We start from the raw sequence: 56452 nt of genomic DNA, 5'->3' as shown, positions 1-56452 counted from the left end.
AGGGGATGGCTTGCAGGATGTCGGCGGGCGTCAGGCCGGGTTCGTCGCTCATCGGCTCACCGCCGCCCTGATCTGGTCCGGTGTCGGTTGGATCTGCAGGCGTGTGAGCATGAAGGCCGCCTGGGCGGTGGAGACCGGATCGCTGCGGTCGGTCTCATAGGCCGCCGCCCGCACGAAGGCCACCGAACGGGTCAGCTTGTAGCAGTGGGCATGGGCGAACAGGTCCAGCCCCGGCTTGGCCGGCCGGGTGTAGTCGATCCTCAGGTCCAGGGTGACGATGGACATGAACTCGTCCAGCGCCGCCCACACCGCCTGGCCGCAGACGTGGTCCAGCAGGGTGGTCACCGCGCCGCCGGCCAGGATGCCGCTATCCGGCTCGCCCACCAGCTCCAACCGATAGGGTAGCTTGATGATCGCCTCGCTAGGCGAGACCGACACCAGTTCGAGCTTGAGCGCCTTGGCCTGGGGCGAGATGTGCAGGCCCGCGTCGCCGGAGCGGCTTATCATGTCGATCGGCCGGACCATCGGCCTCAGCTTCCCTTGAAGGCGGGCTTCCGCTTCTCGGAAAAGGCCGCCATGCCCTCCTTCTGATCGTCGAAGGCGAACAGCGAGTGGAACAGCCGCCGCTCGACCCGCACGCCCTGGGTCAGGGTGGTTTCGAGCGCGGTGTTGACCAGTTCCTTGTTCATCATCACCGCCAGCGGCGACTGGCTGGCGATCTTGGTCGCGGCCATCTTGGCTTCGTCGAGCAGCCGGTCGAGCGGCACCACGCGCGAGACCAGCCCGCTGCGCTCCGCCTCGGCGGCGTCCATCATCCGGGCGGTCAGGATCATGTCCATGGCCTTGGACTTGCCGACCAGCCGGGTCAGGCGCTGGCTGCCGCCGATACCGGGCATGACCCCAAGGTTGATCTCCGGCTGTCCGAACTTGGCGTTCTCGGCGGCGATGATGAAGTCGCAGAGCATGGCCAGCTCGCAGCCGCCGCCCAACGCATAGCCCGCCACCGCCGCGATGATCGGCTTGCGGGCGCGGGCGATCCGCTCCGAGCTTTCGGTGAAGTAGTCCGCCTTGAACATCTCGGCGTAGGACTTGGACGACATCTCCTTGATGTCGGCGCCGGCGGCGAAGGCCTTTTCCGAGCCGGTCAGCACGATGCAGCCGATCGCATCGTCGTGGTCCAGGGTCTCGATGCAGGTGGACAGCTCGTGCATCAGGGCCGCGTTCAGGGCGTTGAGCGCCTCGGGGCGGTTCAGGCGGATCAGGGCGACGCCGCCATCGCGCTCCAGCAGGATCGTCTCGTAGTCGGCCATCAGCCGCCTCCCCTAACCGTCTCGTCCAGTTCGTCGAGCCGCCCGCGCATCAGCTGCAGCACGGCCGAGAAATCCTTGCCGCCGAAGCCCAGACGATCGAACAGGGCGTACATGGCTTCGGCCTGGGCGCCCAGCGGGGTCGCCGCGCCGGCGCGTGCGGCGGCCTCCTGCGCCAGCTTCAAGTCTTTCAGCATCAGGGCCGACAGGAAGCCGCCTTCATAGCCCTTGTCGGCCGGCGAGGCGGGGCCGACGCCCGGCCAGGGGCAATAGCTGGTGATCGACCAGCACTGGCCGGAGGACTTCGAGGCGATGTCGTAGAACTTGTCGGCCGCCAGTCCGAGCTTCTCGGCCAGGGCGAAGGCTTCGCACACGCCCAGCATGGATACGCCGAGCACCATGTTGTTGCAGATCTTGGCCGCCTGGCCCGCCCCCGCTTCGCCGGCATGGACCACGGCCTTGGCCATGGGGGCCAGCGCCTGCTCCACCTTGGGGAACAACGCTTCATCGCAGCCGACCATGAAGGTCAGGCTCCCCGCCTCCGCCGCCGCGATCCCGCCCGAAACCGGCGCGTCGGCGAAGTCGAACCCAGCCGCCTTGGCCTGGGCGCCGACCGCGCGGGCGCTGTCCACGTCGATGGTCGAGCAGTCGATCAGCAGGGCGCCTCTCTGCGCATGGGGCAGCACGCTGTCGGCGAACACCTGCCGCACATGGGCCCCCGCCGGCAGCATGGTGATCACTACCTCCGCCTCGGCGACGGCGAGGGCGGCGGTCTCCGCCACGGTGCAGCCGGCGCCGTGCGCCCGCGCCAGGGCCTGGGCGTTGAGATCGAAGGCCTGGACCTGATGGCCGGCCTTTACCTGGTTGGCGGCCATGCCCCCGCCCATATTGCCAAGCCCGATGAAGGCGACGCGGCTCATTGGATACTCCCTATCGCGCCGCGCTTAGGCGAGCGGCGTCCATTCGTCGCCCTCAGGCAGATCGGCGAAGATATCGTCCAGGCGGGCGTCGCTGACACCGCTGAGCGTCGCCGGGTCCCAGCGGGGGGCGTTGTCCTTGTCCACGATCACCGCACGCACGCCCTCCTGGAAATCATGCAGGCGGCAGACGCGCGAGGCGATCCGGTATTCGACCGCCATCTCGTCCTCGAAGCTGGCCATGCCGCGGCCCTGGCGGAGCTGGCGGAAGGCGACCTTCATCGCCTGGGGCGACTTGCTCCTCAACAGGTCAAGTTGCTGGCGGGACCAGTCCGATCCGTCGTCTTCGAGCGCCTGGAAGATCGCCTCGACGCTGTCGCCGCCGAAGGTCCGGTCGATGGCGTCGCGGTGTTGCGCCAGGGGGGGCTCGCCGGCCGCCTCCTCGAACTCGGTGACGACGGTGTCGATGGCGTCTGGTTGGCGGAGGAGCGCGGCCTTCAGGGCATCGACCCTCGCCTGGCTGACATAGTCGGTGGCGACGCCCAGCAGCAGGCAGTCGGCCGCCTTGAGCCGCGCGCCGGTCAGGGCCAGCCACATGCCCGTCTCGCCCGGCAGGCGCGGCAGGAACCAGCCGCCGCCCACGTCGGGGAACAGGCCGATCCCGGTCTCGGGCATGGCGAAGACGGTGCGCTCGGTGGCGATGCGATAGGTGGCCGGAGCCGAAATCCCGACTCCTCCGCCCATGACGATCCCGTCCATGATCGCCACCACCGGCTTGGCATAGGCGAACAGCAGGGCGTTGAGCCGGTATTCCGCATGGAAGAAGGCCTGGGCCTCTGTCCCGTGGGCCGCCCCGCTCTCGGCGATCATGCGGATATCGCCGCCGGCGCAGAAACCACGCTCTCCCGAATGGTCGAGCAGCACCGCCTTGACCGCCGGATCGTTGCGCCACGCCGCGAGCGCCTCGATCATCAACCGGCACATCTCGGTGTTCAGCGCGTGCAGCGCCTTAGGCCGGTTCAGCGTCAGCCGACCCCAGCCGTTCTCGACGCGTGCGATGACGGGCAGTTCGGTCATTGGCGGAAGATCTCGCGCGCGGTGATCACCCGCATGATCTCGTTGGTGCCTTCCAGTATCTGGTGCACGCGCAGGTCGCGCACGATCCGTTCCAGCGGATAGTCGCGCAGATAGCCGTAGCCGCCGTGCAGTTGCAGCGCCTCGTTGGCGACGGAGAAACCCGTATCGGTGGCGAAGCGCTTGGCCATGGCGCAGAGCTTGGTGGCGGAACGGTCCTTGCGATCGAGCGCGTCGGCGGCGTTGCGGATCATCAGCCGGGCGGCCTCCAGTTCGGTGGCCATGTCGGCCAGCTTGAACTGCAGCGCCTGGAAGTCCTTCAGGGGCTGGCCGAACTGCTTGCGCGTCTCCAGGTAGGCCTTGGAGGTGTCGAGCGCCAAGCCGGCCCCGCCGAGCGAGCAGGCCCCGATGTTCAGCCGCCCGCCGTCCAAGCCCGACATGGCGATGCGGAAACCTTCGCCCTCCGCGCCGACGCGATTGGCCACCGGCACTCGGCAGTCGTCGAAGTTGACCGAGGCGGTCGGCTGGGCGTTCCATCCCATCTTGCGCTCCTGGGCGCCGAAGCTGAGGCCCGGCGTTCCGTTCTCGACCACCAGGGTGGACACGCCCTTCGGCCCGTCCTCGCCGGTGCGCACCATCACCACGTAGAGGTCGCTGGTCCCCGCGCCCGAGATGAAGGCCTTGGAACCGTTCAGCACATAGTGGTCGCCGTCCAGCCGCGCCGTGGTCCGCAAGGCTGCCGCGTCCGACCCTGAGCCGGGCTCGGTCAGGCAGTAGGAGGCGATCAGCTCCATGGTGGTCAGGCGCGGCAGGAAGCGCTGGCGTAGCTCCTCGGAGCCGTACCGATCGATCATCCAGCTCGCCATGTTGTGGATCGAGATGAAGGCCGACACCGGCACGTCGCCATAAGACAGGGCTTCGAACACCAGCACGGCGTCGAGCCGGCTCAGCGCCGACCCGCCCACATCCTCGCGCACGTACAGACCCGCGAACCCGAGCTCCGCCGCTTTGCGCATGACGTCGACGGGGAAGTGCTTCTCCTCGTCCCAGCGGGCGGAGTGCGGCGCGAGCTCGGCGGCGGCGAAGGCCTGCGCCGCGTCCTGGATCGCGACCTGATCCGCGTTGAGCGTGAAATCCAAAACGTTCGCCCCTACTGCATGGTCGGGATGACGAAGCTGGAGTCGCTATGGCTCTCCAGCGAACTGTCGGGCCAGCGGGCGGTGACGGTCTTGACCTTGGTCCAGAACTTCACCCCCTCCATGCCGTGCTGGTTGGTGTCGCCGAAGGCCGAGCGCTTCCAGCCGCCGAAGGTATGGTAGGCCACCGGCACCGGGATCGGCACGTTGATTCCCACCATGCCGACGTTCACGCGCGCCGCGAAGTCGCGCGCCGCCCGGCCGTTCTGGGTGTAGATCGCCACCCCGTTGCCGTACTGGTGCTTGGACGGCAGGGCCAACGCCTCCTCGAAGCTGTCGGCGCGCACGAGCTGCAGCACCGGGCCGAAAATCTCCTCCTGGTAGGTCTTCATCTCCGGCTTCACATGGTCGAACAGGCTCGGCCCGATGAAGAAGCCCTTCTCGAACCCTTGCAGGGCGAAGCCCCGACCGTCCACGACCAGTTCCGCGCCTTCGGCCTTGCCCATCTCGATATAGTCGCTGATCCGCTGGCGATGGGCGGCGGAGACCACCGGGCCGTACTGGGCGGAGGTGTCGGTGGAGACGCCGACCTTCAGCGTCTCGATCTCGGCCACCATCCGCTCGCGCAGATCGTCGGCGGTCTTCTTGCCGACCGCCACCGCCACCGGCAGCGCCATGCAGCGCTCGCCGGCCGAGCCGAAGGCCGCGCCGGACAGGTCCTTGACCACCTGGTCCATGTCGGCGTCGGGCAGGATAATCCCGTGGTTCTTGGCTCCGCCCATGGCCTGGACCCGCTTACCGGCCTCGGCGCCCTTCACATAGACGTAGTGGGCGATGTCGGAGGAGCCGACGAAGCTCACGGCCTTGATGTCTGGATGCTCGAGAATGGCGTCCACCACCACCTTGTCGCCGTGCAGCACGTTCAGCACGCCCGCGGGCGCACCGGCCTCCATCATCAGTTCGGCCAGCCGCACCGGCACGGAAGGGTCGCGCTCCGACGGCTTGAGGATGAAGGTGTTGCCGACCGCGATCGCCACCCCGAACATCCACATCGGGATCATGGCCGGGAAGTTGAACGGGGTGATGCCCGCGACCACGCCCAGCGGCTGGCGCATGGAATAGACGTCGATGCCCGGTCCGGCGCCCTCGGTGTATTCGCCCTTTAGAGCGTGCGGGATTCCACAAGAAAATTCAATGACTTCCAAGCCCCTTTGAATGTCGCCCTTGCTGTCGGCGATGACCTTGCCGTGCTCGCTGGACAGCAGTTCGGCCAGCTCGCTCATATTGGCTTCGACCAGCCGCTTGAACTCGAACATCACCCGCGCCCGGCGCTGGGGATTGGTCGCGGCCCACTCGGGCTGGGCCTTGGCGGCGGCCTCGACAGCCATCTCGACCCCGCGCAGGCCGGCGAGCTGGACGCGGGCCTGCACCTCGCCGGTGTTCGGATTGAACACGTCCCCAAACCGGCCGGAGTGGCCCGCAACCGAGGCGCCGCCGATGAAGTGGTTGATCTCGCGCATCCGGCCTTCTCCCTGGGTTCGGTCTTGAACGTCGTTCTTGCGCCCTGGACTAGCACCGACGTTCAAGCCGCCCTATTGCGTTCTTGCGTCATGGGGATTGCGTTTTTGCATGTTCGATTGGGATGACCTGCGGATATTCGTCGCCGTCGCGCAGGCCGGCTCGTTCGGGGGGGCGGCGCGGCAGCTTGGCGTCGATCCCGCCACCGTGGGGCGGCGGATCGCCCGGTTCGAGAGCGCGCTGAAGGCGATCCTGCTGACACGCTCGCCGGGTGGGTTCCAGCTCACCGCTGCGGGCGCCCGCGTCCTGGAACAGGGCCTAAAGGCGCAGACGGCGATGGATGCAACGCTTCGGGTCGGAGAACCCGACCTGATCGGCGGCGTCGTCCGCATCAGCGCCTCCGAAGCCTTCGGGGCCGCCATCATCGCCCCCGCCCTGCCCGCGCTCCGGGCGCAACGTCCAAGCTTGCGGATCGAGCTGGCGGCGGCGTCCGGCTTCCTGTCCCCGACCAAGCGGGAGGTCGACTTGACGGTGACGCTGGTCGCCCCCAATTCGCCCCGGCTGCACGTGGAGCCGCTGACCCAATACGAACTCGGCCTATACGGTTCGGCGGCCTACCTCGCGCGAACCGGCGTTCCGGAGCGCCCGGAAAACCTTACCGCCTGGGACATCGTGGGTTACGTGGACGACCTGATCTACGCCCCGGCCCTTCGGTATCTGGACGAGGTGCACCCCGGCCTGACGCCGTCGCTGGGCAGTTCGTCGATCCTCGCCCAGCGCGCCATCATCGCGGCGGATGGCGGGCTGGGGGTGCTGCCATGTTTCATCGCCGGCGATCTGGTCCGGGTCCTGCCTTCGCAGGTGAGACTCCAACGCCGCTTCTGGACCGCCACCCGTCCGGACGTGACCGACACCGCCCGCCTGCGCCTTCTGCGGGGCTGGCTCCAGGATGTCGTGAGGGCCCGCCGAGCGGACCTGAATCCTTCCGGCTGACAAGGCGCGCGACCTCCGGTCGAGCGAAGACCTGGTGATGGACGGTTGACGTCTAGGGTGGATGCCTGTACCGCCCCGTCGCTACTGTTACTATGTAACGTATTGATGATCGTGATCCCCCATATGACCGGCGTGTCCGTATGGGTGCTCGGCCTTGCAGCGAGCGCCGCGACCCTCCTCGGAGGCGTGCTGGCGTTGCGGCTTGGCGCGCGCATCCGCCTGGCGACTGGGCTTACCGCCGGCGCCCTGCTCGGGGTGGCCCTGTTCGACCTCATCCCCGAAGCCTTTCAATTGGGCGGCGAACACGGCTCGCAGGGCGTGGCGCTGGCGCTCGGCTGCGGTTTCGCCGGCTACATGTTCCTGCATCGGTTGCTGAGCGGCGTGGGCGAGAAGGGCGGTGCGCGGGCCAGTCATCTCGGCGCGGCCAGTCTAACGGTCCACAGTTTCCTGGACGGCCTGGCGATCGGGCTGGCCTTCCATATATCCCCTGCCATCGGCTGGCCCGTCGCGCTGGCGGTGGTCGCGCACGACATGTCCGACGGTATGAACACGGTGGGCCTGACCCTGACCCTGGCCGGCCTGCAGCGGCGACGCATCGCTCATGGCTGGCTGGCGGCGGACGTCCTGGCTCCGATAGTGGGTGTCGCGGCGTCCGGCGTCGTGCAGGTCGGCCCACATGGGTTGGCGCCGCTACTGGCCGTGTTCGGCGGGGCGTTCCTGTATCTTGGGGCGGTCGAATTGCTGCCCCGTAGCTACCGCGAACGGCCGCTTCCCTCCACGACGGGAGCTGCGATCCTTGGACTGGCGGTGATCTACGGCGCGGTGCGGCTCGCCGGCTGAGGCCAAGCAGTCCCCGCCTATTCCGCGGCCAGCGTAGGCGCCGCATCGCCGGCAGCCTTCTCGGCGGCGATCATGCGTTCGATCACCGCCCTGGCGCGGGCGCCGCCGGCGTCGATGTTGAACACCCTGAGCTTCATGTCGGGATTGGCGTCGATGCGCTTCTGCTGGGCTTCGAGGATTTCCACGTCCTCCATGAACACCCCGCCCTGCTGTTGCTTGAAACGGGCGGTGAAGCCCTGGTCGGCGAGGTCGAAGTTGCGCGCCATCCCCCAGAAGTACCAAGCGGTGGTCTCGGTCTCCGGCGTCAGCACATCGATGACGTAGCCGTTCACGCCCTGGCTGCGGTCGCCCTCGGGCGCGCCCGTCCCCTCCGGGGCCACGCCGACGTCGATGATGACGGCGGACGGCGGGATGAATTCGCAAATCTGCCAGCGATCGACCTTGCCGGGCTTCTTCAGGGCGTAGCGCCAGAACGGCGGCGCATCGATGCCCTTCATCCAGCGGCGCACAAAAACCCGGTCGCCCTCGCTGTTGGTCTCGATCGGGCTGCCCAGGATTTCCGGCTGGCCGATAGTGCCCGGATGCACGTGGGTCTCGTGGGTCAGGTCCATCAGGTTGTCGATCATCAGCCGGTAGTCGGCCTTCACGTGATAGGCGCCGCCGTCGAAGGTCCAGCCCTCGCGCTCGCAGGGCCACAGGTCGGGCACCAGCGCGGCATCGGCTTTCTCGGCCTCCCCGATCCAGATCCAGATGAAGCGATACCGCTCCACCACGGGATAGACCTTCTTGACCTGGAAGTTACGCACCACGCCGTCCTGGGTCGGCATGTCCACGCAGCGGCCGCCGGCGTCGAACATCATGCCGTGGTAGCGGCAGCGCAGGTCGTCGCCCTCCAGCATCCCCATCGACAGGGGCAGCAGGCGATGGGGGCAGGCGTCGTGCATCGCCACCGGCGTGCCATCCAGCTTGCGGTAGAGCACCACCTCTTCGCCGCACAAGGTGCGGGCCAGCGGCTTGCGGCCGATCTCGTAGTCGAAGCCGGCGACGTACCACTGGTTGGGAACGTAGGTCGTCATCATGTCCTCCCACCTTCAGCCGCTGCCCGGCCGTTAGGTCGTTCTCGTCAGGTCGTTTCGAAATCGATCAGGGCCGCCCCGCGGAGCTGGCCCATGGCGGCGCGGTTGCGTAGGGCGCGCCGCAGGTTCTGGTGGGCCAGGCGGGCGTGCTCGCGCATCACCGCCTCGGCCCGGCCGCCGTCGCGATCCTCGATCGCCTCCAGCACGGCGCGGTGCTGGGCCTGGGCCGTCGCCAGCACCGCCATCGCTTCGGGCGTCGCCGCCTGGGCCATGACGAATCCGCTGGGCGACGCGAAGGGCAAGGCCGACGCCCGCGCGAGCTGTCGTTTCAGCAAGGGGCTTCCCGCCAGGTCGACGATGTAGCCGTGGAAACGTTCATTCAGCGCGACGTATTGAGAGAACCGCTCCAGGATCGGGGCGTCTGCGCCCAGCGCTGCGTCGATGGCGTCCACGCAGGCGCGCAGGGCGTCCAGGGCCTGGGACTCGGCCCCGCGACGCGCGGCGAAGTTGGCGGCCAGCCCTTCCAGCACGCCGCGCACCTCGATGGCGTCGCGCAGGTCCTGCTCGGTGAAGCGCGCCACCGCGTGACCGCCTTGGGCCAGGGGTTCCAGCAATCCTTCCGACTCCAGCCGCACCAGGGCCGCCCGGACTGGCGTGCGCGACACGCCGAGCCGATCCACCATGGTCAGCTCCGACACGCGCTGGCCGGGCGCGAGTTCCCCGTTGAGGATCAGTTCGCGGAGCTTGAGCAGGGTGTCGACGGTCTGGGACATCGAGCCTGTGTACAGTCTGGGCCTTCCGGAAAGGCCAATCCTCTAGATCGGCCCATCCACAAAAGCGTTGTCGAGACATCCTGTATACAGGGGGTTCTTATGGGCGCCAATGGGCGTGCAGCCCTGCGTCTAAACCACCGCGCGCGATTGCAGCCGCACAGCGGCCTCCCGCAAGACCGGGAGGGCTTCGACGACCAGGTTGGCGATGCTGCGTTCCCGAGCGGTGCCGACGTTGATGGCGGCGACGACCTGGCCCGCCTCGTCGCGGACGGGTACGGCCAGGGAACGGAGTCCGATCTCCAGTTCCTCGTCGACGGTGGCGAAGCCCTGCGCCCGCACGCGATCCAGTTCACGGCGAACAGCGTGCGGGTCCACGAGGGTTCGCCCCGTACGCTGAACCAACTTGGCGGCTTCGAGCAAGCCGTCCAACTCGTCCAACGGCGTCGCCGCCAACAGCACCCGGCCCATGGATGTGCAGTAGGCGGGCACCCGGCTTCCGACCTGAAGGTCTATCGAGATGAAGCGGCGCACCTCAGCCCGCGCGACGTAAACCACCTCGCTTCCGTCCCGCACGCCTAGCGAGCAGGACTCGCCCATCCGGGCGCTGATCTCCTTCAGGATCGGATCGGCGGCCTTCGCCAGGCGATTTTGGACCAGATAGGCCCGCGCCAGGGACAGCAGGGCCGGCGTCGGGTGGAACCGCCGCCCCTCGTCCGCATCGACATAACCCAGCACCGTCAGGGTATGTAGGCAGCGGCGGGCGACCGCCCGCGACAGGCCTGTATGGCTCGCGGCCTCGGCGGTCGACAGGCTTTCGCGTGTCTCGAACAGCCTCAGAACCTCCAGTCCCCGCGCCAGCGACTGCATGAAGTCTGGGTCCGTGCGTGCATCGTGATCCAGGCCCACGACATCTCCGTTGACGCCGAGCCGCCCAGGCGCGACGATAGCGGTAATCGTACATTGCGTGCGATAATCGCACAAGCCGCGGCGCATCGGCTGTCCCGCCGACCCGTACGGGGCATCTCGGAGAGCATCTGTGGCCGACGCCTTTATCTGCGATGCGATCCGGACGCCCATCGGGCGTTTCGGGGGGTCGCTCGCCCGGGTCCGCACCGACGACCTGGCCGCTATTCCGATCAAGGCGCTGATGGCGCGTAATCCCGGCGTCGATCCCGACCGCATCGAAGACGTCTTCTACGGCTGCGCCAACCAGGCGGGCGAGGACAACCGGGACGTGGCGCGTATGGCCGTCCTGCTCGCCGGCCTGCCCGTCGGGGTGCCTGGCACGACCATGAACCGCCTCTGCGCCTCGGGCCTGGACGCGGTGGGCACCGCCGCCCGCGCCGTGCAGTCGGGCCAGATGGAGCTGGCGATCGCCGGCGGCGTCGAGAGCATGACCCGCGCGCCCCTGGTCATGGCCAAGGCCGAGAGCGCCTTCCAACGTTCCGCCAGCATCGAGGACACCACCATCGGCTGGCGCTTCGTCAACCCGATCATGGAGAAGCAGTACGGGACCCACTCCATGGGCGAGACGGCGGAGAACGTCGCCGAGGCCTACCAGGTCAATCGCGCCGACCAGGACGCCTACGCCCTGCAGAGCCAGCAGCGCGCGGGCCAAGCCCAGGCCGACGGCTTCTTCGCCGAGGAGATCGCGCCGGTCCAGGCCAAGGACCCGAAGGGCAAGCCCTTCGCCTTCGAACAGGACGAGCACCTGCGCCCGGACACCACGCTGGAGGGGCTGTCCAAACTGAGGACCGCCTTTCGCGAGAACGGCAGCGTGACGGCGGGCAATGCGTCCGGCGTCAACGATGGGGCGGCGGCCATGTTCATCGCCTCCGAGGATGGAGCAAAGGCCAACGGCCTGACGCCTCGCGCGCGCGTCCTCGGCATGGCCACGGTCGGCGTCGAGCCGCGTATGATGGGCATCGGCCCCATCGGCGCCTCGCGCAAGCTGATGGCCCGGCTGGGGCTGAAGATCGGCGACTTCGACCTGATCGAGCTGAACGAGGCCTTCGCCAGCCAGGTGATCGCCTGCTTGCGCGAGCTTGGCGTCGATCCGCACGATGAGAAGGTCAATCCGCACGGCGGCGGGATCGCGCTGGGCCATCCTTTAGGTATGAGCGGAGCACGCCTGGTGCTGACCGCCGCCCACGCCCTGGAGAAGAGCGGCGGCAAGCGGGCGCTGGTCACCCTGTGCGTCGGCGTCGGCCAGGGCGTCGCCCTGGCGGTGGAACGGGTCTGAAATCTCTAGACGGCGAGGAGATGCAGGATGAGTGAAGTTCCGGCCTATACCCGAGAGGACGCTGGCCAGCCGCCCTCCTTGTTCCCTGCCTATGGTTCCACGGTCGCTCGCTCGCCGCGCCAGCCGCTGGTGCGCATCCCCCAGACCCTGACCGAGACGACGGGCCCCAGCGCCTGGGACCGGCTGATGGGACCGGCGATGGCCGACCTGACCCGCCAGCACAAGGGCGAGCCGATCGGCCAGCGCATCGTGGTCGGCGGCCGGGTGCTGGACGAGAACCGTCGCCCCGCCCCCAACACGGTGGTGGAAATCTGGCAGTGCAACGCGGCGGGCCGCTACATCCACGCCAACGACCAGTGGGACGCCCCGATCGATCCCAACTTCACCGGCGCGGGGCGGGTGATCACCGACGACCAGGGCCGCTATCGCTACACCACCATCTGTCCGGGGGCCTATCCGTGGGGCAACCACCACAACGCCTGGCGGCCGGCCCACATCCACCTGTCGCTGCTGGGCCCGGCCTTCGCGACCCGGCTGGTGACCCAGTTCTATTTCCCCGACGATCCTCTGATCGAGATCGACCCCATCGCCAACGCCGTGCCCCGCACCGCCCGCGACCGCATGGTCGCCCGCTTCGACATCGAGACCACCCAGCCCAATTTCGCGCTGGGCTACCTGTTCGACATCGTGCTGCGCGGGCGCGAGGCGACGCCGTTCGAGGATGCTCACTGATGGCCGACAACCAGAGCCCCGAGGCGTTCGGCCAGACCCCCTGGCAGACGGTGGGTCCCTTCTTCCACTACGGCCTGCCCTGGAAGGGCGCGGCCGACCTGGTGGGTGGCTCGGACATCGGTGCGCGCGCCGACCTGTTCCCGACCGAACACTACCTGCTGAACCAACCCGCCCCCAAGGGCGCGACCGCCGGCGAGCGGATCGAGATCACCGGTCGGGTGATCGACGCCGCCGGCGCACCCATCCCAGACGCCATGATCGAGATCTGGCAGGCCAATGCGGCGGGCCGCTACGCCAGCGTCGACGACGGGCGCGCGGACCTGCCGCTCGACCCCGATTTCACCGGCTTCGGCCGTTCGTCCACCAGCAAGGATGGCGAGTACCGCTTCCTCACCGTCAAGCCGGGACGGGTTCCCGGGCCCGGCAACACGCTCCAGGCCGCCCACATCGCGGTGGGCGTGTTCGGGCGTGGCCTGATCAAGCGGCTGGTGACGCGCATCTATTTCGAGGACGAGCCCGCCAACGCCGAGGACCCAATTCTGGAGCTCGTCCCAACCGACCGCCGACAAACCCTGATCGCCAGGCGGACGAGCGACGGGACCTATCGGTTCGACATCGTGTTGCAAGGCGAGAACGAAACCGTCTTCTTCGATATCTAGAGCCATGTCCTCGCTCATCCGCGACCGCGCCACCTCAGGCCCCGAGATGCTCCAGGCGTTCGGCGACGAGGCCTTGCTCAGGGGCGCGCTCGACTTTGAAGCGGCGCTGGCTCAAGCGGAGGCGGCCGAAGAGCTGATCCCCACCGCCCACGCCGCGCTGATCGCGCAGGCGTGCGGCCAAGACGTCGACATCGCGGCCTTAGCCGAGGCCGCCGCCCACGCCGGGACCCTCGCCATCCCGCTGGTGGTCGAATTGCGCGCACGCGTGGCCGCCCTCGACCCCGACGCCGCTAGGTCCGTCCACAAGGGCGCCACCAGCCAGGACGTCGCCGACACCGCCCTGATGTTGCAGGTCAAGACCGGCGCGACGCTGATCGTCCGCGATCTCGACCGCCTGCGCGACGCCCTGGCGGACCTGGCGCGCCCCCATGCCGCCAGCCCGATGATTGGCCGCACCCTGCTGCAGGCGGCCCTGCCCATCACCTTCGGCCTGAAGGTTGCGAACTGGCTGACCTCGGTCGACGCCGCCACCGCCCGTTTCAACCGGGAAGCGGATCACGCGCTGGCGCTCCAGTTCGGCGGGGCCACAGGCTCGCGCGCGGGGCTGGACGGCAAGGGCGCGGCGGTGGCGGCGCGCATGGCGCAGACGCTGGGCCTGGCCAATCCACCCACACCCTGGCACGCCCGCCGCGAGGCGATCTCAGGGCTTGGCTGTGCGCTCGCCATCCTGACCGGCGCGCTCGGCAAGATCGCGCGCGACATCTCCCTGATGGCCCAGAGCGAGGTGGGCGAGGCGTTCGAGCCCCAGGTCGCCGGCCGGGGCGGCTCGTCGGCCATGGCCCATAAGCGCAACCCGACCGGATGCCAGGTCGTCCTGTCGGCGGCGATCCGCGCGCCGGGACTGGCTGGCGCCCTGCTGTCCGCCCTGCCTCAGGAACATGAACGCGGCCTTGGCGGCTGGCAGGCGGAGGCGCCGCTGCTGGCGGAGCTGTTCCAGCTGGCCCACGGCGCGCTGACGGCGTTGCTTCCGGTAGTCTCGGGGCTGGAGGTGGACGTCGCCGCCATGGCCCGCAATCTCGACGCCGCCGACGTCGGCGGCGACACGGGCGAGGCCGAAGCCCTGGTCCAGGCCGCGCTGACCGCCCACGCCAATGCTCGCCGGGAGACAAGCTGATGCCCTTCGCCACCCATGCCGGCGTGCGCCTCTACTGGAAGCTGGACGGGGAAGCGACCAAGCCGCCCATTCTGCTCCTGCACTCCATCGGTACGGACATGGGGTCTTGGGATCGCGCCCTGCCCCATCTGCTGGCCCAGTTCCGCGTCCTGCGGATGGATGCACGCGGGCACGGCGCCTCGGACGCGACGCCAGGCGAATACGATCTCGACCTGTTGGCGCGCGACGCCATGGCGGTGATGGATGCGGCCGGGATCGAAACGGCGGTAGTGTGCGGCGTCTCGCTCGGCGGCATGATCTCCCTGACCCTGGCCACACAAGAGCACCGCCGGGTGAAGGCGGTGGTCGCCGCCTGCACCTCGCCGAAGATGGACAGCGAAGCGTGGCGATCGCGCATTGCGGCGGTGCAGGCCGGCGGGACCGCCGCCATCGCCGACGCGGCGCTCGGCCGGTTTTTCTCGCCCGCCTTCGCCAAGGCCCACCCCGAGGTCGTGGAAAGCGCCCGCGCAGAGCTCACCGCGATGTCGGCCGAAGGCTACGCCAGTTGCGGCGCGGCGATCCGGGACATGGACCTTCGCGACAGCCTCAAGGGTATCGCCGTCCCCGTCCTGGTGATCGGTGGCGAGCGGGATGTCTCCACGCCCTTTCCGGATCATGGCCGCCTGATCGCCGAGGGCGTGCCCGGCGCGCAGACCACGCTGCTGGACGCCGCCCATCTGGCCCAGGTCGAGGTTCCCGGCGCCTTCGCCGCCGCCGTACGCGGGTTCGTCAGCGGATTGAACGGCGGCGATGCGGTGCAGGACGCGGCTCAAACCCTGTTCGAAGCCGGGCTGGTGAACCGGCGCAAGGTGCTGGGCGACGAGTGGGTGGACCGGGCGCTCGCCCGGCGGACGCCATTCAACAGCGACTTCCAGGCCATGATCACCCGCATCGCCTGGCAGGAGATCTGGGGGCGGCCGGGCCTGGATCATCGCACCCGCCGGTTGCTGGTTTTGGCGATCACCGTCTCGCTCGGGCGATGGGAGGAGTTTCGCATGCACGTGAAAGTCGGCCTGGAGCAAGGCGGCTTCACGATCGACGAATTGAAGGAGACGCTGATGCAGACCGGCATCTACGCCGGCGTGCCCGTCGCCAACACCGGTTTCGCGGAGGCGGCGGAGGTGATGGCGGCGCTGGCGACCGCTCCCAAGGAATAGGCAGCGCCACCTTACGGGACGGAAGAAACCGCTTGCGACGTTCGCGGCCAAGCTCCAGGACAAATCAGACCGACCCCAAGTCGAGGTCATGGGACTCCGGCATCCCTAATTTCGCGTGCGCTGAGCAGGGACCGGCGCCCTGGGGTCTTGAGATGATGCGGTGAAACGTCAGGCGCTCTTCATCCTGTTCTCGGTCAACAGCTTCGCCGCTGCCATGTTGGCCCTGTACATCGGTTTCGCGCTCGGCCTTCCCCGTCCCTATTGGGCGATGACCACCGCCTATATCGTCAGTCAGCCGCTGTCCGGCGCGCTCCGCTCCAAGGCGGTCTACCGCATCATCGGAACGGTCGTCGGCGCGGCGGCCGCCCTGGCGCTGGTGCCGACCTTCGCCACCTCGCCCGAACTGCTGTCGCTGGCGCTGGCCCTCTGGGTCGGGCTTTGCCTGTACATCTCCCTGCTGGACCGCACACCCAGGAGCTATGTCTTCATCCTCGCAGGATACACGGCCGCCATCATCGGCTTTCCCGCCGCCCCCGAACCCGCCACCGTGTTCGACGTGGCCGTCACGCGGGCGGAGGAGATCGGGCTCGGCGTGATCTGCGCCACCCTCACCCACAGCCTGTTCTTCCCCCAGGCTATCGGGCCCGTGCTGCATCGGCGCATGAGGGCCTGGCTCCACGACGCGCAGCAGTGGGGATTGGCCATTCTCGCGGGTCAGCATCCCGCTTCCAACGACCGCGATCGCCGAAGGCTCGCCGCCGAGATCACCGAGATCCGGCTGATGTCCACCCACCTGCCCTTCGACACTTCCAACCTGCGCGAGGCCGGTCCGCTGGCGCGGGCCATGGAGGATCGCATGAGCGTGCTGCTGCCGCTGGTGAGCGCGGTGGGCGATCGCCTGTTGGTGCTCCGGGCGGACGGCGCGGCGCCTGCGGAGCTGGAAAGGCTGCTGACGCGGCTGGAAGCATGGCTCGCCGATCTCAATGCTCCGCGTACGGAGGGCGAGGCTATCCTCGCCGGCTTTCAGGCCTTGGGTCCGCCCTTGGGTCGGGGCGCGCCCTGGGGCGATCTGGTGCTGGAGAACCTGTTGGATCGCCTGCAACAGCTCGTCCGGAACGTGCAGGACATCCGCGACCTCCGCGCAGCGATCCAGACCGGAGGCCGCCGACTCCCGGCCACCCTGGACCAGGGCACGCCGGTTCGCGCCAGCGCCCGGCTGCACCGCGACCACTATCTGGCCTTCCTGTCGGCGCTCGCCGCCTCTGCGGCCACCCTGTTCTGCTGCATCTTCTGGATTGCGACGGGCTGGCCGGAGGGCAGCGTGGCGGCGCTGACCGCGGCGGTGTTCTGCTGCTTCTTCGCCACGCAGGACGACCCGGCCCCGATCATCGTCACCTTCCTCGTCTACACGCTCGCCTCGATCCCGATCGTCGCCGCCTATCAGTTCGCCATCCTTCCCGCGATCGACGGCTTTCCCATGCTCGTCCTGGCGCTGGCGCCCGTGTTCCTGATCGCAGGCTATTTCATCGCCAAGCCCACGACGTCCCTGCGCGCGCTGGCCATGGTGCTCGGCCTGGGCAATGGCCTGGCCCTGGCGGAGAATTTCAGCCCTACCTTCGCGGGCTTCGCCAACAGCAACATCGCCCAGGTGATCGGCCTGGTCGCCGCCCTGGTCACCACCCAGCTGTGCCGTTCGGTCGGCGCGGAATGGAGCGCGCGGCGAATCCTGCGGGCGGGCTGGCGCGAGATCGCCAGGGTCGCGGAGGCGACGCGGCCGGTGGATCGCGCGGGGCTGATGATCCGGATGCTGGATCGGGTGGGCCTGCTAGCGTCGCGGCTCAATGTCTCCGACGAGGACATCGGGCCGACCGCGGCGGATGCGTTGAGCGATGTCCGAGTCAGCCTGAACCTACAGGAACTCCAGGCGGCGGAAGCGCGGTTCCCCGGTGGGGGAGGTCCCGCCCGGCGGTTGCTGACCGGCGTCGCACGGGGATATCGCGCCCTGGCCAGGGCTCCGTCGGCCTTGGTCGTGCGAGCGCATCGCCCGAAGCTGGACGCGAGCCTGCTGGACGACCTTGACCAGGCCCTCGCCGAGGCCGCCGATGGCGCGCCGAGCAACCCCCAGATGCGTGGAGCCGCCCGCGCCCTGGTCAGCCTGAGGCGGACGCTGTTTCCCGACGCGCCGCCCTATTCAGCGAAGGAGGAAACGGCGTGATCGGAGAGTTCGACTTCGACGGCGTGTTCGTCTCTCCCCTGTTGATCTACGCCATCGTGGCGCTGGCCATCTGCGCCGTCGTACAGCGTCTCTTGATCTTGGTGGGCTTCTATCGGCTGGTCTGGCATCGGGCGCTGTTCGACTTCGCCCTGTTCGTCGTGCTGCTGGGGGCTGTATCGGCGGTGGCGGGACCGCTGATCGAGCGAGGGGGATGGCGTTGAAGCTCTGTTTAATCGGAAACCCTGAGCATGGTTGAGTCCGCTAGGATCAGGCACGCCCTGGCGCTTGGCGGCCGCATCCTGGTGACGGGCCTGCTGGTGATCGTCGCGGTGCTGGTCGCCCGCTGGATGTGGGTCCGTTACCAGGTCGAGCCGTGGACCCGCGACGGCCGCGTCCGCGCCGACGTGGCGGCGGTAGCGCCCGACGTGGCGGGCTTCGTCACCCGCATCGACGTGCGCGACAACCAGGTCGTGCATAAGGGCGACGAACTGTTCGCGCTCGACCAGGCTCGCTTCCAGGTCGCGCTCCAGCAATCCCTCGCCGCCATCGAGGGCGATAAGGCCGCCCTCGTCGAGGCCCAGCGCGAAGCCCGCCGCAACGACGGTCTCGGCGAACTCGTCTCCGCCGAAATCCGCGAACAGAGCCATACCCGCGTACAGCAGGATCGCGCCGCCCTGGATCAGGCGATCACCGCCCGCGACACCGCCCAGCTCAACCTGAAGCGCACCACCATCCTGGCTCCGGTCAACGGCATGGTCACCAACCTGGAGCTTCGGCCCGGCGACTACCTGACGGTCGGCCGCCAGGCGCTGGCCTTGGTCGATAGCGACAGTCTGCATGTCGACGGCTACTTCGAAGAGACCAAGCTACCGCGCATCCATGTCGGCGACCCCGTTACTATCCGCTTGATGGGCGAACGGACCCTGTTGCACGGCCATGTGGAGAGCGTCGCCGCCGCCATCGAGGATCGGGAGCGCAGCCCCAGTTCCAACCTGCTCGCCAACGTCAACCCGACCTTCAGCTGGGTGCGGCTGGCCCAGCGGATTCCGGTGCGCGTGTCCGTCGATTCCGTTCCCGTACCGGTGAGGCTGATCGCCGGACGAACGGCGACGGTGAGCGTGCTCACGCCGGACATGCGCCATGGTCGCCATCACTGGTGGGACATGCCGCAATGATCCGCGCATGGCGTCTGGCGGCGGGATGCGGACTGGCTGCAACGCTGCTGTTGAGCGCCTGCAAGACGGTCGGGCCGCGCTATGCCGGGCCGCCGGGCCTGGCGGTCGCCAACCGACCTGACGCGCAGGGCCCGTTCGTCGGCGCCGACAACCCCGCCTTCTCCAAGGAGATCGCGCCCGGCGACTGGTGGCGGCTGTATCGCGACCCAAGGCTGGACGACCTGGTGCAGCAGGCCTTCGCCGCCAATACCGACCTGCGCGTCGCGGCCGCGAATCTGGAACGGAGCCAGGCCCTGCTGCGGCAGGTGCGCGCCGCGCGCGAACCTTCGGCGACGGCGAACATCGACCTCGACTACGCTCAGCTTTCCGCCGAGGCCTATCTGGTTCCGGGCCAGCTGCCCACGTTCGGCCTCTACGACACCGGCCTGTCGGTCTCCTACGAGCTGGACCTGTTTGGCCGCCTCCACCGCGCCGTGCAGGCGGCCTCTGCCGAGGACGAGGCGGTGCGGGCGGCCTACGACCTGACCAAGGTGACGGTGGCGGCCGAGACCACGCGCGCCTACGCCCAGGCCTGCGGCGCCGGCGAGGAGCTGGCGGCCGTGCGCCATTCGCTGGAGCTGCAGAAGCAGAGCGACGCGCTGACCCGGCGATTGGTGCGCGCCGGCCGTGGCACGGCCTTGGACACCACCCGCTCCTCCGGCCTGATCTCGCAGTTCCAGGCCAACATCCCCGCCCTTCAGATCGCCCAGCGCAACGCCTTGTACCGGCTGGCGGTCCTGACCGGACGGCCTCCGGCGGCCTATCCGCGCGACTTGGAAAGCTGCGCCTCGCCCCCGCGCCTGACCTCGCCCATTCCCATCGGCGACGGGGCAGCCCTGCTTCGTCGCCGCCCGGACATCCGGGAAGCGGAGCGCGACCTGGCCTCCGCCACCGCCCGCATCGGCGTGGCGACGGCGGGGCTCTATCCCACCATCCGGCTCGGCGCCTCGGCCGGCTCGACCGGCGCGCTCAGCGATTTCGCCACCTCCCCCACCAACCGCTACGCCATGGGGCCCAGCATCTCCTGGCAGCTGAACCAGAGCGTTCCGCGCGCCCGGATCGCCCAGGCCGAAGCCGAGACCCGCATGCGGCTGGCCCGTTTCGACGGGGTGGTGCTGAACGCCCTGCGTGAAGCCGAAGCCGCATTGACCACCTATGCTCGCGACCTCGACCGCAACGCCGACCTCGGGCGCGTGCGCAGCCGCGCGGCGGACTCCGTCGGGCAGGTCCAGAGACTGCACGCCGCCGGCAAGGTCGATTTCCTGAGCCTGCTCGACGCCCAGCGCACCCTGGCCTCGGCGGACAGCGCCCTGGCCGCCTCCGACGGGCAGCTCTCCCAGGACCAGATCGCGATCTTCCTGGCGCTCGGCGGCGGATGGGACGTGGCCGCCTAACCACCTGATTTCTTTTTATCGCCGCGCCTGCATCAATCCGGGCGTTCGCGAGTTGCTAGATCGGGGAAGTAACCGATGCCGACACCGGAACGCTGCAGGGCCCGCGCCGACGAGGCCGAACGCTTGGCCGGGATTGTCTCCTATGGCCGGGACAAGGAGCGGTTGCTCGCCCAGGCGGTCGAACTGCGGGAACGCGCAGTCATGCTGGAAGCAGCCGAAATCGCCCCAGTCCCCACCCCACGCGAGGCTCCGGCCAGATTGCCCCCCTGGCTCCGCAGGTGGCTTCCCGGCCGTAAAGCCCCCGCCTGACAGGACGCCCCCGGGGTTGCTTGCAGAGCTTAGGCCTCCAAGTTATTAGTCTACCTAACGATCATCCCGCGCCGTACTTGGCGATAAGCGGGGATAGGTAGGGAGAGCCGTCGTGGAGCATCACGCGACAGGCGACATCGCAGCCAGGATGGAGCGCCTGCCGGTCGGCGCCTGGCACGCCCGGGTGCGTGGCGTTATCAGCGCCGCCGCCTTCTTCGATTCCTTCGACGCCCTGGCGATCGCCTCGGTGATGCCGGTGCTCCTGCCGCTGTGGCATCTCAAGCCCGCCGATGTGGGGCTGCTGTTCTCGGTCGGCTACGTCGGCCAGGCCATAGGTTCGGTGTTCTTCGGATATCTGGCCCAGCGGATCGGACGGGTGCCGGTGGCCCTGATCACGGTGCTGATATTCTCGGTGATGAGCTGCGCCTGCGCCTTCTCCACCAGCTACCTCATGCTGATGGCCTTCCGCTTCATCCAGGGCCTGGGGCTGGGCGGCGAGGTGCCGGTGATGCACGCCTACATGAACGAGATCGCTCGGGCCAAGGGTCGGGCGCGTTTCATCCTGCTGCCCCAGCTTGGGTTTTCCATCGGGATCGCGGCGGCGGCCTATGCGGGACGCTGGATCGTGCCGGACTTCGGCTGGCGAGCCATGTTCCTGATCGGCGTCGCGCCGGCCATCCTCACCCTGCCGCTGCGCGCCTTCCTGCCGGAATCGCCACGTTGGCTGGCCAGCCTCGGCCGCCACGACGAGGCCGATCGGGTGATGCGCAAGATCGAAGCCGAGGTCTCGCGCAACGGTACGCGTCCCCTGCCCCCGATCGTTTCCGTCGGCCCGGCCATCGCCCAGGCCCCGCCGCGCCTGATCGAGCTGTTCCAGGGACCCTACCTGCGGCGCACCCTGGTGATCTGGGCCCTGTTCTTCAGCGCCTACTATGTCGGCTACGGCCTGACCAACTGGATGCCGACCCTGTATCGCACCATCTACCATCTCGGCCTGCGACAGGCCCTGACCTTCGGCGCCATCACCACCACCTGCAGCGTGCTCGGCTCGATCCTGGTCACCTTCCTGATCGACTGGACCGGGCGCAGGCTGTGGTTCGGGGTCAGCCTGGTGCTGGCCGCCCTGCCCTTCTTCGCCCTCACCCTGGCCCACGTGACCGCGCCGTCCAGCGTCCTGCTGCTGGTCTCCATCGGCGCGCTGCTGGTCAATCCGGTGTGCATCGCCATCGGGGTCTATGCGGCCGAGTGCTATCCGACCCACTTGCGCGCGCTCGGCGGCGGGATCGGCTCGTCCTGGATCCGCATCGCCGCGATCGTGGCTCCCTCCGTCATGGGCCTGTTGATCCCCCGCGCCGGCATGGGCGCAGTGTTCCTGCTGTTCGGGCTCGTGGCCCTGGCCGGCGGGATCGTCGCCTTGATCTTCGCGGTCGAGACCAAGGGCCGGACCCTCGAAGACCTTTCCCCACCCGAACCCATCGCCGCCTAAGGAGTATCGAGATGAACCTGGCCAACCGCCTCTACACCGCCGCGGTCGTCCCCTTCGGCGCCGACGGAGAACTGGACGAGGCCGCCTATCGCGAGCAGGTCCGCTACTACGGCCAGCCCCGCTTCGCCGCGGTTGGCGGCTTCATCGCCAACGCCGAGGCCGGCGAGATCTACTACCTCACCGCCGCCGAGAAGCGCCGCACTACCGAAATCGCCCTGGAAGAACTCGGGGGCAGGATGCCGGTGTTCACCGGCATCTTCGACCTGACCACCAAAGCTTCCGTCCAAAGCGCGCGCGAAGCCAAGGCGCTGGGCGTGGACGGGCTGTTCCTGATGCCGCCCGCGGGATGCGCGGACCTGGTGACGTCCTGGAACGCCTCGAAGTACCCGGAATACTGGCTGGACCAGATCCGCGAGATCGACGATGCGGTCGGTCTGCCGATCATCGCCCACCCGGTGGCCTCGGCCTCGCCGCAATGGGGTATCGGCGTCCCCGGCGACGCCGCCAAGCTGATCTGCGAGCAGATCCCCAACATCATCGGCTGGAAGATGATCTACAGCTACGAGGGGATGCGTAAGATGTGGAAGATCCTGCGCAGTCTCGAGCGTCCGGTGGCGATCATGGCGGCGGGCGGGCGGTTCTTCCACGAATACCTCGCCCACGACGTGCTCGAGGGCAGCGTTTCGGGATCGTGGGTCTATGCGCTTGAGCCGATGCTCGACCACATCGAGGCGGCGCGCTCGGGCGACTTCGCCAAGGCGCTGGAAATCTGGACCCTCGGAGGGCTCGGTGCGCTGCACGACTACATCTACGAGGACTATTCGCGGCTGCACCTGCGCTACAAGATCGCCGCCTGGCTGCGCGGCCTGATCCCCAGTCCGCGCGCACGCTCGCCCATGCCCAAGCCCAAACCCGAGGAAATCCTGACCCTGAAGGTCCTGATGGCTGGCGCCGGGATCGCCCTGATCTCCGACGCCGCTATCGAAGCCGAACTGGTCGGCGGCGCGCGCTCGTCCGCCTTGGCGGCCTAGACTGGATAGATGTCTGGACTCCCGCTCGGTCCTGCCGCCCACTAGGGTCAGGACCGAGAGGTGAGCGGATGGGGACAGTCAAATGATCCGGCTACGGAATATATTCTCCGGCGTAGCGCTTTCCGTCGCGCTGGGGCTGTCCGCCCAGGCCGCCACAGCCGCCGATAGGCCGCCCGACGCCGCCGCGATCCGCCGCCTCGTCCAAGCCATGCAGGACGCCTGGAACCGTGGAGATTTCCGCGGCTACATGGCGGGCTTCAAGAACCCGGACATTACCTTCGTCTCCAACGGCGTGATTCAGAGGAACTGGCAGGCGACGCTGGACCACTATGTCCGCGACTACGGAACGCCCGCCAAGCGGGGCGTGGTGCGTTTCTACGACGTGTCGGTGCAGATGTTGACGCCTGACGCGGCCGTGCTGGTCAGCCACTTCCACATGAGCCGCAAGGACAAACCGCTGGAGGGCGTGTTCACCGATCTCGCCCGCAAGGTCGACGGCCGCTGGATCATCACCTTGAACCATGTCTCGGCCCACGACGCGCCCAGGTAGGGGCCGCCCTTATCTCCGCGCCTCGCTCCGAAACGTACTGGGCGGCTGGCCGACGCAGCGAGTGAAGGCACGGCTGAAATAGGCCGGATCGTCATGGCCGGTGGCGTAGGCCACTTCGGACACGCTGAGATCGGAATAGATCAGCAGGCGCTTGGCTTCCAGCATCGCCCGCGCCTGGATCAGGGCCAGCGGCCCCTCTCCCGTCGCGGCCAGGCATGCGGCGCGCAGTTTCGGGACCGAGGCGCCAAGCTGCTCCGCATAGGCCGGTATCGACAGCCGATGGCTCCAATGACGCTCCACCAGGGCCCGGAAGCGGGCGGTCAGCTCCAACTGGCGGTTTGGCCTCGACGGCGGTCGGGGCTGGGCCTCGCGTTGGAGGCGCCGCACGGTCGCGACCAGCACGCCCAGGACCGCGCCCTCGACGGCGGTGCTGCGCCCCGGCGCTATCCAGGCCAGTTCGCGTCGGATTCGTCCAAGGAGTTCGGCGAAATCCGTCATCTCTTCGTCAAGGGCGAACGCGCCGGCCCGAGCGAACATGTCGGTGAAAGCAGGCTCGCGTGAGGCGAGCTCGTCGAAGAACGGCGTGGCGATGGTCAGCACCTGTCCCGCCGTCTCGGGTTCGAAATCGAAGCCGTGGATGGAGCCGGCGGGGATAACCAGCAGGGTTGGGGTCTCGAACGCGCTAGCCAAGCCCTCCACGACGATCTGTCCGCCGCCGCCGTGGAGCACGAACAGATGATGCAGTTCGGCATGCGCATGCGGGCGGATGGTCCACTCGCTGGGACGGCTGCGGTCGTCCAGCGCCTCGAGGTGCACGAAGCGCGGCTCCACCTGTCGCGGCGGCTCGCCATAGAGGAAGAAGCTCGGGACCACCGATTGGGGCATGGCGAAAGGATGGGCCGGACTTGCGAAAAGTCCAAGCCTTTGTCGTGCGTATCCATGGTCCACGCCCGTCGAAAGGATGAGCCTCAAAGAAAATAGGCGGGAAAACGATGCGGACCCAGGTGGCGATTATCGGCGCGGGCCCGGCGGGTATGTTCCTGGCCCATCTGCTGCATCGCGCGGGCGTGGCCGCCGTCGTCCTGGAACGGCGGGATCGCCATTATGTCGAAAGCCGCGTGCGCGCCGGCGTGGTCGAGCAGGTCGCTGTGGACCTGATGACCGAGCTCGGCGTCGATGCGCGGCTGAAGCGCGAAGGGCTGGTCCATCACGGCGTCAACATCGTCAGCGACGGCGCCATGTTCCGGATCGGCTTCCCCGAGCTGACCGGCGGCCGCTCAGTCACCGTCTACGGCCAGTCCGAGGTGATGAAGGACCTGTTCGACGCCGCCCAGGCCCGCGATGTCCCCATCGTGTTCGACGCCGAGGCCGTCGCCCTGCACGACCTGGATGGCGAGCGGCCTTACACGACCTGGCGCGAGCACGGCGTCGAACGACGATTGGATTGCGACTATGTCGTCGGTTGCGACGGCTATCACGGGGTCAGCCGCGCTTCGATCCCGGCCGATGTGCTGAAAATCTACGAGAAGGTCTATCCCTTCGGTTGGCTGGGCATCCTCACCGATGCGCCGCCCTGCGACGACGAGCTGATCTACTGCAATCACGCGCGAGGCTTCGCCCTGGCCAGCATGCGCTCGCCGACCCGTAGCCGCTACTATGTGCAGGTCCCGGCCGACGAGGGGATCGAGGATTGGCCGGACGCGCGGTTCTGGGACGAGATGCAGCTTCGCCTCGGCGACGCGGGATCGCGCCTCGTCCGCGCCCCTTCGTTCGACAAGAGCGTGGCCCCGCTGCGCAGCTTCGTGGCCGAGCCCATGCGCTGGGGTCGCCTGTTCCTGGCTGGCGACGCCGCCCACATCGTGCCGCCCACCGGCGCCAAGGGCATGAACCTGGCCGTCTCCGATGTGAAGTTCCTGTCCGAGGCGCTGATCGCCCGCTATCGGGAGGGGACGGATGCAGGCCTCGACGGCTACTCCACCCGCGCCCTGGCCCGGGTCTGGAAGGCCGAGCGCTTCTCATGGTGGTTCACCAGCCTCACCCACCGCTTTCCGGAGATGACCCCGATCGACCAGCGGCTGCAGACAGCGGAACTCGACTATCTGCGAAGCTCGCGCGCCGCCCAGCAGGTATTCGCCGAGAACTATGTCGGCCTGCCCTTGCAGCATGGCGAACCCATCTTGGACAGGGCTGTGGCGTACGCCTGACGCTCAGCCGACCCGCATGCTGTGCAGGAAGGTGAACAGCGCCATCGCGGTGATTACGCCCAGCAATATGCGTAGCCCCAGAAGACCGGCGCGTGCGGCCGGGCTCAACGGCATCGGCGAATAGGGCTCTGGCGCGGCGCGGCCCCAGGCGGCGGCCTTGGCGACGGGGCGGGAAACGAGACGGGTCCGGTCCTGCATGGTCTTCTCCTTGGCTCAGCCGATCTTGACGCCGATGGCGCCGAGGAAGCCCACGACGGCGTATGCGCCGCCGGCGAGCGCGGTCAGGGCGGTGATGGAGACGCCCAGCACATTGGTCAGCCGCCCGTTCACATGCGCGCCCATGATCTGGCGGTCGTTGCCGAGCATCAGCAGGAACACCAGGGCCGAGGGCATCAGGATGGTCGCCAGCAGATTGGCGTTCAGTGAGATCGACATCAGGGGCGCGCCGGGGATCATCACCACCAGTCCGGCGAGCAGGGTCATGCCGATGTTGACGGCGTGGAACAGCGGGGCCTGCTTGGGCGAGGCGTTGAAGCTGCAGACCGCACCCTTGACCACTTCACCGACCGCATAGGCGCTGCTGGCCGAGATGGTCAGCATGGCCACAGCGCCCGCCTCGATCAGGCCGAGCGCGAACAGGCTGGCCCCGGGTGCGCCGATGAAGGGACGCAGCGCCTGGGCGAAACCTGCGCCGCCTTCGTAGCGGCTCATGTCCACGTGGTGGGCGAACAGAGGCGCTGCCGCCAGCAGGGCGGCGCATCCGGCGATCGCCGCCAGCACCGCGCCGAGCGCGGTGTTGATCCGGCCCTTGCGGATGTCGGAGCCGGTCATGCCCTTGTCGACGGAGGCGCTCTGCTGGAAGAACAGCATCCAGGGCGTGACCGTCGCGCCGATGTTGGACACCACCATCAGTAGGAAGGCCGACAGGGCGGCGTGGGGCAGCGGCCCCCAGGTGGCGACCGCGTGGGTCACGTCTGCGGTGGACGGCCTGGCCAGCACGGCCACCGCGACGAACACCAGGTTGAACACCGCCAGCCCCGCGCTCAGCCGCTCCCAGCGGGAATAGCGACCGCCCCATGACCCGGCCGCTACGAGAGCCACCGCGCAGACCACCGCCCCCCAGGCCGGGATGCCGAAGAAGCCCATGCCGAGGCGGATGGCGACCACCTCGGTGATCAGGGTGACGAAGTTGGTCAGCACCAGATCGCCGGCCGAGACCCAGCCCCAGAACCGGCCGAAGCGCTGGAACACCAGCTCGCCGTAGCCGCGCCCGGTGACCGCGCCGAGACGCATGGCCATCTCCTGCACCACATAGGCGGCGGCGAAGGTCAGCAGGATGAAGGGCAGGAAGAAGCCGATGCCGTAGCTGGCCCCGCTGCTGGCGTAGGACAGCATGCTGGGCCCGTCGTTCTCGCCCAGCATCGCCAGCACGCCCGGCCCCACCAGCAGCCCCATCGCCCCCGCCAGCCGGCGGCGCAGACCGGAAGCGCGGGGCTGCAGTCGCGCCCCTGCAGTAGGCGCAAAACTCGGGAAGAAGTCGGCGGTGGGGGCGAACGATTCGGCGGGTGGCGGCGACATGCTCAGGACCTCGCGGAGACAAGCTGGCGGAGCGAGTAGGGTTCCGGCCGGATCGGACACGCCGACCCGGCCGATCCGGGCGTCAGGCGGGCATCACCACAGACCTGATCTTGCCGAACTGCGAGGTCAGCGCAGGGTCCATGTTCAGGTGCGAGGCGATCAGGTCCGGCGGTGTGCAGGCCAGCCACTGGGTCAGCGAGATTTCAGCGAACTTGTCGTCCTTGAAAATCTCCATGAACACCAGATCGGTGGTCCCGGTGTTCTGGACGTAGTGGCCGAAGCTCTTCTTGACGTAGCCGAGATCACCGGGCCGGAAGTCGGCGGTCTGGGCGCGCGGTCCGGTGTTGAACACCGTCATCCGTGCCTCGCCGGAGATATAATACTGCCACTCGTCCGCATTGGGGTGCCAATGCAGCTCCCGCATCCCGCCCGGCTTGACGGTCACCAGGGCCGCCGCGATCGTCTTGGAGATCGGGAAGTTGCGGCTATCGATGATCTTCACCTCTCCGCCCTTGGTGACCTTGTTGGGCTTCATGTCGTTCATCGAGAAGGTGTACTCGTCCTGGGGCTCGCCCAGCGGCGAGCGGACGGCCCGCTGGGCGGCGTCCAGCGGCATGGGGTCCGGCCCCTGGTAGATCCACAGATCGTCGATCGGGATGTTCTTGAAGGCGCTGACCGGCAGGTTGAAGTTCTCGGCCAGCACCTCGGGGGGTGTGTGGGCCATCCATTCGGTGAGCAGCAGGGTGTTGAACTCCGACGAGTGGCCGTTGTCGAACACCAGCACGAACTCGGCGCCGGACGGCCCCAGTCCCTGGAGGGCGTGCGGCAAGCCGGGCGGGAAATACCAGAGGTCGCCCTGCTTCACATCGCGCACCGCCGGGCGTCCCTCGGTATCCATCACCGTGACGCGGCAATGACCGTCGACCATGACCGCCCACTCGGCCTGCTGGTGCCAGTGCAGCTCGCGCACGCCGCCTTTTCCAAGACGCATGTTCACGCCGGACACCGCGTCGGATATGGCGAAGTCGGCCTGGGTCACCTCGCGCGCCCAGCCGCCGCTTTGAACCCGCTTGTGCGCGTTGTTGAATGAGGACCAAAAGAGGTCGAGCCCATTGACGTCGGTGGGAGGGGGGTCCTGGAATGACGGAAACTGACCGGCCAGCGCCGGATTCTTCGGTCCCGGTTCGCTGAAGGCGCCGGGCGTGGTGTTCATCCTGCCTTCGGCCGGGCGATCGGGATTGCCGAAGCCGGCCGCGCTGGCCGCTGCACCCGCCGCCGCGACTGCGCCGCCGACCGCGCTGGCCGCAAGAATATTGCGCCTTGACAGATCTTTCATACAAATTCCTCCGAACGGCCCTTTGTCAAAAAGCATAAGCGGAGCAAAGGCCGCTCGCTCCACAAGCCATACATTTCACCCGCCCTCTCAAATCACCGTTGACCCGGCAATATTGGAGCGATTTAGATTGAATCAATCGCGGCGATCTAAGCCCTGGACGAAAGAACTCGAAAGAAATTACATTTATGACGCCTCATAATGACTGGGATGTTTGAGTCCAATTTACTGAAGACCTTTCTGGCGGTGGTGGAGACCCGGCACTTCACCGCCGCCGGCCGCCAGCTCGGTCTCAGCCAGTCCACCATCAGCCAGCACATTCGCCGGCTTGAGCTTGCGTCGGGACGTCAGCTGCTGGCGCGCGACACCCATGCGGTGGCGCTGACGGCGGATGGCAACGTCATGGCCGGCTTCGCGCGCGAGATCGTGGGCGCCAGCCAACGGGCGGCGGATCACTTCGCCGACACCGCCCCGCGGGGCCGGGTGCGCTTTGGCGTGTCGGAAGACCTGGCGCTGACGCGGCTACCAGAGATCTTGCGCAATTTCACCGCCGCCAATCCGTTGCTGAGCCTGGAGCTCAGCGTCGGGCTGACCAGCATGCTCTACCAGAAGCTGGACGCCGGCCGGCTGGACCTGGTGTTCGCCAAACGACGCGCCGACGACGATCGTGGCGAATTGGTGAAGACCGAACGCCTGGTATGGATGGCGCATCGCGAGTTCGCGGTGAACCCCGGAGCGCCCGCGCCCCTGGTGCTCTACCCCTCTTCGAGCATCACCAGCGCCTTGGCCGTGGAGGCCCTGAACCGCGCCGGACGCGCCTGGTTCGTCTCCTGCAGCAGCGAGACGCTCAGCGGGCTGCGCGCGGCGACCTTGGCGGGCCTGGGCGTCACCGCGCAGTCGCGCCTGCTGCTGCAACACAGCGACCTGGCCGAAGCGCCCGCCGAAGCGAACCTGCCCGAGGTCGGCGAGGTGGAGTTCGTCGTGCTGGGCCGCAGCGCCCGGCTCCAGGGCGCCAGCGCCGCCCTGGCCGAGGTCGTGCTGGAACACGGCCCCCAGCTGTGGTCCCGCCCTTGACGAGCCCGGAAGACACGCTGGATGCATCCGGGGTAGCCTTGGCCGCGCTCGCCATGCGAAAGGCGCGCTGAGTAATCCGTCCGAGGAGTTTCGCCCATGACCCTGCCCCTGACCGTCGGCCGCACAGCCGTGATCACCGGCGCCGCGAGCGGGATCGGCCTCGCCGCCGCCATTCGCTTTGCTGGCATGGGTCTGAACGTGATCCTGGCCGACCGGCCGGGCGAAGCGTTGGACAAGGCGCTCGCCGCCGTGCAGGCTGCAGCCGTCGACGGCTCCCAGGCCAAGGCCGCCGCCACCGACGTCGCCCGCTACTCCTCGGTCCACGCCTTGAAGACCCAGGCGACCGGCGCATTCGGCGACATCGCCATCCTGATGAACAACGCCGGCGTCGGCGCCAACCCGGGCAAGCCGTGGGAGAACCTGGCCGGCTGGGAAGCGCTGATGGAGGTGAACCTTTGGGGGCCGATCCACGGCGTCCAGGCCTTCGTCCCCGACATGATCGCAGCCGGCCGCCCGGCCCTGATCGTCAACACCGGCTCCAAACAGGGGATCACCCTGCCGCCCGGCAACAGCGCCTACAACGTCTCCAAGGCCGGGCTGAAGGCCTATAGCGAGTTGCTGGCGCACGAACTGCGCAGCGTCGCCGACGGCGCGATCACCGCCCATCTGCTGATCCCGGGCTTCACCTATACAGGTATGACAGCGCGTACGGAAAAGCCCCCCGCGGCCTGGGACGCCGACCAGGTGGTGGACTTCATGCTGGAACGCCTGGCCCAGGGCGACTTCTACATCCTGTGCCCCGACAACGACGTGGACCGGGCGACCGACGAGCGGCGCATCCAATGGATGGCCGATGACGTGATCCACAACCGCTCCGCCCTCTCCCGCTGGCATGCCGATTTTGGCGAGGCCTTCCAGGCCTTCGTCAAGACGCCTGCCGCCTGAGCGGAAGCGGGAGCGCCGCCTTGGCTTTCGACGCGCCCATAGCCGGGGACGGGCTGCGGATCGGGGACGTGCTGATCCCTGGCCGGGTGCTCGCCGCACCGATGACGGGCGTGACGGACCTGCCCTTCCGGCGGCTGGCCTCGCGCCTGGGCGCAGCCTATGTCGCCACCGAGATGGTCGCGTGCGCCGAACTCGCCAGCGGCCGTCCGGACGTGGTGCGTCGCGCCGCCATCGGCGATGGCCTGCCGCACATGGTGGTGCAGTTGGTGGGGCGTGAGGCGAGTTGGCTGGCGGCGGGCGCGCGCATGGCCGAAGCGGCCGGCGCCGACATCATCGACCTGAACATGGGCTGTCCCGCCAAGGAGGTGACCGGCGCGCTCGCGGGCTCGGCCCTGATGCGCGACCTGGACCAGGCGGAGAAGCTGATCTCGGCGGCGGTGAACGCCACCACCCGCCCGGTGACCCTGAAGATGAGGCTCGGCTGGGACGACGCGTCCCGCAATGCGCCGGAACTAGCCGAGCGCGCCGAGCGGGCCGGCATCCAGGCGATCACCGTGCATGGCCGCACCCGCTGTCAGTTCTACAAGGGCGCCGCCGACTGGCGGGCCGTGGCCGAGGTCAAGGCGGCGACCCGTCTGCCGGTGATCGTGAACGGCGACATCGTCGACGCCGCATCGGCGCGCTTGGCGCTGGACCTGTCAGGGGCGGATGCGGTGATGATCGGGCGCGGCGCTTATGGGCGCCCCTGGATGCTGGCGGCCCTGGACTGCAGCCTGGCGGGCGTGGATGCGATCCCCGATCCCGACCCGGAGATGCGGCTGGCGATCGTGATCGAACACCTGCGCGAATCCCTCGCCTTTTATGGCGATCGGCTGGGCCTGCGCATATTCCGCAAGCACCTGGGCTGGTATGTCGAACACGCACCCTGGCCTGCATCCGCCGTCGTGCGCCGGCAGGCCAAGGGCGATCTGTGCCGGCTGGAAAGCGGGGCCGAGGTCGAAGTGGGGCTCAAGCGTCTCTGGCTGGATTAGCGCGGGCGGTTCCGCCGAGCCGTTCGCACGATGGACACCAGCAGCATCGCCGCCAGCGGAAGCAACCAGAGCATCCGCATTTGGTAGCGCGCGAACGGCCCTGACAGCATCCCGCAGACGGCCGCGTTGATCGGTACGGCGAGGATCAGCAGCGACGCCGCCCAGCAGGCGATCCGTCCCCGGACATCGAGCTTCAAACCTTGTCCCCCGCGTGGCAGGCAAAGCCCTAGGCAGGCCGCCGAGACCGCCAGCGCCAGGATCGCGGTCAGCGCGAACAGCCCCGCCATGCCGTTGGGCGGCGCCCGCAGCGCACAGGTCCCCCGCTCGGGATCGCATCGGCCGGTCCCCTGGATCAGGCGCGGCAGGTGGGTGGTCTTCCAATAGGTGTCGACCAGATAGTAGCCCTGATCGCGCAATGGTTCGTTCAGGTCGTGGGCGGCGAGCTGAGCGCCCCAGTTGCGTATCGCCATCGCCAGCTCCTGGCCCGGCTGGTAGGCCACCGCGGCCAGGGCGAAGCGGAAGTCTTCACGATCCAACCGCAACCGCACGGGAAATTCGGCGCTGTTGTAGATGCCGAGTTCAGGCTCGTCGGCCCACAGGATGTCTTCGGTGTTGTTCAGGGGCAGACGGCGGAAGGCGCAGACCTGGAAGGGCGCGCCCTTGCCGCACGCATGCGCCAGGTAGGCCCGCCCCGGCCCGTCCGCCAGCACGCGTGCGGTCAGGAAAGGCGGGCGGCCCAGCTCGTCCCCCGTCCTCAGCTTCACCGCCACCCCATAGGCCTTCGCGGCCAGGACAGCGGCCAGGATCGCGGTCAGCACGAACCCGCTTCGCGCCAGGAGTTTGCGCCAGCCCGTCCCCAGCAGCGCCATGCCGGCGAGACCAAGCGTGGCTAAGGCGAGCGTCGTCGGAAGGTTGGAACCGTGGAAATTGACGCAGGCCGCTAGGCCCAGCCAGAGCAACACCTTCGCCCACAGCCCGAAGGTGTCCGCATAGGCCACGATCAGCACCGTGCTCACGGCGGCGAATCCGGCAAATACGTCGGGCATGGCGAATCCGGTGAACACCGGCAGGCTGGAGCCGAGGCAAAGCACGGCCATGATCGCGAAATAGCTGCGTGCGCGTCCTTCCGGCGCGAGGCGGCGCCAGATCAGATGCACCAGCGTCGCCGCCGCCAGCGCCTGGATCGCCGCCAGCGTCCACAACGACCCGACCGCCTGGGCTAGATAGAGCAGAAGTCCGTAGTAGACCGAGCGCGCGCCGTCCTGGTTATGCTCGGGCTCCTCGTCGCCGCCGCCGGGGTTGGAGAGACGGTAGCGCATCTCGGAGATGTCGAACGGCGGCTGGCCCTTCTGGGCCCAACGTTGGAGCGCGCGCACCACGCTGTGGCCCTGCGCATAGTAGTCGTCCGTATCGCTGAAGACGGTTGGGCGGCCGATCAGCACCGTCATCGCCACGAGCATCATCGCGCCGAGTAAAATGTTTCGAAACGCCCGCAGGATTACGGTGTAAGGGAAGCTTCGCCCCACACGAATCATGTCGCGCGGAAACTTTGTTTCTGAGCGGAGAAATATGTGGCGACTTGGAGGCGCGCTCGTCTCTGACACAGTTGGACGCAACTTCCGGAACATTTCCCGTTGTATTTATCGAACATGTGGGCGTGGCCCCAGCTCGGTGGATCGCCGAAGACTGTAGAGCGCTAGACGACGCGGCGTAACCTAGGGTGAGCGAACCGCCCTGCGGTAATTTGGCATACTATTTTAATTCCCTGTTTTTAAACGTTTTTATGCAATAATTTGCATTCCTACAATGTCGTAAGGTGGCGACGGCTGGCTCACGGCGAATAGGGGTTTAGTCTTAGTGTGGACCTGCGTATTGCGAGACCATGACCAACCTAGTGTTCCATGATCCGTCCGGTCGCCGAGCGCGCCGGGCAGGCTTCGGCGTGGGGCTGCTGCTCGCCGCCCTGTTTGCGATCCTAGGCGCCTTTGTCGCCACATTGGCCATCGCACCGAGCATTCCTGGCGTGACCTTCGCCAACCCGAGGGCGATGCATGCGCTGGACGGCCGCGTGGAGGTCCTGTCCAAACATCCCGCGTGGACCCGGCCGCCGCCGCGCGTGACCGGGGCGCATGGCTCCCGCACGCACCCGCTTTCCATCGGCTTCTATGTGAGCTGGGACGACACATCGCGCGAATCGCTGACCGACCACATCGGCCAACTCGACATCGTGTCTCCGCAATGGGTGTCGCTGAAGGGCGCCGACGGTCAGATCGATCCGACCACCGACGTCCGCGCCGACAAGCTGATCGCCGCCGCCCCGCATCGTCCCTCGGTGATGCCGCTGGTGCACAATTCCGACGACAAGCTGTGGAACGGCAAGCTGGCCGACCGCCTGCTCACCAGCGTCCCCGCCCGTCACGCCCTGATCGCCAACCTGCTGGCCTTGGCCAAGCAGCGCGGCTACGCCGGCTATGTCTTCGACCTGGAGAACATGTCCAAGGTGGGCCTGGCCGCCTACCCGAGCTTCATCGCCGAGGCCAACGCCGCATTCCAATCGAGCGGCCGCGAGATCTGGGTCACAGCGCCGTTCGACGATTCCGACTGGCCGTTGAAGGCCTTGGGGCAAGCCTCCGACACCCTGGTGTTGATGGCCTACGACGAACACTACTGGACCGGCGGTCCTGGTCCGGTCGCCAGCCAGGCCTGGTTCGAGAAGCACCTGACCGAAGGGTTCGGCGCGCTCGATCCCAACAAGACGGTGCTCGCACTTGGGGCGTTTGGCTACGACTGGGTCAAGGGCGGCCACGGCGACCCGGCCTCCTTCCATGAGGCGACGCTGACCGCCCAGGATGCGGGCGCGAAAATCCGCTTCGACCGCGCTGCGCTGAACCCGACCTTCAACTACGCCGACGAGGACGGCCAGCCGCATACCGTCTGGTTCCTCGACGCCGCGACCCTCTACAATCAGGTCCACATGGCCGACGCCTGGCGGCCGCGCGGCTACGCCCTCTGGCGGATGGGTACGGAAGACCCGGGCGTGTGGAAGATTCTGGGCAAGCCCTATGGCTCCGCCAAGGTCGGCGACCTGCGGGTCATGCCGCCGAGCGCCGATGTCGACTTCAACGGCACCGGCGAGGTGATGAACCCCATCGCCGAGCCCACCCCTGGGCTGCGGACGCTTTCCACCGATCCCGGTATGGGCCTGATCACCGGCGAGCGGTTCGACAAGATTCCCACCGCCTATGTCGTCCAGCGCCTGGGCGCGCATCCGGGCGAGATCGCGTTGACCTTCGACGACGGCCCCGATCCGCACTGGACGCCGCAGATCCTGAAGATCCTGAAGGAAAAGCATGTCCCCGCCACCTTCTTCGTTATCGGCGAGAACATGGAGACATGGCCCGAACTGGTTCGGCGCGAACTGGCGGACGGCCATATCGTTGGTAGCCACACCTATACCCACCCCAATATTGGAACCGTGTCCAACACCCAGGTCAACCTGGAGCTGAACCTCACCCAACGGCTGTTCCAGGTGATCACCGGACACACGATGCGGTTCTTCCGGCCGCCTTACCTGGGCGATGCGTCGCCCTCGACCCCGCGGGAGGTGGCGCCGCTGATCACGGCGCGCGACCTCGGCTATCTGAGCGTGGGCCTGCGGGTCGATCCCGACGATTGGAAGCGTCCCGATTCCAAGCTGATCGTGTCGCGCACCCTGGACCGGCTGAAGGACACCAATCCCGAGACGGCGGGCCAGGTCGTGCTGCTGCACGATTCGGGCGGCGACCGCAGCCACACCATCGCCGCCCTGCCCCACCTGATCGACGCCCTGCGCGCGCGCGGCTACCGCCTGGTCACTGTCGCCGAACTCGCCGGTCTCTCTCCCGCGCAAGCCATGCCGCCGACACGCGCCGAGCGCGGCCAACTGCTGCTGGATCGCGCGGCCTTCGACATCGTGCGCGAATTCGACAAGGGGATCACGGTCCTGTTCGTCAGCGCCATCGTCCTGGGCCTCGCGCGGCTGCTCTTCCTGTCCACGCTCGCCATCGTCCACCGCCTGCGCGCCGCCAAGCGACCCGAGCCGGAGTTCAGCGACGATCGCCCGCGCGCTCTGGTGACGGTGTTGATCCCCTGCTTCAACGAGGAGGCGGTGATCGTCGCCTCGATCCAACGCATCCTGCAGTCCTCCTGGCGCGAGCTTGAGGTGCTGGTGCTCGACGACGGCTCCAAGGACGCCACCGCAGCCCGGGTGCAGGCGGCTTTCGGCGAAGATCCACGCGTGCAGCTGATGAGCTTCACCAACGGGGGCAAGGCGGCGGCGCTCAATCGCGGGCTGAAGGCGGCCAAGGGCGATATCGTCGTCGCCTTGGACGCCGACACCCAGTTCCCGTCCGAAACCATCGGCCGCCTGGCCGCCTGGTTCCAGAACCCCAAGGTCGGGGCGGTCGCCGGCAACGCCCTGGTCGGCAACCGTATCAACCTGATCACCAAGTGGCAGGCGCTCGAATACGTCACCGCCCAGAATCTGGAACGCCGGGCGCTTTCCGCGCTGGGCGTGATCACCGTGGTGCCGGGCGCGGTCGGCGCCTGGCGCCGCAGCGCCATCGAGGCCCTGGGCGGCTTTCCCGACGACACCCTGGCCGAAGACCAGGATCTGACGCTGGCCGTGCAGCGCGCCGGCTGGGCCGTGGAGTTCGATCCGGAGGCCCGAGCCTACACCGAAGCGCCCCAGACCATGCGCGGCCTGCTCAAGCAGCGCTTCCGCTGGTCGTTCGGGACCCTGCAATGCGTGTGGAAGCACCGGGCCGCCATCCTCGAGACCGACCGCCCGTTGCTGGGCCTGGTCGCCCTGCCCCAGGTCTGGATGTTCCAGATCTTCCTGGCCCTGGTGGCGCCCCTGGTGGACGCGGCCGTGCTGTTCAGCCTGTTCTGGGCCGCGCTCGACTGGTTTTCTCACCCGACCGAGTGGGACCATCAGCTGCTGAACCAGACCCTGCTCTACTGGGGCGCGTTCGTGCTGGTCGACCTGTCCGCGGCGGCGCTCGGCATGGCGCTGGAGCGCGATGCGCCATGGGGAAGCCTCGGCTGGCTGCCGGTGCAACGCTTCGGCTATCGCCAGCTGATGTACCATGTGGTGATCAAGGCCGTGATCACGGCGGTGCGGGGACCGATCGTCGGCTGGAACAAGATCGACCGCAAAGCCACGGTGACCATGGACCATGGCCGTACCCGCGACGCCCAATCCCTGGGGCTGACGGTGAAAGGCTCCACCGCGACAGTGGGCGGCTAGGGCGGCGCTCGAAACGGCGCCGCCCGCCCGCAGGCCGTCAGATCATCATGCCGCCCGAAACCTCGATACGCTGTCCCGTGACCCAGCGGTTGTCGTCCGACAGCAGCGACGCGATCATCGGTCCAATATCCTCGGGCAGGCCGACACGGCCCAGGGCGGTGACCGAGGCGACCTGCTTGTTCATCTCGGGATTGTCGCGCACAGCGCCGCCGCGGAAATCCGTAGCGATCGCCCCAGGCGCCACGACGTTGACTGCAATGCCACGCGGCCCCAACTCCTTGGCCATGTAGCGGCTCAGCACCTCGACCGCGCCCTTCATCGTGGCGTAGGCGCTCGATCCGGGGAAGGCGAAGCGCGTGAGCCCGGACGAAATGTTCACGATCCGGCCGCCATCCGCGATTAGCGGCAGCAGCTTCTGGGTCAGGAAGAACACGCCCTTGAGATGGACATTGTACAGCTGGTCGAAGTCGGCTTCCTGGACCTCGGCGAATGGGGCGGCGTGACCCGCGCCGCCATTGTTGACCAGGTAGTCGAACCGCTCCACGCCCCAGGTCTCGTGCAGGGCGCGCCCGATTCCGGCCGCGAAGCCGTCGAAACTCGCGACGTCCCCGCTGTCGAGCGGCAGGGCGACGGCCTTGCGCCCCAACGCCTGTATGCCGGCGACCACGGCGTCCGATTCTGCATGATTTGAATGATAGGTGACGATGACGTCCACACCACGTTCGGCGAGGTTTAGGGCGGTGCTGCGTCCCAGACCTCGGCTGCTGCCGGTGACGATCGCCACCTTGCCTTCTGATTTAGTTGTACTTTTATCCGACATCGGAGGACTCCCAAGCCTATTGCGTGACGGCAACCTAGCGCGCTGCTGCGCCGATCCGAATGCTGGAAGGCGCACACTTCTTGCCTGATCCTACATTCAACGGGTTTGCGATGAAGCGGCGTATCCGTTAGGTTTGGGCGACCAGCGCAACGCCTTTCGCGAAAGATCGCCATGCCTACGCCATTGCAGGCGGCCGTCGCCGCCTACATCGCCGCTCACGGCGATACGGACGGCGTGCACCTGACCCAGATCGACAGGCTGGTGCTTATGCGGAGCCGTCGCGAAAGCCTGCCCCACCATGTGCTTTACCGGCCCACCCTCTGCGTGGTCGTGCAGGGCGCCAAGCAGGTGATGCTGGGCGACGATGTCTTCCACTACGGCGAGATGCAGGCGCTGGTCATCAACGTCGAACTCCCCCTGCTCGGCGGCGTCACCCGCGCGAGCGCCGACGAGCCCTTCCTAGGGATCGTGCTGGATTTCGACGTCGGCCTGATGCGCGAGATCATGGACCAGCTCGACATGCCGGTCCGGCCGAACGCCGCGACGAGGCCCTGCCTCTTCGTGCAGGATGTCGACGACCGGCTGGCCGAGTGCATGTTGCGGCTGATGCGGGTGCTGGAGACGCCCCAGGCGATCCCGATCCTTTCGCCGTCGATCATGCGGGAAATCTACTATTGGCTGCTGACGGGTCCCCATGGCGGCGAGATCTGCAAGCTCGCCCTGCCCAGCAGCCACACCCAGCGCATCGCCAACGCCATCCATGCCATGCGCGGCGACTTCGGCCGCCCGATCCGGGTCGAACAGTTGGCCGCCACCGCCAATATGAGCCCGACCTCGTTCCACCAGCACTTCAAGGCGCTGACGGCGATGACGCCGCTGCAATTCCAGAAGCATCTCCGGCTGCTGGAAGCGCGGCGGCTGATGCTGGCGGACGCCGCCAACGCCACGGACGCGGCCTATCAGGTCGGCTACGAGAGCGCGTCCCAGTTCAGCCGCGAATACGCCCGCATGTTCGGCGCGCCGCCGAGGCGTGATGTGGTGCAACTGCGGGCGGTCCCCGCGTAGAGGATCAGGGGCGCCGTCGGGCGACGCTTAGCCGAACGCCGCAGCGTAGCTATCGGGCTTGAAGCCGACGATCAGCTTCCCACCCGCTTCCAGCACAGGACGCTTGATCATCGAGGGCTGGGCCAGCATCAGCGCGATCGCCCGACCCTCGTCGAGGTTCGCCTTGTCCGCATCCGGCAGCTTGCGGAAGGTCGTGCCGGCGCGATTCAACAGGGTTTCCCAACCCACGACACGCGCCCAGTCTTCCAGCGCCGCGCGCTCGACGCCCTGCGTCTTGTAGTCGTGGAAGCGGTATTCGACGCCGTGCGCCTCGAGCCACGCTCGGGCCTTCTTCATCGTGTCGCAAGCCTTGATCCCGTGGATCACGACAGACTGGGTCATCGCGCGCGCCTTATGCCTGCGTCCCTCAGCGGCCTGCCGAAAGCACGCCGCTTTTCAGCAGGGCGAAGACCTTTTGGCCATAGGGGATCGGGTCGCTGCGCCCGCCATCGGCCAGCCACAGGCGCCGGGCGATCCCCAGCGTGGCGATCGCCACGCTGGCGCACAGATCGGCCTCGATCTCGGTGATCTTCCCGCCGAACCGGGTCCAGAGCCCGGTGCTCAGCGTGCGCTCCAAATCGCCGTTCTTGAGTTCGTCACGACTGCGCAAGGCCGGCGTGCGCTCGATCAGCTTGGTCACCACGGCGTGCTCTTCACCGCGCGGCATGAGCACCGCCATCACCGCCGCTTCCAGCACGCCTAGCGGTCCGCTCTGGGTCGGCTGCTCTGCGACGACGGCGCATAGATCGGAGCGCACCTGGTCCTGCCACGCGGCGACCAGTTCTTCCTTGGTCGAGAAATGGTGGAAGATAGTCCGCGGCGCGATCTCGGCCGTCTCGGCGATCTGCTGCAGCGTCGTCTGCTCGAATCCACGTTCGACGAACAGCTTGATCGCCACCTCGATCAGTCGTTGCTCCGTACGGAGACGTTTAAGCTCCCGCAGGTCGACGGAAACCGGTTCCGCTGTCTTCATGCCGCTCGTATTGGTCGGGGAAACCATGTGCTTCTGATACCCGATCGCGTCCAAATGCCAAGCTGGAGCCGGCCGGAATTCGCCCGACGTCGCCTCGCGGCGGCTGACTGCGCATCAATACCTGAAACTGTGCAACTCGCTGGGGCGAACAGCTTCAGTTCAACAATTTGCCCAGGACGGCGCCCAGGTCCGCCGGCGTATCGGGTTTGCGCAAGAGCGGCGATTCGCTGTTCAGCACTCGCCATTATGCGGACGTTGCAGTTTCCTCACCGAAGAGATGATCCGTAAACGGAGTGTATTCATAGACTCGGCCGCAGGGCGTAGAAATTCCTCGCGCACCGGGTTGTCTCCCGGATCGGAAATGTTCCCGCTGGCTTCGACGCACCTCCGCGACAGCTGCAATCTTCGCCTATAGGTTTTGGCTCGGGCTGTAATTCGTTGGATTCCACCACATGCTGATTCGCAGACAGTTGATGGCCGGGTGCGCCATCCTGGGCCTGATGCTGGGCGCTTCGCCAAGCTTGGTGCGAGCCGACCAACCTACGCCGATCAGATCTCGTATCGCGGCGGCGTTGGAAAACGTGATCACGCTGGATCAACCCGGCAAGACGGGGTTGCCACCGTTTGGGACGGCAACAAGTACGTCCAATGCCAGCGCCCGCCCGACCATCACCTGCGGTGCGAAGCGGCGGGCGCGCTCATGCAACCCTCGCTCCAGCACGTTCTGACGACCGAAAAGCTCTCACGTCTAGCCGCCCTGGGATGGCGGCTCGATCCGGATTTCGGCAACTACACCCATAGCTATCCGGCTGGCATGCCGGTTAATGGGATCGCGGACAGCCTCCTGGACACCCTGGCGCAGGCCTATGACGCCGACCTCCAGAACCTGGAAGTCGAGAGCAACTGGGTCGCCAGCGAGCCTTGCCCACCGCGCAACGGGCCCAGCCAGAATCTCGCGGGATCGGTCAACGACGCGCACGCCATGGCGGCCACGGCCGTGCACACATGCTTCTACACCCCGCCGCCGGGGCGAGACGTGGCGCCGACAGCCGACCTGTTCGGGATGTATGGGGCCAGGGCGACCGGGGAAATCCAGCGCTTGCGGGTCAACAGCGGTCGCCGGGTCTTCGTCGCGCTGGATACGGTATTCGGTTACGTCCAGTGCGAGCCGGAAACCTCTCCGGCCTCGATCTATTGCGAGGCCGTCTCCGCAGACAGCCGACCTGAACTGGCTAGCGTTCTCACGCCCGAGCGGCTGGCCCTCCTGCGTGCAGCCGGCTTCAAAGACCCCGGCCGGGCTCCGAACTACTGGAAGAGCTATCCCTTGGAGCTGTTCGACGATGCGGCCATCGCGCGCGAGCTGCTCGCGATCTTGCACGATGTCTACGGCTGCAGAGGCAAGCCGGAGCTAAGGTTCATCACCGAAAAGGGCGGTGATTGACCCCGGGCCCTACTCCCACTCGATCGTCCCCGGTGGCTTGGATGTGATGTCGTAGACGACGCGGTTGATGCCCTTCACCTCGTTGACGATGCGGGTGGAGGCGCGGTCGAGCAGGTCCCAGGGCAGGCGCGAGAACTCCGCCGTCATGCCGTCCACTGAGGATACAGCCCGCAGCGCGCAGACGTCCTCGTAGGTGCGCGCATCGCCCATCACGCCGACCGTCTTCACCGGCAGCAGCACGGCGAAGGCCTGCCAGATGGTGTCGTACATGCCGGCCTTGCGGATCTCGTCGAGCCAGATCAGATCGGCCTTCTGCAGCACCGCCACCTTCTCGGGCGTGACCTCGCCGGGGATGCGGATGGCGAGACCTGGGCCGGGGAACGGGTGGCGGCCGACGAACACCGGCGGCAGGCCGAGTTCGCGGCCGAGCGCGCGCACCTCGTCCTTGAACAGCTCGCGCAGGGGCTCAACCAGCTTCAGCTTCATCCGCTCGGGCAGGCCGCCGACATTGTGGTGGCTCTTTATCACATGCGAGGGGCCGCCGTGGACCGAGACGCTCTCGATCACGTCGGGATACAGGGTGCCCTGGGCCAGGAAGTCGGCGCCGTCGATCTTGGCGGCCTCGCGGTCGAACACCTCGATGAACAGCCGGCCGATGGTCTTGCGCTTGGTTTCCGGGTCGCTGACGCCCTTGAGTTCTCCCAGGAACTGATCGCCGGCGTCCACATGGATCAACGGGATGTTGTACTGGCCACGGAACAGCGAGACGACCTGGTCGGCCTCGCCCGAGCGCAGCAGGCCGGTGTCGACGAACACGCAGGTTAGTTGTTCGCCGATGGCCTCGTGGATCAGTACGGCGGCGACCGAGCTGTCGACCCCGCCGGACAGGCCGCAGATCACCTTGCCCTTGCCGACCTGGGCGCGGATGCGGGTGACGGCCTCCTCGCGGAACTTGGCCATGGTCCAGTCGCCCGACAGGCCGGCGATGCTGCGGGTGAAGTTGCGCAGCAGCAGGGCGCCGCGCGGGGTGTGCACCACCTCGGGGTGGAACTGCACGCCATAGAGCCGTCGGCCCTCGTCGGCGATTACCGCGAAGGGCGCCCCTTCCGACACCGCGATGGGCTCGAAGCCCTGCGGCAGGGCGCGCACGCTGTCCCCGTGGCTCATCCAGACCGGTTCGCGGTGGCCGATGGCGCCCAGGCCCTCGAACAGCGGGCTCTCGCGCACGATCTCGATCTCAGCGCGGCCGTATTCCGGCGTCCCGCCCTCCACCGACCCGCCGAGCTGGGCGGCCATGATCTGTTCACCGTAGCAGATGCCCAGCACCGGCACGCCGCGCTCGAACACGCTCTGGGGCGCGCGCGAGCTGCCGTCGTGCATCACGCTCTCGGGGCCGCCGGACAGGATCACCGCCTGGGGGCGGAACACGTCGAGGAAGGCGTCGTCCACCTTCTGGCAAGGATGGACCTCGCAGTAGACGCCGTCCTCGCGCACCCGGCGCGCGATCAGCTGAGTGACCTGGCTGCCATAGTCGACGATCAGGACGCGCTGGTGCTCGGGGGTTTGGGGGGCGCTCATGCGGTCCTTTCGAAGAGGGCGAGGAAGAACCCGTCGGTTCCGGTGCGGTTAGGGGTCATTTGCAGCATGTGGCCGCCTTGCGCCAACTGACCAAGGCGCGCACGGGCGTGATCGGTGAGGGCGGCGGTCTGTGCGGCCTGCTCGATCGGCAGCGGCTTGAAATCCGGATGGGCGGCGGCGAAGGCTATGGCGACATCGTCGTTCTCCACCGGCAGGACCGAGCAGGTGGCGTAGGCCAACCGGCCGCCAGGCCGCACCAGCCTTGAGGCGCGCGCCAGGATAACGGCCTGAAGCTCCGACAGACGCTTCACCGTCTCCTCGGTCAGCCGCCAGGCTCCCTCGGGATGACGCCGCCAGGTGCCCGAGCCTGAACAGGGCGCATCCACGAACACCAGGTCGGCTGTGGCGACCAGGTCCTCCATCCCCTCCCCGTTCGGCCCTAGCCGGCGCACCTCGGCGGCGACATCGGCGCGCTCCAGGCGAGAAGCCATGGCGTCGAGCCGCTTGCCGCTGACGTCGCAGGCGATCAGGCGGCTGCCCGAGCCCAGTTCTCCGAAGCCCGGCCCGTTGGTGGCGCGCATGGCGGCTCCGAGCGCCAAGGTCTTGCCGCCGCCGCCGGCGCAGTAGTCGATCACGATGAAATCCGGCCGCGCGCCCGCCAGGGCGGCGGCGATCTGGCTCGCCTCGTCCTGCACCTCGACCCAGCCGCTGGAAAAGGCGCGCATCCGCTGGACGTCGGGCGCCAACTCGGGCGGCAGGCGCAGGCCCAGCGCGCTGAACGGCGTGCGCGTCGGCTTAAGTTCGTCGACCTTGAGCAGGTTGATCGCCTGGTCGACGCTGCCACGCAGGCTGTTGACCCGCAGATCGAGCGGCGCGCGCGTGCCGATCAGGGTCGCGGCCTCCTGCATCCAGTCATCACCAAAGCGGGCCTTCAGCATCTCGGTCACGAAGGCCGGCGCGCCCGCCTGCACCCAATCGGGCGCATCCGGCGGCGGTTGACCCAGGCGTGCACGCTCATCGCCCGACAGCGGGGAGAGAGCATGGCCCTCTCCGCTCGCCAGGGCCTCGATCTCTTCGATCGACAGGTGATCGACATCGGCTAGCGAGGCCAGCACAAGGGCCCGTCCGCCCTCTTCGCCCATGCGCCAGACCAGGCGGGGTCGGGCGCGCAGCACCGCGAACACCCGCTCGTTGATGGCGCGGCGGTCCTTGGACCCGGCGTAGCGATGGGCCTTGCCCCAGGCGCGCAACACATCGTCGGCCGGCAGGCGGCCGGTGGCGAGCTGGTCCAGGACCTCGGCGGCGGCGCTGAGGCGGGCGGCGGGCGTCAAGCGGGCCTGAGGACGGCGAAGAGGATCAGCGCCAGTCCGACCAGGGAGATCGTCCACGCCAGCGAACGAACCATGGGCACGCCGAAGCCGTAGAGCGGCACGTAGGCGATCCGCGCCATCAGGTAGATCCAGGCGCCCCACAGGGTCAGCGCGCCCTCGCGATGCGCCACGTGGGCGATCAGGATGGCGGCGGCGAACAGCGGCAGGCATTCGAACAGGTTGGCCTGGGCCCGTTTCAACCGTCCGGTGACCACCCCTTCCGGCGGGCCGGGATCATCGCGGGGACCGGCGTTGTAAGCGGTCCCCGTCTCGCGGTTGCGGAACATCGCCGGCAGCAGGACCTGTACGATGGCCAGGACCAGGGTCCAGCCCAGCAGCGTGAGTTCCGTGGTCATGCCTGGGTCGGATAGTTGGGGGCCTCGCGCACGATCTGGACGTCGTGCACATGGCTCTCACGCAGGCCGGCGGCCGAGATGCGCAGGAAGCGCGCGCGGCGTTGCAGCTCGGGGATGGTCGGCGCGCCGACATAGCCCATGGCCGCCCGGAGGCCGCCGACGAGCTGATGCAAGATCGGCCCGATCGGCCCCTTGAACGGCACCTGGCCCTCGATCCCCTCGGGCACCAGCTTGAGGCTGTCGGTCACTTCCTTCTGGAAGTAACGATCGGCCGAGCCGTCGCCCATGGCCCCCACCGAGCCCATGCCGCGATAGGCCTTGTAGGACCGGCCCTTGTAGAGGAACACCTCGCCCGGCGCCTCCTCGGTGCCGGCGAACATCGAGCCCAGCATGGCGGTCGAGGCGCCCGCGGCGATGGCCTTGGCCAGGTCGCCCGAGAACTTGATGCCGCCGTCCGAGATCACTGGGACGTCGCCGGCCGCACGAACGGCCTCCATCACCGCGGTGAGCTGGGGCACGCCGACGCCCGCGACGATGCGGGTGGTGCAGATCGAGCCCGGCCCGATGCCGACCTTCACCGCATCCGCCCCCGCATCGACCAGGGCGCGCGCGCCGTCGTAGGTGGCGACGTTGCCGGCGATCACCTGGACACTGTTGCTCTCGCGCTTGATCCGCTCGACGGCGCGGGCGACGTGGATGGAATGGCCATGGGCGGTGTCGATGATCACCGCGTCCACGCCGGCGTCGATCAACGCCATGGAACGCTCGTAGCCCGCATCGCCCACGGTGGACGCCGCGCCCACCAGCAGGCGGCCCCGGTTGTCCTTGGCGGCGGACGGATAGGCTTCGGACTTCTCCATGTCCTTGACCGTGATCAGGCCGACCGCGCGATAGGCGTCGTCGACCACGATCAGCCGCTCGACCCTGCGGCGCTGCAATAACGCGCGGGCCTCGGCCTGGGTGCAGCCCTCACGCACCGTGATCAGGCCGTCCTTGGTCATCAGTTCGGCCGCGGTCAGGTTCGGATCGGCTTCGAAGCGCACGTCGCGGTTTGTGAGGATGCCTACCACCCGGCCCGTGTCCCGCTCGACCACGGGAAAGCCCGAGACCTTGCGCCGGGCCTTGATCTCGCGGACCTCGCCCAGGGTCGTGTCGGGATTGATGGTGATCGGATTGATCACCATGCCGCTTTCGTAGCGCTTGACCTCGCGCACCTGGTCGGCCTGTTCGAGCACCGACAGGTTGCGGTGGATAATGCCCATGCCGCCGGCCTGGGCCATGGCGATGGCCAGCCGACTTTCGGTCACCGTGTCCATGGCCGAGGACAGCAGCGGTATGTTCAGCGAGATTTCGCGCGTCAGGCGCGTCGAGGTGTCCACCTGGGTGGGCATGACCTCGGACGGACCGGGTTCGAGCAAAACGTCGTCGAAGGTGAGCCCTTCGCGAATCTCCATCGGGAGCCTCCATTTTGCGAGGCGGATATAGCGACGAGTGCGGCGGTGCGAAAGGGTTTACAGCGCGCACCCCGTCGTCGTGCGACCGAATGGAGCGCTTATCGTCCCCGCTCGACGCGGCAGCCCGTGGCCACGAGGTAGACTTCGGAGCTGTCGCTACGGCTGGCCTTGGGCTTGACGTGCTTCACATCGGTGAAGCCCGCCTTCAGATGAGCCAGGATGTCTCCCGCCGCGCCGCCCTGGAAGGTCTTGACCACGAAGCCGCCGCCCGGCTTGAGATTGGCCAGGGCGAAATCGGCGGCCGCCTCAATCAGGCCGACGATCTTAAGGTGGTCGGTTTGGCGGTGGCCGACGGTATTGTGGGCCATATCGCTGAGCACCAGGTCCGGCGGGCCGCCCAGCAGGTCCAGCAGCTGCTCGCCAACGCCCGGCGTGGTGAAGTCGGCCTCGATCAGGTCTGCGCCACGGATCGGGTCGATGGGCAGCAGGTCCACACCCGCCACCGCCGACGCTCCGCGCTTCAGCGCCACCTGGACCCAACCGCCTGGCGCCGCGCCCAGGTCGATCACCCGCAGGCCGGAGCGCAGCAGACCGAAGCGGTCATCGATCTCCATCAGCTTGAACGCCGCACGCGACCGCCAACCCTCGGCATGGGCGCGTTGGACGTAGGGGTCGTTGAGCTGGCGCTCCAACCACTTCTGGGAGGAGGCGGTGTGTTTGCGCGAGGACTTGAGGCGGTCGGCCGAGGCGCGCCCGGCGGGATCGCCGCTGGTCGGCGCACGCACCATGCGGCGACGGTCTTCAGGTTCGCTCATGATGCACTACCTACTGTCGCCGGGGCCGGTCGTGAAGAACCTCGCCGCCGTCGGCGTTGTCCCGATGATCCGCCCATGAGCGACAACAATATCCCTTCGCGCAGCCCACGATCGGCCACGCGCACCCGATCGCACGGCCAGAGCTCCTGGACCGCCTGCAAAATCGCCGCGCCGGCCAGCACCAGGTCGGCCCGATCGGGCCCGATGCAAGGCTCCGCCGCCCTATCCTTGGGGCAGAGGTTCATCAGCCGGTCCGCCGCGGCCGTACAATCCGCACGGCGCAGCCAGAGCCCGTCGACCTGGGAACGGTCATAGCGTTTCAGTCCCAGATGCATGCCCGCCAGGCTGGTGATCGCCCCCGACGTGCCGACCAGATGACCCCGCCCGGAAGCGAATACGGGCCGCAGTTTTTCGGCGTGGGTAAAGCCCTCGATCTCGGCCCGCATATGATCGACCATGGCCCGGAACCATTCGGCGGTAGGGACTTCGGGTTCAGGAAAGCGCTCGGCCAGGGTGACCACCCCAACGGGCGCCGAGAGCCACGCCCGGATCGGCAGACGATGCAGGTTCGTCTGGCTGCCCTCCTTGCCCAGCGAATTCCCACGAAGATCGACCCAGGAGAGTTCGGTGGACCCGCCGCCGACATCGACCACCAGGGCGGCGGACGCCTTGCGGTCCAACAGGTTGACGCATCCGGCCACCGAAAGGCGCGCTTCTTCCTGAGGGGTGATCACTTGGAGCTTCAAGCCGGTGCGGCGCTCCACCTCGGCGGTGAACTCCGCCCCATTCTCCGCTTGGCGGCAGGCCTGGGTCGCCACGGCGCGAATCCGCGTGACCTTGCGGCGGTTCACCTTGTCGGCGCAAATCTGCAAGGCGGCGTGGGCGCGGTGCATCGCCGCCTCGTCCAGCCGGCCGGTATGCGACAGCCCCTCGCCCAGCCTGACGATCCGCGAAAACGCTTCCACGATTCGAAAGCCCCGGCCGGCGGGGGTGGCGATCAGCAACCGGCAATTGTTGGTGCCGAGATCGAGCGCTGCAAAACAGTCCATATCGGTGTGGCGAGACCGCCGCAGCGTCGATAACTCTGACGCCTGCGCGCCTCCGTCCGACATCGAACCTCCAGGGGCCCCGCACCGACATGGCGCAGCCCCGCTTGCGGCGACTGTAACAAACCGACGACGCTACGCGAACCCTCGCCTTGCGGGTGGACGTGTTCGGATCAGGTCCCTACGCTGACAATGTTCATCCAACAGTCATATCGGCGGGCCGATCATCGCTAGCATGGAAGCACGCGTCGCCAGATTCCGGCTTGGGCAGGTGGTGAAACACCGTGTCTATCCGTTTCGCGGCGTGATCTACGACGTGGATCCGCAGTTCAACAACACCGAAGCCTGGTGGCTGGCCATCCCCGAGGCGGTTCGCCCCCGCAAGGACCAGCCCTATTATCACCTGCTCGCGGAGAACGAGCAGAGTTGTTACACCGCCTACGTTTCCGAGCAGAACCTGCTGCCCGACGAAACGGGCGAACCGATCGGCCACCCCGACGCCTCCGAACTCTTCAGCGACTTCACGGATGGCGAATATCGGTTGCGCCCTCGGGCCGCCCATTGAAGACTCACCGTCCAAGCGCCCTCGTCTGCGCATCGAGGCCGCGGTAGGCTGTGTCCGGTAGGAGTTGGATTACGCTATGAGCGCGGATGGCTTTTTAGGCGCCCCTCCCGAAGGCGCGGCGGCGGACTGGACCATTCCGCAGGGCTGGGACCGCTACACGGCCCAAGAGCACCAGACCTGGGTGACCCTGTACGAACGCCAGTTCAAGGTTCTGCCTGGCCGGGCCTGCGACGCCTTCCTGCATGGCTTGGAGGCGCTGGACCTGCACGGCGACGGCATTCCCGATTTCGAGCGTATGAGCGAGCGGTTACGCGCCCTGACCGGCTGGACTGTCGTGGCCGTGCCGGGCCTGGTGCCGGACGACGTGTTCTTCGACCACCTCGCCAACCGCCGCTTTCCCGCCGGCAACTTCATCCGCCGCCCCGACGAGTTGGACTATCTGCAGGAGCCCGACGTCTTCCACGACGTGTTCGGCCACGTGCCCATGCTCACGGACCCGAGCTTCGCGGACTATATGGCCGCCTACGGGCGCGGCGGGGCGCGGGCGTTGCAGCTGGGCCAGCTCCACAACCTCGCGCGCCTGTACTGGTACACGGTGGAGTTCGGGCTGATGCAGTCGCCGCAGGGCTTGCGGATCTATGGCGCCGGCATCGTGTCCTCGCGCGCCGAATCGATCTTCAGCCTCGAGGACGGCTCTCCCAACCGGATCGCATTCGATCTGGAACGGGTGATGCGCACCCCCTACCGGATCGATGATTTCCAGCAGGTCTATTTCGTCGTGCCCTCCATAGAGACGCTGCAGGAGGTCACTCAGCGCGACTTCGGGCCGATCTATCAGCGGCTGACCCAGGCGCCGGACATCGCCATCGACGCCATCGCCGATGACGATGAAGTCCTGAGTCGAGGCGACCAGGCTTATGCGCTCGAACGAGCACATGGTCAGACCGTCTGACCGTGTCTCCGGCGCCACAGCGCGCCATGCTGCAGCGCAACGCAATGCTGCATTGCAATATGGGGTGGCCGAACGCTTTTTGGCCGTCTAGATAAAACCTGTGAGCAGACGTCATTTCATCAATGCGGTCGGAGCGGAGACCGGCGCCGTCGAGCCGACCATCGCACCTGCGGTGGAGCGTCCTCGCGACGTCGCACCGCCGCATACCGCCTCCTGGACCGCCAACCTGATTCCGCTGGCCGTGGCCAGCGCCCTGTTCATGGAATTCATCGACTCCACCGCCCTGTCCACCGCCCTGCCGACATTGGCGCGGGCGTTTCATTCCGATCCGGTCCACCTGAAGCTGGCCCTGACCTCCTATCTGCTGGCGCTGGCGGTGTGTGCGCCGGCGAGCGGCTGGGTGGCGGATCGATATGGCGCGCGGCGGGTGTTCCTCTGCGCCATGGGTGTCTTCCTGATCGGTTCGACCCTGTGCGGCTTTTCCCGCTCGCTGAACGAGCTAGTGGGCGCGCGCATCCTCCAGGGACTGGGCGGGGCGATGATGACCCCGGTCGGCCGTCTGATCGTGGTGGGATCGGCGCCGCGGGACCGATTCGTCTCGGCCATGTCCTGGTTCACCATGCCGGCGATGATCGGGCCGCTGCTGGGGCCGCCGCTGGCCGGACTGGTGCTGGGCGTGGCCGACTGGCCCTGGATCTTCTTCATCAACATCCCGGTCGGCATCCTAGGCATGATCGCGGTCGGCAAATACGTGCCCAAGCTGGAGAGCCGTCATCCGGGTCGCTTCGACACCTCCGGCTTCTTCATGGCCGCCGTCGCCATCACCGGCCTGGTGTTCGTGTCGGAGACGGGCGGGGTGGGACTGGTGTCCTGGCCGGTCGAGCTGGTCGTCTTCCTGATGTTCGTCATCGCCGGCGTGGTCTTCGTCCGCCACGTCAAGCGCACCGAACGGCCGGTGCTCGAACTCGACCTGCTGAGGATATTCACCTTCCGCGCCAGCACGCTGGGCGGGACGCTGGTGCGGATCGGCATGGGCGCCACGCCCCTGCTGCTGCCGCTGCTGCTGCAGATCGGCCTGGGCTGGTCGCCGGTGAAGGCGGGGCTGGTGACTATTTCCCAGTCCTTCGGCGCGCTGATGTTCAAGCCCGTGGCCCCGACCGTGCTGCGCCGCCTGGGCTATCGCAACGTGCTGGTGTTCTCCGCGATCGGCACCGGGATCACCATCGCCCTGCCCGCGACCTTCAACGCCACCACGCCCTTGATTGTGATGGTGATCCTGCTGGGCCTGAGCGGTTTCGTGCGCAGCATGCACTTCACCTCCAGCAATGCGCTCGCCTATGCGGACGTCTCCAAGAAGCGCGTCAGCCAGGCCTCCACCCTGTCCACCGTAACCCAGCAGGTGAGCATGAGCCTGGGCGTGAGCTTCGGCGGCCTGCTGCTGCACCTGGCCCGCGGCCATGGCGCCGGGGTGCTGACACCGGCCAACTTCGTCGTGCCGTTCCTGGTGGTGGGCCTGACCTCGATCCTGGCTGCGCCCTTCTACATGCGCCTGCCGGCGGACGCCGGTGCGGAGATCGGCGGACGCCCCAAGCCCGCGAGCTCCGTACCCGCGCGCGCCTAGCGCGCAGCGGCGATACGGGCGCGGGCGATCTCGTCCGCCACATCCTGGGTCGGGCGGCGTTCGGCCGAGGCCTGCTCGAACACCTCGTCCAGGGTCTGCATCAGCCGGTCGAGTTTCGCGGCCACCCAGGCGCCGTCGAACGCCTGCCCATGGTCCAGGGCGCGAATTTCCGCCGCGACGTTGGTGATGCCGCCGCCATTGATGACATAGTCGGGCGCATAGAGAATCCCGCGCTCGAACATCGCCCGCCCGGCCTCGGCCGAGCCGAGCTGGTTGTTGGCGCCGCCGGCGATCACCTGCGCCTTCAGCCGCGACAGGGTTTCCAGCGTGATGGCGCCGCCGAGCGCGCAAGGCGCGAACACCTCCGCCGTCTCGTCGAAGATCGCGTCCGGTGCGACGGCTCTCGCGCCGGTGGCGGCGACGATCTCCTGCACGGCGGCCTGGTTGACGTCGGCGATCACCAGCTTGGCGCCCGCCGCATGGAGCTTATGCGCCAGGAACCCACCGACGTGGCCCACGCCCTGGATCGCCACCGTCACCCCGTCGAGCCCGCCACCGAGCGCGCGCTTCACCGCCAGTTCGACGCCCCGAAACACGCCTTCCGCCGTCACCGGGCTAGGATCGCCGGACGCCGCCGGGTGTCCGTCGAGACCGGCGATGAAGCGGGTAGACTTGCGCGCGTGGAGCATGTCGGCCGGAGATGTGCCGACGTCCTCGGCCGCCCAGTAGCGGCCGCCGACCGATTCGACCGCCCGGCCGAACGCCTCGAACAGGGCCGGCGTCTTGTCGGTGCGGCTATTGCCGATGATCACCGACTTGGCCCCGCCCAGCTCCAGGTCGGCCATGGCGTTCTTGTAGGACATCGCGCGCGACAGCCGCAGCACGTCGTCCAGCGCCGCCTCGGCGCTGGCGTAAGGCCACATCCGGCAACCGCCGGCCCCGGGTCCGCGCGCGGTGGAGTGCACGGCGATGATGGTCTTGAGCCCCGTCTTCTCGTCATGGAAGGCCTGGACGCTCTCGTGGGCGTCGAAGGCGGGCGAATCGAACAAGGTCATGACGCGGGAAGTCCCAATGAGCGCGAGGCGCGCCGGGTACGCCCTCTCGCGCCGTCCTGCAAGCCGTGTCAGCCGGCTTGGACCGCGGACTTGGCCTCGCCCCCTGGCCTGGCGGGTAGGCGCGATGTCGCGGGAATGGCCGGCGCGCCGGACGGCAGCGGCCCGTTCGGGTTTCGGATATAGGCGAGGATATCGTCCAGAACGCGCTGGCGCCCCTTGTCGCGCAACAGCAGGTGCCAGCCCGTGGCGTAGTAGGCCGAGCGGTCCTTCGGTCGCAGCTTGCGTACGGCGCGGAAGGCGGCCGGCTTGGGGATGATCTCGTCGTGCGCGCCGTACTGGTACAGCATGGGCGTACGCACCCGGCCGATCTTGTCCTGCGCCTGTTCCATCAGCCCGACGAGGCCGTAGACGGTGTCCACCCGGGTGGCGAAGATCATGTTCCGATCCCGCCCCATGCGGCGCAGTTCGTCCAGGTTGTCGGAGGCGAAGATGCGCCGCGCCAGCCAGTTCGGCGCCTCGAGCCGATAGGCCGGGTCGAGATGGGCGACGAGCCAGAGCGCCGCGCTCGCCGGCGGCCCCTGCTCCCGCCAGCCCCACACCGCCGGGGACGCCAGGACCACCCGATCCGCCGCCGGCGGCGTGTCGGAGGCGAAGGCGCTGATCGCCACGGCCCCGCCCATGCTCTCGCCCACCACTGCGATCGTCGCGCCGGGATGACGCGCGCGGACCAGCGCCGTCGTCACGCGCAGGTCCTCGACCATCAAGGCCTCGCCGCCCCACACGCCCCGATCCGACGTCCGGCCGAAGCCACGCTGATCGTAGGCGTAGGTGGTCACGCCCTTGGCGGCCCAATAGGACGCTGGCAGTTGGAAGCCACCGGAATAGTCGTTCATGCCGTGCAGACCGATGATCACCGCCCAGGGCCGGGTCTCGGCCCCCGAGGAATCGACGGCTGGCCAGACCTGCAACGGCAGGCGCGTTCCATCCGAACTCACCAGCGCATCCGGCTCCAGCCGAGGACCGTTGAAACCCAGCCCCGGCGCGCCGACGCGCTGGATCAGCGGTTGGCAGGCGGCGAGGCCCACAGCCCCTAGGCTCGCCAGCAGCACCCGCCGAGCCGGAGCCGGCGCCCTATCCGTCAACGACTACAGCCCGCGCCAGACGATAGACGCCCTTGAAGGTCTCCGGGTCGGCCGGCTTGTTATGGCGCAGGATGGTCAGCCGTCCCTGACGCGCCAGGCCCACGGCGACGGTGCGAACCTGGCCCAACTGCCGCCGCCAGTTCTCCGGATCGACCGCGCGCGCCACCTGCTCGGGCGACACGCTCTTGCCCGGCGCCGTCTGGTCGATCAGTTCCAGCAGGGCCGTCTCGACCGGTACGCTCATGGGGATATCGCCTCGCTACTCGGCCGCCGTACGCTGGGCTGCCGAAGGGGTATGCAGGTGGGCTTCCGCCGCCAGCAGGTCGCGCTCGCCCAGGGCCATGTAGTCGCGCGTAAGCGGCAGGGCGTCCACCTTCTTGGCGAGCTGGATCTGGAAGTTCATCATGCCGAACCAGCGGAACCCGGCCTCGCTGGCGACCAGGTAGAACTCCCACATCCGGCAGAAGCGCTCGTCGTACAGTTCGGCGATCTCGGCGCGCTGCGCCTCGAACCGCCGCCGCCATTCCCGTAGGGTCTCGGCGTAGTGCAGCCGCAGTAGCTCGATATCGGTGACCCAAAGCCCGGCGCGCTCGATGGCGGGGATCACCTCCGAAAGCGCGGGGATATAGCCGCCGGGGAAGATGTACTTGGCGATGAAGGGCTGGGTGACGCCCGGCGGCGTCCGGCGGCCAATCGAATGGACCAACGCCACGCCGTCGTCGCTCAGAAGCCGCGCAATGGTGTCGAAATATTCCTGGTAGTTCGGCACGCCGACATGTTCGAACATCCCCACCGAGACGATGCGATCGAACTGGCCCTGCACGTCGCGGTAGTCGCGAAGCTGGAAGTCGACGTGGCGATCCATCCCGCTGGCCGCCGCCCGCTGGCGGGCGATGGTGAGTTGTTCCTGGCTGAGCGTTACGCCCAACACCTCCGCCCCGATGCCGCCCAGCGTCAGGCCTAGGCCGCCCCATCCGCAGCCAATGTCCAGCACCTTGTCGCCCGGCCGCACGCCGAGCTTGGCGGCGATATGGGCCTTCTTGGCGATCTGGGCCTCTTCCAGGCTGTCGGTCGGCGTGCGGAAGTAGGCGCAGGAGTACTGGAGGTCGGGGTCCAGGAACCGCCGGTATAGATCGTACGACAGATCATAGTGATGGGCGACGTTGCGACGTGAAGCCCGGCGACCGTTCACCTGCGTCAGTCGGCGGTGAGTAGCACTGCGCAGGCGGCCGATAAAATTGTTGTCGTTGCGCCAGACATTGTTGTTGCGGCCGACCAGTTCCAGCAGGCCGTACATATCGCCGGCCTCGAACGTCAGTTCCCCGTCCATGAAGCATTCGCCGAGCTTCAGGTCCGGCTTCAACGCCAGCTTGACCGCCGCGGATGGCGTCATCCGAATGGCGATCTCGGGGCCAGAACCGTCTCCGAAGGTTTGAACGGGCGTGCGCCCTATTGTGACCTTCAGGTCCCCGTATTGGATGGTGCGCTGCAGAAAGCCTTGAAGCACGCCGACACTCCCCATGCCTTATAGGGATAATGGCGAAGGCTGCGGCGCGGCGCCAGACCCGGCGCAGCAAATATGCCGCAGCCCACCCTATCGTTAGGCGTGCACGCCGACGCCGATCGGACAGGTCACCCCTGTCCCGCCGATCCCGCAATAGCCGCCGGGGTTCTTTTCGAGATACTGCTGGTGGTAGTCCTCGGCGTAATAGAACGGGCCAGCCGGCTTGATCTCGGTAGTCGGCTCGGAATAACCCCTGGCCTTGAGGGCGATGGCGTAGGCGTCGCGCGAGGTTTCGGCCGCCGCGGCCTGGGTCTCGCCATAGGTGTAGATGGCCGAGCGGTACTGGGTTCCGATGTCGCCGCCCTGGCGCATGCCCTGGGTCGGATCATGCCCTTCCCAGAACACCTTCAGCAGGTCCTCGTAGGAGACGATCTTCGGGTCGAACACGATCAGGACCGCCTCGGTATGGCCGGTGCGTCCCGAGCAGGCCTCTTCGTAGGTGGGGTTCGGGGTCACGCCCCCCGCGTAGCCTACGGCTGTGACCCAGACGCCGGGAATATTCCAGAACAGCCGTTCCACGCCCCAGAAGCAACCCATGGCGAACTGCGCAATCTCCAAGCCCTGCGGAAACGGACCCTTCAGGGGACGGCCGTTGATGAAATGGGTTTCGGAGGTGCGGATCGGCTCGGGGCGCCCCTTCAGGGCGGTCTCGGCGGTCGGCAGATCGGCGGCCTTGCGGTTCAGGAACATGGAAATCTCCATTGCCCCCGGCTTGGGAGGCCTCTCGTTAGCCTAGATAGGCGCCGCGAGGCGCTAGCGAAGGGGGACGTTGCGGCTTCGACGCCAAATGAACCGCTGGGATTGTAATTCTCGTTTGACAGCCGCCAAAGGCTGTGATGAACGAAAAGGGAACATCGGGGGATTTCCAATGCCTAGCCTTATTCGCGCCGGTTCGCCGTGGCGTTCGCGAGGACGATTGCTGCTGGGTATTCTCGCTTCGATATGCGGCGCAGGATGTGGGAACCGTTCCGCCATAGCCGTGGAGCCGCCGCTTCAGGCCGGCGCCTTCACCGCCTATGTCGCCCAGCAGTTTCACAAGGCGCTTCCCCAGGCGAAAATCCAGATCACGGGACCGTTGACCCTGGAGGTGGAGGCTGCCTCAGGCGCCTCGACAGCGCATCTGGACACCACTTTTTCCGCCTGCCTCCGCAATCCCAATGCATGCAACCTCCTGGTCACCACGCACGTCGCCCAGATGTCGGCGGTCTATGGAACTGCGGATCATGGATTTGCGGCCGCCGACCTGCGCGTCGTCGTCCGGCCGGGCGGCTACATGGACCAATACCGCCAGGTCATCGCGGGCAAAGG

Annotated in this window: 54 protein-coding genes (2 of these 54 only partly in view); 25 read left to right on the top strand and 29 right to left on the bottom strand. The window is 67.7% G+C overall.

The window, feature by feature from the left end:
* The 7 genes in view from GSQ87_RS07995 to GSQ87_RS07965 are tightly spaced (at most 24 nt apart) and all read right to left on the bottom strand, a layout consistent with a single transcriptional unit that may run on beyond the window.
* Positions 1–52, bottom strand: partial view of a PaaI family thioesterase gene (locus tag GSQ87_RS07995; RefSeq protein ID WP_158914978.1) — the 5' end (the start) only. Its footprint begins 386 nt before the window's first position; 52 of the gene's 438 nt are visible here — the first part of the coding sequence; it begins with the start codon at positions 50–52; its stop codon lies beyond the left edge, outside the window.
* Positions 49–525, bottom strand: coding sequence for a PaaI family thioesterase (locus tag GSQ87_RS07990; protein WP_254062821.1), 477 nt, complete (start codon positions 523–525; stop codon positions 49–51). Before GSQ87_RS07990 ends, GSQ87_RS07995 begins: the two co-directional genes overlap by 4 nt.
* Before the next feature lie 5 nt (positions 526–530).
* The gene (locus GSQ87_RS07985) at positions 531–1310 is read right to left on the bottom strand and encodes an enoyl-CoA hydratase (RefSeq protein ID WP_158914977.1); all 780 of its coding nucleotides are present in this window, start codon (positions 1308–1310) and stop codon (positions 531–533) included.
* Positions 1310–2227: a 3-hydroxyisobutyrate dehydrogenase gene (mmsB, locus tag GSQ87_RS07980; RefSeq protein ID WP_158914976.1), complete on the bottom strand. Its 918-nt coding sequence runs from the start codon at positions 2225–2227 to the stop codon at positions 1310–1312. Before mmsB ends, GSQ87_RS07985 begins: the two co-directional genes overlap by 1 nt.
* Positions 2228–2251: 24 nt before the next feature.
* Positions 2252–3301 (bottom strand): enoyl-CoA hydratase/isomerase family protein, encoded by a 1050-nt coding sequence (locus GSQ87_RS07975; RefSeq protein ID WP_158914975.1) that lies wholly within the window; start codon positions 3299–3301, stop codon positions 2252–2254.
* Entirely contained in the window at positions 3298–4437 is a 1140-nt protein-coding gene (locus tag GSQ87_RS07970; RefSeq protein ID WP_158914974.1) for an isobutyryl-CoA dehydrogenase, read from the bottom strand. The genes GSQ87_RS07975 and GSQ87_RS07970 overlap by 4 nt, the downstream gene beginning before the upstream one ends.
* 11 nt (positions 4438–4448) lie before the next feature.
* The gene (locus tag GSQ87_RS07965; RefSeq protein ID WP_158914973.1) at positions 4449–5954 is read right to left on the bottom strand and encodes a CoA-acylating methylmalonate-semialdehyde dehydrogenase; all 1506 of its coding nucleotides are present in this window, start codon (positions 5952–5954) and stop codon (positions 4449–4451) included.
* A gap of 109 nt (positions 5955–6063) precedes the next feature.
* Between GSQ87_RS07965 and GSQ87_RS07960 the strand changes: the two genes are divergently transcribed.
* Positions 6064–6945: a LysR family transcriptional regulator gene (locus GSQ87_RS07960; protein ID WP_158914972.1), complete on the top strand. Its 882-nt coding sequence runs from the start codon at positions 6064–6066 to the stop codon at positions 6943–6945.
* A gap of 105 nt (positions 6946–7050) precedes the next feature.
* Positions 7051–7785, top strand: a complete 735-nt coding sequence (locus GSQ87_RS07955; protein WP_158914971.1) for a ZIP family metal transporter — start codon at positions 7051–7053, stop codon at positions 7783–7785.
* Positions 7786–7802: 17 nt separating this feature from the next.
* On the opposite strand, the gene GSQ87_RS07950 is transcribed toward GSQ87_RS07955, so the two are convergent.
* The 3 genes from GSQ87_RS07950 to GSQ87_RS07940 form a co-directional block, all read right to left on the bottom strand.
* The gene (locus tag GSQ87_RS07950) at positions 7803–8861 is read right to left on the bottom strand and encodes an aromatic ring-hydroxylating dioxygenase subunit alpha (protein WP_216839132.1); all 1059 of its coding nucleotides are present in this window, start codon (positions 8859–8861) and stop codon (positions 7803–7805) included.
* 47 nt (positions 8862–8908) lie between these two features.
* A complete protein-coding gene (locus GSQ87_RS07945; protein WP_158914969.1) occupies positions 8909–9634 on the bottom strand; it encodes a GntR family transcriptional regulator in 726 nt (241 codons plus the stop codon).
* 129 nt (positions 9635–9763) lie between these two features.
* Positions 9764–10540, bottom strand: a complete 777-nt coding sequence (locus GSQ87_RS07940; protein WP_216839130.1) for an IclR family transcriptional regulator C-terminal domain-containing protein — start codon at positions 10538–10540, stop codon at positions 9764–9766.
* A gap of 130 nt (positions 10541–10670) precedes the next feature.
* Between GSQ87_RS07940 and pcaF the strand changes: the two genes are divergently transcribed.
* The 12 genes from pcaF (at position 10671) to GSQ87_RS07880 (ending at position 23836) form a co-directional block, all read left to right on the top strand.
* On the top strand, positions 10671–11876 hold the full coding sequence (pcaF, locus tag GSQ87_RS07935) for a 3-oxoadipyl-CoA thiolase (RefSeq protein ID WP_158914967.1): 1206 nt from the start codon (positions 10671–10673) through the stop codon (positions 11874–11876).
* Between the two features lie 27 nt (positions 11877–11903).
* Positions 11904–12608 carry a protocatechuate 3,4-dioxygenase subunit beta gene (gene pcaH, locus GSQ87_RS07930; RefSeq protein ID WP_158914966.1) on the top strand — a complete coding sequence of 235 codons (705 nt, stop codon included), beginning with the start codon at positions 11904–11906 and terminating at the stop codon, positions 12606–12608.
* Positions 12608–13267 (top strand): protocatechuate 3,4-dioxygenase subunit alpha, encoded by a 660-nt coding sequence (gene pcaG, locus GSQ87_RS07925; protein WP_158914965.1) that lies wholly within the window; start codon positions 12608–12610, stop codon positions 13265–13267. The genes pcaH and pcaG overlap by 1 nt, the downstream gene beginning before the upstream one ends.
* Before the next feature lie 4 nt (positions 13268–13271).
* Positions 13272–14441 carry a 3-carboxy-cis,cis-muconate cycloisomerase gene (gene pcaB, locus GSQ87_RS07920; protein WP_158914964.1) on the top strand — a complete coding sequence of 390 codons (1170 nt, stop codon included), beginning with the start codon at positions 13272–13274 and terminating at the stop codon, positions 14439–14441.
* Positions 14441–15637 carry a 3-oxoadipate enol-lactonase gene (pcaD, locus tag GSQ87_RS07915; RefSeq protein WP_158914963.1) on the top strand — a complete coding sequence of 399 codons (1197 nt, stop codon included), beginning with the start codon at positions 14441–14443 and terminating at the stop codon, positions 15635–15637. Before pcaB ends, pcaD begins: the two co-directional genes overlap by 1 nt.
* A 160-nt stretch (positions 15638–15797) precedes the next feature.
* Complete coding sequence (locus GSQ87_RS07910) at positions 15798–17852, top strand: FUSC family protein (protein WP_254062820.1); 2055 nt, start codon at positions 15798–15800, stop codon at positions 17850–17852.
* Positions 17849–18073, top strand: a complete 225-nt coding sequence (locus GSQ87_RS07905; RefSeq protein WP_158914962.1) for a DUF1656 domain-containing protein — start codon at positions 17849–17851, stop codon at positions 18071–18073. The genes GSQ87_RS07910 and GSQ87_RS07905 overlap by 4 nt, the downstream gene beginning before the upstream one ends.
* Positions 18074–18100: 27 nt before the next feature.
* Entirely contained in the window at positions 18101–19027 is a 927-nt protein-coding gene (locus GSQ87_RS07900) for an HlyD family secretion protein (RefSeq protein WP_158914961.1), read from the top strand.
* 50 nt (positions 19028–19077) lie between these two features.
* Entirely contained in the window at positions 19078–20460 is a 1383-nt protein-coding gene (locus GSQ87_RS07895; protein ID WP_371416659.1) for an efflux transporter outer membrane subunit, read from the top strand.
* Positions 20461–20881: 421 nt separating this feature from the next.
* A complete protein-coding gene (locus GSQ87_RS07890; RefSeq protein WP_158914959.1) occupies positions 20882–22255 on the top strand; it encodes an MFS transporter in 1374 nt (457 codons plus the stop codon).
* A gap of 11 nt (positions 22256–22266) precedes the next feature.
* Positions 22267–23286: a dihydrodipicolinate synthase family protein gene (locus GSQ87_RS07885; protein ID WP_158914958.1), complete on the top strand. Its 1020-nt coding sequence runs from the start codon at positions 22267–22269 to the stop codon at positions 23284–23286.
* A gap of 82 nt (positions 23287–23368) precedes the next feature.
* The gene (locus tag GSQ87_RS07880) at positions 23369–23836 is read left to right on the top strand and encodes an SgcJ/EcaC family oxidoreductase (RefSeq protein WP_158914957.1); all 468 of its coding nucleotides are present in this window, start codon (positions 23369–23371) and stop codon (positions 23834–23836) included.
* A gap of 9 nt (positions 23837–23845) precedes the next feature.
* On the opposite strand, the gene GSQ87_RS07875 is transcribed toward GSQ87_RS07880, so the two are convergent.
* Positions 23846–24721: a helix-turn-helix domain-containing protein gene (locus GSQ87_RS07875; RefSeq protein ID WP_158914956.1), complete on the bottom strand. Its 876-nt coding sequence runs from the start codon at positions 24719–24721 to the stop codon at positions 23846–23848.
* A 107-nt stretch (positions 24722–24828) separates the two neighbouring features.
* Between GSQ87_RS07875 and pobA the strand changes: the two genes are divergently transcribed.
* The gene (gene pobA, locus GSQ87_RS07870) at positions 24829–26040 is read left to right on the top strand and encodes a 4-hydroxybenzoate 3-monooxygenase (protein WP_158914955.1); all 1212 of its coding nucleotides are present in this window, start codon (positions 24829–24831) and stop codon (positions 26038–26040) included.
* Positions 26041–26043: 3 nt separating this feature from the next.
* Here the strand turns inward: pobA and GSQ87_RS07865 are convergent, their stop codons facing one another.
* The 3 genes from GSQ87_RS07865 to GSQ87_RS07855 all read right to left on the bottom strand — a co-directional run bounded on the left by GSQ87_RS07865 (position 26044) and on the right by GSQ87_RS07855 (position 28954).
* Positions 26044–26238, bottom strand: a complete 195-nt coding sequence (locus GSQ87_RS07865; RefSeq protein WP_158914954.1) for a hypothetical protein — start codon at positions 26236–26238, stop codon at positions 26044–26046.
* A gap of 15 nt (positions 26239–26253) precedes the next feature.
* Positions 26254–27618: an NRAMP family divalent metal transporter gene (locus tag GSQ87_RS07860; RefSeq protein WP_158914953.1), complete on the bottom strand. Its 1365-nt coding sequence runs from the start codon at positions 27616–27618 to the stop codon at positions 26254–26256.
* A gap of 82 nt (positions 27619–27700) precedes the next feature.
* Positions 27701–28954: a cupin domain-containing protein gene (locus tag GSQ87_RS07855; RefSeq protein WP_158914952.1), complete on the bottom strand. Its 1254-nt coding sequence runs from the start codon at positions 28952–28954 to the stop codon at positions 27701–27703.
* Positions 28955–29152: 198 nt separating this feature from the next.
* Here GSQ87_RS07855 and GSQ87_RS07850 point away from each other — a divergent pair, with 198 nt between their 5' ends.
* From GSQ87_RS07850 to dusB, 3 genes are all read left to right on the top strand, one after another.
* Positions 29153–30025, top strand: a complete 873-nt coding sequence (locus GSQ87_RS07850; protein WP_216839128.1) for a LysR substrate-binding domain-containing protein — start codon at positions 29153–29155, stop codon at positions 30023–30025.
* A 96-nt stretch (positions 30026–30121) separates the two neighbouring features.
* Positions 30122–30970 (top strand): SDR family NAD(P)-dependent oxidoreductase, encoded by an 849-nt coding sequence (locus GSQ87_RS07845; RefSeq protein WP_158914951.1) that lies wholly within the window; start codon positions 30122–30124, stop codon positions 30968–30970.
* 20 nt (positions 30971–30990) lie between these two features.
* Positions 30991–32001 (top strand): tRNA dihydrouridine synthase DusB, encoded by a 1011-nt coding sequence (dusB, locus tag GSQ87_RS07840; protein WP_256375877.1) that lies wholly within the window; start codon positions 30991–30993, stop codon positions 31999–32001.
* Here dusB and GSQ87_RS07835 read toward each other — a convergent pair.
* Entirely contained in the window at positions 31998–33461 is a 1464-nt protein-coding gene (locus tag GSQ87_RS07835) for a hypothetical protein (protein WP_158914950.1), read from the bottom strand. The genes dusB and GSQ87_RS07835 overlap by 4 nt on opposite strands.
* 422 nt (positions 33462–33883) lie before the next feature.
* Between GSQ87_RS07835 and GSQ87_RS07830 the strand changes: the two genes are divergently transcribed.
* A complete protein-coding gene (locus tag GSQ87_RS07830; RefSeq protein WP_158914949.1) occupies positions 33884–37288 on the top strand; it encodes a polysaccharide deacetylase family protein in 3405 nt (1134 codons plus the stop codon).
* 37 nt (positions 37289–37325) lie between these two features.
* Here GSQ87_RS07830 and GSQ87_RS07825 read toward each other — a convergent pair whose 3' ends face one another.
* On the bottom strand, positions 37326–38072 hold the full coding sequence (locus GSQ87_RS07825; RefSeq protein WP_371416658.1) for an SDR family NAD(P)-dependent oxidoreductase: 747 nt from the start codon (positions 38070–38072) through the stop codon (positions 37326–37328).
* Positions 38073–38279: 207 nt separating this feature from the next.
* Here GSQ87_RS07825 and GSQ87_RS07820 point away from each other — a divergent pair, with 207 nt between their 5' ends.
* The gene (locus GSQ87_RS07820) at positions 38280–39173 is read left to right on the top strand and encodes an AraC family transcriptional regulator (RefSeq protein ID WP_158914947.1); all 894 of its coding nucleotides are present in this window, start codon (positions 38280–38282) and stop codon (positions 39171–39173) included.
* Between the two features lie 27 nt (positions 39174–39200).
* Here the strand turns inward: GSQ87_RS07820 and GSQ87_RS07815 are convergent, their stop codons facing one another.
* Complete coding sequence (locus GSQ87_RS07815) at positions 39201–39554, bottom strand: ArsC family reductase (protein ID WP_158914946.1); 354 nt, start codon at positions 39552–39554, stop codon at positions 39201–39203.
* A 25-nt stretch (positions 39555–39579) separates the two neighbouring features.
* The gene (locus tag GSQ87_RS07810; RefSeq protein ID WP_158914945.1) at positions 39580–40212 is read right to left on the bottom strand and encodes a TetR/AcrR family transcriptional regulator; all 633 of its coding nucleotides are present in this window, start codon (positions 40210–40212) and stop codon (positions 39580–39582) included.
* A gap of 673 nt (positions 40213–40885) precedes the next feature.
* Between GSQ87_RS07810 and GSQ87_RS07805 the strand changes: the two genes are divergently transcribed.
* A complete protein-coding gene (locus GSQ87_RS07805) occupies positions 40886–41626 on the top strand; it encodes a hypothetical protein (RefSeq protein WP_216839125.1) in 741 nt (246 codons plus the stop codon).
* Between the two features lie 9 nt (positions 41627–41635).
* Here the strand turns inward: GSQ87_RS07805 and guaA are convergent, their stop codons facing one another.
* The 6 genes from guaA to GSQ87_RS07775 all read right to left on the bottom strand — a co-directional run bounded on the left by guaA (position 41636) and on the right by GSQ87_RS07775 (position 48248).
* Complete coding sequence (guaA, locus tag GSQ87_RS07800; protein ID WP_158914944.1) at positions 41636–43204, bottom strand: glutamine-hydrolyzing GMP synthase; 1569 nt, start codon at positions 43202–43204, stop codon at positions 41636–41638.
* Entirely contained in the window at positions 43201–44535 is a 1335-nt protein-coding gene (locus GSQ87_RS07795; protein ID WP_158914943.1) for an RsmB/NOP family class I SAM-dependent RNA methyltransferase, read from the bottom strand. The genes guaA and GSQ87_RS07795 overlap by 4 nt, the downstream gene beginning before the upstream one ends.
* The gene (locus GSQ87_RS07790; protein WP_158914942.1) at positions 44532–44930 is read right to left on the bottom strand and encodes an MAPEG family protein; all 399 of its coding nucleotides are present in this window, start codon (positions 44928–44930) and stop codon (positions 44532–44534) included. Before GSQ87_RS07790 ends, GSQ87_RS07795 begins: the two co-directional genes overlap by 4 nt.
* On the bottom strand, positions 44927–46384 hold the full coding sequence (gene guaB / locus GSQ87_RS07785) for an IMP dehydrogenase (protein ID WP_158914941.1): 1458 nt from the start codon (positions 46382–46384) through the stop codon (positions 44927–44929). The genes GSQ87_RS07790 and guaB overlap by 4 nt, the downstream gene beginning before the upstream one ends.
* A 98-nt stretch (positions 46385–46482) precedes the next feature.
* Positions 46483–47199, bottom strand: coding sequence for an RlmE family RNA methyltransferase (locus GSQ87_RS07780; RefSeq protein ID WP_158914940.1), 717 nt, complete (start codon positions 47197–47199; stop codon positions 46483–46485).
* Positions 47196–48248, bottom strand: coding sequence for a Ppx/GppA phosphatase family protein (locus GSQ87_RS07775; RefSeq protein WP_254062819.1), 1053 nt, complete (start codon positions 48246–48248; stop codon positions 47196–47198). The genes GSQ87_RS07780 and GSQ87_RS07775 overlap by 4 nt, the downstream gene beginning before the upstream one ends.
* A 232-nt stretch (positions 48249–48480) precedes the next feature.
* On the opposite strand from GSQ87_RS07775, the gene hspQ reads away from it, so the two are divergent.
* From hspQ to GSQ87_RS07760, 3 genes are all read left to right on the top strand, one after another.
* A complete protein-coding gene (gene hspQ, locus GSQ87_RS07770) occupies positions 48481–48810 on the top strand; it encodes a heat shock protein HspQ (RefSeq protein WP_158914938.1) in 330 nt (109 codons plus the stop codon).
* 76 nt (positions 48811–48886) lie between these two features.
* Complete coding sequence (gene phhA / locus GSQ87_RS07765; protein ID WP_158914937.1) at positions 48887–49762, top strand: phenylalanine 4-monooxygenase; 876 nt, start codon at positions 48887–48889, stop codon at positions 49760–49762.
* 100 nt (positions 49763–49862) lie between these two features.
* Positions 49863–51383: an MFS transporter gene (locus GSQ87_RS07760; protein WP_254062817.1), complete on the top strand. Its 1521-nt coding sequence runs from the start codon at positions 49863–49865 to the stop codon at positions 51381–51383.
* Here GSQ87_RS07760 and GSQ87_RS07755 read toward each other — a convergent pair.
* The 5 genes from GSQ87_RS07755 to msrA form a co-directional block, all read right to left on the bottom strand.
* A complete protein-coding gene (locus GSQ87_RS07755; protein WP_158914936.1) occupies positions 51380–52438 on the bottom strand; it encodes a Glu/Leu/Phe/Val dehydrogenase in 1059 nt (352 codons plus the stop codon). The genes GSQ87_RS07760 and GSQ87_RS07755 overlap by 4 nt on opposite strands.
* Positions 52439–52506: 68 nt before the next feature.
* Positions 52507–53547: an alpha/beta fold hydrolase gene (locus GSQ87_RS07750; protein ID WP_254062816.1), complete on the bottom strand. Its 1041-nt coding sequence runs from the start codon at positions 53545–53547 to the stop codon at positions 52507–52509.
* Positions 53548–53569: 22 nt separating this feature from the next.
* Entirely contained in the window at positions 53570–53824 is a 255-nt protein-coding gene (locus GSQ87_RS07745) for a DUF3253 domain-containing protein (RefSeq protein ID WP_174241414.1), read from the bottom strand.
* Positions 53825–53839: 15 nt separating this feature from the next.
* Positions 53840–55087 carry a cyclopropane-fatty-acyl-phospholipid synthase family protein gene (locus GSQ87_RS07740; RefSeq protein ID WP_158914934.1) on the bottom strand — a complete coding sequence of 416 codons (1248 nt, stop codon included), beginning with the start codon at positions 55085–55087 and terminating at the stop codon, positions 53840–53842.
* Positions 55088–55180: 93 nt separating this feature from the next.
* Positions 55181–55834 carry a peptide-methionine (S)-S-oxide reductase MsrA gene (msrA, locus tag GSQ87_RS07735; RefSeq protein WP_158914933.1) on the bottom strand — a complete coding sequence of 218 codons (654 nt, stop codon included), beginning with the start codon at positions 55832–55834 and terminating at the stop codon, positions 55181–55183.
* A 97-nt stretch (positions 55835–55931) separates the two neighbouring features.
* On the opposite strand from msrA, the gene GSQ87_RS07730 reads away from it, so the two are divergent.
* Positions 55932–56452, top strand: partial view of a hypothetical protein gene (locus GSQ87_RS07730; protein WP_158914932.1) — the 5' portion only. Its footprint extends 463 nt past the window's final position; the window shows 521 of its 984 coding nt (coding positions 1–521); its start codon is at positions 55932–55934; the stop codon falls past the right edge of the window.

The organism is Caulobacter sp. S45 (genome assembly GCF_009765965.1).
In the GTDB taxonomy this organism is placed as follows: domain Bacteria; phylum Pseudomonadota; class Alphaproteobacteria; order Caulobacterales; family Caulobacteraceae; genus CAHJWH01.
The sequence above is the reverse complement of the archived record's forward strand: the minus strand, read 5'-3'. Positions and strand labels throughout refer to the sequence as shown.

Bases quoted from the DNA above. Each gene is read 5' to 3' on its own strand.
- GSQ87_RS07990 (WP_254062821.1), bottom strand. From the start codon at position 525: ATGGTCCGGCCGATCGACATGATAAGCCGCTCCGGCGACGCGGGCCTG.
- GSQ87_RS07985 (WP_158914977.1), bottom strand. From the start codon at position 1,310: ATGGCCGACTACGAGACGATCCTGCTGGAGCGCGATGGCGGCGTCGCC.
- mmsB (WP_158914976.1), bottom strand. From the start codon at position 2,227: ATGAGCCGCGTCGCCTTCATCGGGCTTGGCAATATGGGCGGGGGCATG.
- GSQ87_RS07975 (WP_158914975.1), bottom strand. From the start codon at position 3,301: ATGACCGAACTGCCCGTCATCGCACGCGTCGAGAACGGCTGGGGTCGG.
- GSQ87_RS07965 (WP_158914973.1), bottom strand. From the start codon at position 5,954: ATGCGCGAGATCAACCACTTCATCGGCGGCGCCTCGGTTGCGGGCCAC.
- GSQ87_RS07960 (WP_158914972.1), top strand. From the start codon at position 6,064: ATGTTCGATTGGGATGACCTGCGGATATTCGTCGCCGTCGCGCAGGCC.
- GSQ87_RS07955 (WP_158914971.1), top strand. From the start codon at position 7,051: ATGATCGTGATCCCCCATATGACCGGCGTGTCCGTATGGGTGCTCGGC.
- GSQ87_RS07950 (WP_216839132.1), bottom strand. From the start codon at position 8,861: ATGACGACCTACGTTCCCAACCAGTGGTACGTCGCCGGCTTCGACTAC.
- GSQ87_RS07945 (WP_158914969.1), bottom strand. From the start codon at position 9,634: ATGTCCCAGACCGTCGACACCCTGCTCAAGCTCCGCGAACTGATCCTC.
- pcaH (WP_158914966.1), top strand. From the start codon at position 11,904: ATGAGTGAAGTTCCGGCCTATACCCGAGAGGACGCTGGCCAGCCGCCC.
- pcaG (WP_158914965.1), top strand. From the start codon at position 12,608: ATGGCCGACAACCAGAGCCCCGAGGCGTTCGGCCAGACCCCCTGGCAG.
- pcaB (WP_158914964.1), top strand. From the start codon at position 13,272: ATGTCCTCGCTCATCCGCGACCGCGCCACCTCAGGCCCCGAGATGCTC.
- pcaD (WP_158914963.1), top strand. From the start codon at position 14,441: ATGCCCTTCGCCACCCATGCCGGCGTGCGCCTCTACTGGAAGCTGGAC.
- GSQ87_RS07900 (WP_158914961.1), top strand. From the start codon at position 18,101: ATGGTTGAGTCCGCTAGGATCAGGCACGCCCTGGCGCTTGGCGGCCGC.
- GSQ87_RS07885 (WP_158914958.1), top strand. From the start codon at position 22,267: ATGAACCTGGCCAACCGCCTCTACACCGCCGCGGTCGTCCCCTTCGGC.
- GSQ87_RS07880 (WP_158914957.1), top strand. From the start codon at position 23,369: ATGATCCGGCTACGGAATATATTCTCCGGCGTAGCGCTTTCCGTCGCG.
- GSQ87_RS07875 (WP_158914956.1), bottom strand. From the start codon at position 24,721: ATGCCCCAATCGGTGGTCCCGAGCTTCTTCCTCTATGGCGAGCCGCCG.
- pobA (WP_158914955.1), top strand. From the start codon at position 24,829: ATGCGGACCCAGGTGGCGATTATCGGCGCGGGCCCGGCGGGTATGTTC.
- GSQ87_RS07865 (WP_158914954.1), bottom strand. From the start codon at position 26,238: ATGCAGGACCGGACCCGTCTCGTTTCCCGCCCCGTCGCCAAGGCCGCC.
- GSQ87_RS07860 (WP_158914953.1), bottom strand. From the start codon at position 27,618: ATGTCGCCGCCACCCGCCGAATCGTTCGCCCCCACCGCCGACTTCTTC.
- GSQ87_RS07855 (WP_158914952.1), bottom strand. From the start codon at position 28,954: ATGAAAGATCTGTCAAGGCGCAATATTCTTGCGGCCAGCGCGGTCGGC.
- GSQ87_RS07850 (WP_216839128.1), top strand. From the start codon at position 29,153: ATGACTGGGATGTTTGAGTCCAATTTACTGAAGACCTTTCTGGCGGTG.
- GSQ87_RS07845 (WP_158914951.1), top strand. From the start codon at position 30,122: ATGACCCTGCCCCTGACCGTCGGCCGCACAGCCGTGATCACCGGCGCC.
- GSQ87_RS07835 (WP_158914950.1), bottom strand. From the start codon at position 33,461: ATGCTCGTGGCGATGACGGTGCTGATCGGCCGCCCAACCGTCTTCAGC.
- GSQ87_RS07830 (WP_158914949.1), top strand. From the start codon at position 33,884: ATGACCAACCTAGTGTTCCATGATCCGTCCGGTCGCCGAGCGCGCCGG.
- GSQ87_RS07820 (WP_158914947.1), top strand. From the start codon at position 38,280: ATGCCTACGCCATTGCAGGCGGCCGTCGCCGCCTACATCGCCGCTCAC.
- GSQ87_RS07815 (WP_158914946.1), bottom strand. From the start codon at position 39,554: ATGACCCAGTCTGTCGTGATCCACGGGATCAAGGCTTGCGACACGATG.
- GSQ87_RS07810 (WP_158914945.1), bottom strand. From the start codon at position 40,212: ATGGTTTCCCCGACCAATACGAGCGGCATGAAGACAGCGGAACCGGTT.
- GSQ87_RS07805 (WP_216839125.1), top strand. From the start codon at position 40,886: ATGCAACCCTCGCTCCAGCACGTTCTGACGACCGAAAAGCTCTCACGT.
- guaA (WP_158914944.1), bottom strand. From the start codon at position 43,204: ATGAGCGCCCCCCAAACCCCCGAGCACCAGCGCGTCCTGATCGTCGAC.
- GSQ87_RS07790 (WP_158914942.1), bottom strand. From the start codon at position 44,930: ATGACCACGGAACTCACGCTGCTGGGCTGGACCCTGGTCCTGGCCATC.
- guaB (WP_158914941.1), bottom strand. From the start codon at position 46,384: ATGGAGATTCGCGAAGGGCTCACCTTCGACGACGTTTTGCTCGAACCC.
- GSQ87_RS07780 (WP_158914940.1), bottom strand. From the start codon at position 47,199: ATGAGCGAACCTGAAGACCGTCGCCGCATGGTGCGTGCGCCGACCAGC.
- GSQ87_RS07775 (WP_254062819.1), bottom strand. From the start codon at position 48,248: ATGGACTGTTTTGCAGCGCTCGATCTCGGCACCAACAATTGCCGGTTG.
- hspQ (WP_158914938.1), top strand. From the start codon at position 48,481: ATGGAAGCACGCGTCGCCAGATTCCGGCTTGGGCAGGTGGTGAAACAC.
- phhA (WP_158914937.1), top strand. From the start codon at position 48,887: ATGAGCGCGGATGGCTTTTTAGGCGCCCCTCCCGAAGGCGCGGCGGCG.
- GSQ87_RS07755 (WP_158914936.1), bottom strand. From the start codon at position 52,438: ATGACCTTGTTCGATTCGCCCGCCTTCGACGCCCACGAGAGCGTCCAG.
- GSQ87_RS07745 (WP_174241414.1), bottom strand. From the start codon at position 53,824: ATGAGCGTACCGGTCGAGACGGCCCTGCTGGAACTGATCGACCAGACG.
- msrA (WP_158914933.1), bottom strand. From the start codon at position 55,834: ATGTTCCTGAACCGCAAGGCCGCCGATCTGCCGACCGCCGAGACCGCC.